The organism is Herbiconiux sp. J20-20, from assembly GCF_057365085.1.
In genome coordinates this window covers 1746964-1803668 of record NZ_CP195122.1, presented here as the reverse complement: position 1 = coordinate 1803668, position 56705 = coordinate 1746964, and the positions used below count along the sequence as shown (strand labels likewise).

Sequence of the window (56705 nt, the reverse complement as noted above, 5' to 3'; positions counted from 1 at the left end):
GACCGCGGCCTGGATGGTGGCCGCGAAGTCCGCCGCCGACATCGAGCCGGACATGAACGGAACCGCGTTCTCACCGGCCGCGGCAGCCGCGCGCGGCTGGAAGGCGAGCTCGAACCAGGTCACCGTCTCGGTCACCTCGGCCATGATGTCCTGCACCTGGCCGGTCAGCGGCGGCACCTCGTCCACCGGCTGGTTGAGCGCGAAGCCGGAGATGACGCCCTGCTCGTTCATCACGCTCGAGCCGTAGTTCTCGGTGATGCAGGTCAGCCAGGCGTCGACGCCCTCGTTGTACTTGTCGGTCGAGAACGCCGTCGCCGCGCCGGCGTTGGCCGGGTACTGGTCGATCGAGCCCGCACCACCGGTGACGCCGGGGAACGGCATGAAGCCGATCGCGTCGGCACCGAGCTGGTTGATCTCGGGGTTGTTGATGTCGGCCAGCATCCAGGAGCCGTTGTACATCATCCCGACCTCGCCGGTCAGCAGCTGCGAGACCGAGGTCTGCAGATCCATCGTCGACCAGCCCTCGCCGAGGTAGCCGCCGATCGCCTGCACGGCCTCGAGCGCCGCCACGTACTCCGGGTCGGTGAGCTTGGCGTCGCCGTTGGCCACCTTGATGAGCGCATCCGGACCGAGGTCGCGGAAGATGTAGTTGCCGATGTGGCGCGTGATGAGCCACGACTGCGAGCCGGGGATCGTGAAGGCCTGCTTGCCGCTGGCTTCGATCGCGTCCGCGGCGGCCATCAGCTCGCTCCAGGTCTGCGGCTCCTCAAGGCCGAGGTCGGCGAACATCGCCTTGTTGTAGAAGATGCCCTCGATGTTGAACTGGTACGGCATCGACACGAAGCGGCCGCCGTAGATGTTCTTCACGGTCGAGACGGCGGCGGGCAGGATGCTGTCCATCACGCCCAGTTCGGTCAGCTTCTCTTCGAGGTTGATGACGGTCTCGTCGTCACCGAGCACGCCGCCGGGGCGGAGCTCGGCGGTGGGGGCGATGAAGGTCGTCGGCAGCGAGTTCTGGCTCGCCAGCAGCACCAGACGCTGGTTGACGTCGGCCTGCGGGAGCGTCTCGATCTCGAGCGGCATCGCCTCGTTGGCGGCCGCGCACTCGTTCGCGCTCAGTGTGGTGATCGCGTCACGAATGATCGCGTTCTCGTTGGGGGCCAGGTAGTCGAAGTTTCCGTAGCCGTCGCTGTCAGCGGATCCGCCGCCAGCGCAGCCGACCAGCGCGACGGCGGTGAGGCCGACCAGCGCGGTGGTCAGGACCGACCGGCCAGCCGGTCGCGTCGTGAATGCAGTGAACACAATTCCTCCTTGAAGTGCGGTGCGGTTGAGACGTTTCATCCGACGTGCGGACTTCGACCTCGCCGAATCTCGCGCACGTTGGGGGTTCCGTAGAGACGCCCACAGACATATTCACTCACATGGGCATAGATATGCAAGCCGGGGTGGCGAATTGACGCGGGCAACGGGGATTCCGGTGGTCAAGCGCGCTCGAAGCTACGCTTCCGTCATGGCCGCCTCGATCGCAGAACAGAGCAGCGACGTCCGAATGGCGGTCTTTCGCCTCGCGCGTCGCCTGCGACTGGAGAACGCCGATGACGCGGTGAGCGATTCGCAGTTCGGCGCGCTCGCCGTTCTGAACCGCTTCGGGCCGCACACCCTGTCCGCGCTCGCCGAGCGGGAGCGAGTCTCGCCGCCGTCCATGAACCGCACCGTCAACTCCCTCGAGGAACTCGGGCTGCTGCGACGCGAAGCCGACACGGTGGATCGTCGCCGCTCGAACATCGTCATCACGGCCCCGGGCGCCGAGCTCGTGCGCGAGACGATCGCCAAGCGCGACGCCTGGTTGACCTCGCGCATGCGCGAGCTCTCCGCAGACGAACGCGAGACGCTCGCGGCGGCGGCGGCGATCATCGGGCGCCTCGCGACCGAGTAGCAGCACCTCGCGGCGCATTTGCTTAGCAACTCTAATGAGTTACGCTAAGCAACCATGTCGACGGCGAGGCGGGTTCCATCGTGAAGCGCACCTTCCGCTCGCTCGCGACCCACAACTTTCGGCTGTGGTTCTTCACCGCGATCGTCTCCAACGTCGGCGCCTGGATGCAGGCCACCGCACAGAGCTGGGTCGTGCTCACCGAACTGACGGCCAACGATGCCGTCGCCGTCGGAATCACGATGACGCTGCAGCTCGGCCCGCAGATCCTGCTCGTGCCCCTCGGCGGACTGATCGCCGACCGGGTCGAACGCCGCCGCCTCCTCATCGCAACGCACCTCGCCATGATGACGCTGACCCTCTTGATCGGCGCGCTGCTGGCGTCGGGCCACGCCGAGCTGTGGCACTTCTGGGCCTTCGCCTTCGCTTTCGGCATCGTGAACGGGCTCGACTCGCCCGCGCGCAACACGATCGTCTCCGATCTCGTCCAGGAGGCCGAGATCAGCAACGCCGTCTCGCTGAACCTCGCCTCGCAGCACGCCGCGCGCCTCGTCGGACCCGCGGTCGCGGGCCTCGTCATCGCCGCGGTCGGAACGGGCTGGGTCTTCATCATCAACGCGGCCACGTTCCTCCCCCTCGTCGTCGCCTTCGCCTGCATGCGGCGCTCCGAACTCGTGTCGGTGCCGCGGCTCCCCCGCCGGCGCGGCGACATGTTCGCCGGATTTCGCTACATCGCCCGCCGCCCTGATCTTCGGATCGTCGTGGTGATGCTGTTCCTGCTCGGCACCTTCGGAATGAACTTCGCGCTCTTCGCCTCGACGATCGCCGTCGAGCTCGGCGCCACGCCCCGAGAGTTCGGCGTGCTCACCTCGATCATGGCGATCGGCTCCCTCGCCGGAGCACTGCTCGCCGCCGCCCGCGAGCGGGCTCGGATCCGGATGATCGTGGTAGGGGGCGCCGCGATGGGGGCGGCGGCGCTCGTCGCCTCGCTCATGCCGACGCTCTGGGCATTCGCGCTCATGACGATCCTCATCGGGCTCGCGGGCGTCACGACCTTCACGACCGCCAACAGCTACGTGCAGACGGTCACGGCGCCCGCGCTGCGCGGCCGCGTGATGTCGATCCACATGGCCGTGCTCGCCGCGGGGACGCCCCTCGGCGCCCCGATCATCGGCATCGTCGCCAACGAACTCGGTCCGCGCGTCGCGCTCGGCCTCGGATGCGTGCTCCCCGCCGCCGCATGCGCCATCGGCCTGAGCTGGTACGCGCGCGCCGAGCGCGAGCGACTCGTCGCCGTCGCGTCTCGTCGTTGGCGACGTCTGCGCGGCACACCCCCTCCCGCGAGCAGCCTGTCCGAACCCGCCACCTTGAGCTCACCGCTCGATCTCACCGACCTGTCATCCCCGAAGGAGCCGACATGACCTACACCGCCGACTGGGAGTCCCTGCGCCAGCACCGCACCCCCGAGTGGTTCCGTGACGCGAAGTTCGGGATCTGGGCGCACTGGGGCCCGCAATCGGTCGCGCGCTCCGGCGACTGGTACGCCCGCCACCTCTACGGGCCCAATGCCGCGCTCGCCGACTGGGAGACCCGCCGACCTCGCCACCAGTACGCGCACCACCTCGAGAACTTCGGAACCCCGGATGTCGTGGGATACAAGGATCTGCTGCCGCTCTGGCGCGCCGAGCGCTTCGACGCCGACGAGCTCATCGAGCTCTACGTCCGCAGCGGGGCCAAGTACTTCATGTCGATGGGCGTGCACTGCGACAACTTCGCGCTCTGGGACTCGGCCGAGCAGCCCTGGAACGCCGCCCGGATCGGACCCGGCCGCGACGTCGTCGCGGAGTGGGAGCGAGCGGCACGGAACGCCGGGCTGCCGTTCGGGGTGAGCTTCCACAACAACTGGAGCTGGAACTGGCTGGACGTGGCCCACACCGTGAATCCGGAGACCGGCATTCCGAACGACGGCCGCCTGACCGCCGCCGACGGCGCCGGCCTCTGGTGGGAGGGGCTCGATCCGCATGACCTGTACCTGCCGCCGAGGCTGCCGCAGTCCGTCCCGAGCCGCGAATGGGTGCAGCGGTTCTACCGCATGGTTCGCGAGGCGACCGAGCGCTTCGACCCGGATGCGATCTACTTCGACGACCAGCGGCTGCCTTTCGACGCCGGCACCGAGCACCCGGCCGAGCCCGGCCCCGCCGAGGCGCTCCGCTTCATGGCCGACTACTTCAACGCCGCGGCGGCACGCCACGGCGGAATGGTCACCGTGAAGACCGTGCCCGAGATCGATGAAGGGGTGCTGGTGCTGGATGCCGAGCGTCGGCAGCTCTCCCAGATCGAGCGCTCGCCGTGGCAGTTCGACACCAGCGACGGGGAGTGGTTCGACTGCGCGGGCGAGGGCGACTTCTTCCATGCCCGCAAGTCGCCTCGGCAGGTGATCCGCACTCTCGTCGACGTGGTCAGCAAGAACGGCACCCTGCTGCTGAACATCCCGCAGCTCGCCGACGGGACGGTCGACGAGCACGCTCGCGAGCTGCTCGACGTCGTCGGCGCCTGGCTCGCCGTGTGCGGCGAGGGCATCTACGGCACCCGCCCGTGGCGTGTGTACGGCGAGGGACCGACCGCGCTCGCCGCCACGCGCGGCTTCAACGAGGTCACGGGCTACAACGAGGGAGACCTCGACTACTCCCCCGAGGACGTGCGCTACACCGCCGCGGGTTCGCGCGTCTACGCGACGCTGCTGGAGTGGCCCGAGAACGGCGAGTGCGTGCTGCGCTCGTGGGAGCCGGGCGATGGCCGTGTGCTCGGCGTGACCCTCATGGGCGCGGGCGCGCTCGACTTCCGGGTCGAGGCCGACGGTCTGCACGTGCGCCTGCCGGCGACGTCACCGACCCAGCACGCGCACATGCTCCGCATCGACCGCGGCGTGTGACGCGGGAGCCGCTACTTCGCGTACTCCTCGCGCCAGAGATGCTCGGCACGGAAGCCCAGAAGCTCCTGCGCCTTGTGCGTCGACATGAGCGACTCGTACTCGCCGAGCTCGCGAGTGATCGGAGTCCCGGGGAACCAGCGCGCCGCCAGCTCGGCCGTCGGCGTCGAGTTCCCCGAGTCCGGCGCCGCGACGTTGAACACCTCGAAGCCGGGCAGGTTCGCCTCGAGCGCCCGCGCGACCGCCTGGGCGCCATCACGCGAGTCGATGTACGAGCCGATCAGGTCGCGCCGGTAGGTCGGCTCGCCGGCGCGCGCGAAGGTGTCGTACTCATCCGGTGCCACCACGTTGGTGAAGCGCAGCGCCGTCAGCGACAGATCGGGGTGCCACTGCTCGAACTGCGTGGCCATCGTCTCCTCGAGCACCTTGACCAAGCCGTAGGTGTTGAACGAGGCCTGATGCGTCTCATCGACGGGCAGCGCCGGCGGGGCGACCTCGAAGGGAAAGCCCATCGCGGTGATGCTCGAGGCCGTGACGATGCGCCGGATGCCGACGCGCTGGGCCGCGAACAGCACGTTGAACGACACGGTGAGGTTGTTGTGGAAGGTGGTCACGTCGGGCACGAGGCCATTGACCGGGATTGCGGCCAGGTGCACCAGGGCGTCGACCCCGTCGTGGCGCGCCGTTACTCCCATCAGGGCATCGAGGATCTGCCCGTAGTCGAGCAGTTCGACGCGCGTGAACCCGACACCCGGCGTGCCGGCCAGGTCGAAGCCGATCACCTCGTGCCCGTCGGCGCGAAGTCGTTCGACGGTCGCGCGACCGAGCTTGCCGTTGGATCCGGTGACAGCGATTCTCATTCGTTCAGCATTCCGTTCTTGGAGGGCGGGGGGAAGGGTGTCGAGCCCGAGGGCTCGGGGGAGGCGGGGTCGGCCCGCCAGGTCTCGACCGCGCGGAAGCCCAGGAGCTCTGCGGCCTTGCGCGTCGAGACCAGGCCCTGGTGACCGGAGATGTCGGCGCGAAGCTCGACGCCCGGAAAAAAGCGGTCGACCAGGTCCGTGGTCGGGGTCTGCATCGTGGTCTCCGGCTGGGCGATGAGCACGGCCTCGAATCCGGGCGGGCGCACCTCGATCGCGCGGACGATCGCGCGGGCGGCATCGCGCACGTCGATGTACCCCCACAGCACGGCGCGGCGAAGCTCGGGATCGTTCTCGTGCTCGGCGAAACGGGCGATGTGCTCCTCCGTGAGCACGTTCGAGAAGCGCAGCGCGACGACACTCCACTCCGGATGCCAGCGAGCGTACTGCGCCGCGAGCTCTTCTTCGAGGTGCTTCGCGAGGGCGTAGCTCGACTCGGGACGCGCGGCGACCGCTTCGTCGATCGGCAGGTACGACGGCGGCACGGCGAAGGGGACTCCTGCCGTGACGATGCTCGAGGCGAACACGATCGTCGAGACCTCGGCGCGAGCGCAGGCCTGGAAGACGTTGTACGTCGACATGAAGTTGCGACGGAAGGTCTGCTCGTCGGAGGCGAGCCCGGTCATCGAGATGGCTCCGAGATGCACGACCGCGTCGATGCCGTCGTGCCGATCGCGGATGCCGTGCACGGCGTCGACCACGTCGCCGTAGTCAGTGAGATCGACCCTCGTCGTTCCCGTCTCGAGCGAGGGCACGAGATCGATGCCGGCGACGGTGTGACCGGCATCGATCAGCTGGCGCGCGGCGACCCGGCCGAGTCGACCCTCGGCGCCGGTGAGGAGGATCCTCATCGCGCGGGGAAGTCGGCGGGCACCGGCAGCGCAGGCACGTCGTGACCCGCAGCGTCGGCGGCGGAGCGGTGCAGGTGCCCGTATCGGCCCCCGGCCGGGTGCCCGGTCTCGACGAAGAACCCGCGCAGCTCTTCGTAGACCTCGACGACGTCGTGCTCGTCGTCGGCCCGGGTGAGAACGATGTCGCCGGCCTGCACGTAGTGCTCGGCGCCCTGCGCGAAGATCTTCGCCTTTCCGTCGGCGATGAACCAGAGCTCGTCCTCGTCGTGGAAGTGCCGGTCGAACCGTCCGCCGCCGAAGGGAACGACGAAGCGACCGGCGGCGGAGGCGCCGCACCAATCGGGGCGGTTGGTGTCATTCAGCCAGTGGCCGGGACGGTAGATCGGCACGGTGGGTTCACCTTTGAACGGGGCGGCGGAGTCGACGTGCTCGACCGAGCACGGGGTCCCCTCCATACTGGTTGACCGGTTGAAACGTGTCAACCTGGCCGCCCGCGGTCATGTAACATGCGTTGAAACGTGTCATTACCGAGGGGTGGACCAATGGCGGCCACGACGACCGCGCCGACGATCGAGCACCACCGCGTGCCGTTCGGGATCGGCGAATCGCGGCCGCGCGTCTCGTGGACGACCACCGCCGCGACCGGCTGGAGCCAGGCGTCCGCCGAGCTCGAGATCACCCACGGTGATTCCAGCTCGATCCACGTGATCGAAGGCTCCGAGCAGATCCTCGTTCCGTGGCCCGGGGGGCCCTTGGGGTCACGCGAGAGCGCGCGGGTGCGGGTTCGCGTCACCGGCGTCGACGGGTCGGTGAGCGACTGGAGCGAGGCCACCGAGCTTGAGGTCGGCCTGCTCGAGCCGAGCGATTGGATCGCCCGTCCGGTCGGCGGGGCCTGGCGCGAAGACGCCGACCTCGACCGGCGTCGCCCCTCCCTGGTGCGGCGCGAGTTCACCGTCGGCGATGACCTGGTGGCGGCGCGACTGTACTCGACGGCCCACGGCGTCTACGAGGCCGAAGTCAACGGGGCGCGCGTCGGAGACGACGCCCTCTCCCCCGGCTGGACCGTCTACGGACAGCGGCTGCGCTACTACACCTACGACGTGACCGAACTGGTGAAGCCGGGTGCCAACGCCATCGGAGCGTGGCTCGGCGACGGCTGGTACCGCGGGCGCCTCGGCTGGCGCGGCGGCTTCCACAACATCTACGGGCACGACCTCTCGTTTCTCGGCCAGCTCGAGCTGCGCTACGCCGACGGTCGCCGCGAGGTGGTCGCCACCGATGCGAGCTGGCGAGCCCACGAGAGCCCGATCCTTCGCAGCGGCCTCTACGACGGCGAGGACTACGACGCCCGCGCCGAGCTCGACGGCTGGTCGCGGCCCGGCTTCGACGATGCGCGCTGGACGCCCGTCGCCGTGCACGAACGCGACCCGCGCACGCTCGTCGCGCCGACCGGACCGCCGGTGCGATGCACCGAGGAGGTGCTGCCGGTCGAAGTTCTGACATCGCCCAGCGGCGCCCGGATCCTCGACTTCGGGCAGAACCTCGTCGGCCGCGTGCGCATCCGGGTGACCGGAAAGGCCGGCGACACCGTGAGCCTGCACACCGCCGAGGTGCTGCAGCACGGCGAGCTGTACACCCGGCCGCTGCGCGACGCGCGCTCGGCCGACCACTACACGCTCGCCGGCCACGCCGAGGGCGAGGAGTGGGAGCCGCGCTTCACCTTCCACGGCTTCCGCTACGTGCAGATCGACGGCTGGCCCGGCGACCTCGATGCGGCCGTCGAGGCGGGCGATGTGGTGGCGCGGGTCTACCACACCGACCTCGAGCGCACCGGGTGGTTCGAGAGCTCCGACCCCGCGCTCAACCAGCTGCACCGCAACATCGTCTGGGGCATGCGCGGCAACTTCGTCGACATTCCCACCGACTGCCCCCAGCGCGACGAGCGCATCGGGTGGACCGGCGACATCCAGGTCTTCGCCCCCACCGCGAGCTTCCTCTTCGACGTCTCCGGCATGCTCGGCGGGTGGCTGCGCGATGTGGAGGTCGAGCAGCTTCCCGACGGCACGGTGCCCTGGTACGTGCCGGTCATCCCCTCGCACAACATGTGGACGCCGATCCGACCGGGTGCCGCCTGGGGCGACGTCGCGGTGCTCACGCCGTGGACGCTCTACGAGCGGTTCGCGGATGCCGGCCTGCTCCGCACGCAGGCCTCGAGCGCGATGCGCTGGGTCGATCTGCTGGAGCGCCTCGCCGGCGATGACCGCCTGTGGCGCCAGGGCTTCCAGCTCGGCGACTGGCTCGACCCGGATGCGCCGCCGCATGACCCTTCGGATTCGAAGACCGACAAGTACTTGGTTGCGACCGCGTACTTCGCCAAGTCGACCGCGCAGCTCGCCGAGTTCTGCGACGCCATCGACCGCAAGCATGAGGCAACGCACTACCGTCGCCTCGCCGCCGAGATCCGTGCCGCGTTCCGCAAGGCCTACGTGCTCCCGCACGGACGGATGACGAGCGACACGCAGACCGCGTACGCGGTCGCGATCGCCTTCGAGCTGCTCGACGACGACCTGCTGATGTCGCGAGCCGGCGATCGGCTCGCCGAGCTCGTCGCGGCCGCGGGCAATCGCATCTCGACGGGATTCGTCGGCACGCCCCTCGTCTCGCACGCTCTGACCGCCACCGGTCACGTCGACTCGGCCTACGATCTCGTGCTCGAGCGCGAGTGCCCGAGTTGGCTCTACCAGATCGACATGGGGGCGACGACGGTGTGGGAGCGCTGGGACTCGATGCTGCCCGATGGCACCGTCAACCCCGGCACGATGACCTCCTTCAACCACTACGCGCTCGGCGCCGTCGCCGACTGGATGCACCAGACGGTCGCCGGTCTGGCTCCGGCCGAGCCGGGCTACCGCCGCATCCGCTTCGCACCGCGACCGGGCGGCGGTCTCGACTCGGCGAGCGCGCGCCACCGCACCCCCTACGGCGAGGCCGCGATCGCGTGGCGCATCGAGGCCGGTGACCTGATCGTCGAGACGATCGTTCCGGTGGGGGCGACCGCCGTGCTCAGCCTGCCCGGGCAGTCCGACATCGAGCTCGGCCACGGCCGCGCCGAGCACCGCGTGCCCGCCTCGCGCGCGGCGTAGCCGACCGGCGCCTAGAACTCGCCGACGACCTCGCGGCCCTCGAGGTAGGCGATCATCTGCAGCACCAGGAAGTTCCAGTTCTGGAAGCCCTTGGTCATGATCGGCTCGCCGTTGTCCGGGTGGTAGTACTCGTGCAGCGAGCCGTTGGTGTCGAGATCCTGCCCGAACAGCCGAACGGTCTTCTCCGCCAGTTCGACCGCTTCGGCGGTGAAGCCGTACTTCACGAGTCCGCGGAACACCATGTAGTTGCTCATGCCCCACACCGGCCCGAGCCAGTTCGAGGGGTTATTCGAGGCGCGCAGGTCGTACATCTTCTCGAGTCGGGAGAGGGTGCGCACGCCGTAGGTCGCGTTGAAGGTGCGCGAATCCAGGTAGCGTTCGAGCATGCGCTCGGCCTGCTCCTGGCTGGCAAGCCCCGCCCACATCGGCAGGAAGCTCGACCAGTTGTCGATGCGCAGAAGCAGCGACGACCAGGCACGCGGGGCGCCTCGATGCAGCCAGTCCTCCGGGTCGATGGCTCGCAGCGCGAGGTCGGCGCTGTAGTAGGTGCCGTCGCGCTCGTCCCAGCAGAAGGTGTTGATGGCGTCGGCGAGATCCTGGGCCTTGCCGCGCCAGGTGTTCGCCTCCGGCATCATGCCGAGCTCTTCCAGCAGGTAGCCGTAGGCGAGCAGCTCGCGGTAGAGCAGGCTGTTCAGGTAGATGGCCGCCGTGCTCTTGTCGGGCCGGAAGTACACCGACGGATCGTTGTCGACGCCGATCGCGAGGTCGGTCTGCCAATAGGCGAGCCCCGTCTCGGCGTGCACGTGGCTTTCGAGGTAGCGCCCGAGGAACCGGCCGATCTTGTCGAGGTCGGGACGGATCCATTCGGCGCTCTTCTGACGCCGCGACAGCAGTGCCGCGTGCTGGGCGAGCACCGGCTTGTGCATGTTCTGCGAGAACCCTCCCGCGCGGCTCGGGTCGCCGTGCGACAACCGGGTGTCGGGGCGCAACTGCATGGGCATCACCCCGTCGTCGTCCGTCTGGTCGAGGAAGTTGCGGATGCTGCCCGCCTCGTACTCGAAGAAGCGGCCGACCTGATCGGTCTCGGCTTCGACCTGCCCGAGCACGATGCTCGCCGCCCAGGAGTCCCAGTCCCAGAGCGCGTCGGTGTAGTACGGAGAGTCGGGGCTGCACGGAACGATGTACTTGTGGGTCAGATGGCCCGCGGGTTCGCGCGTCATCTGCTCACTGTGCAGTCGTACGTGGTCGACGAGTTGACGGGTCCAGCGCTCTAGCATCATTGCTCCTATTGAGACGTTTCAACCCGCTCAGCGTACACGTCTCGCGCGGTTCGGCACCACACGCGCGCGCACGCTTGACCGTTGCGAGGCGATCAAGTAACGTCAGTCTTTGAATCGATTCACGAACGCGACGCTCACTCGCGCGAGTCACCGCCGCCTCGACCTCAGGAACAGCTCATGACTTCTTTCGCCGACATCTCCGACCGCCTCGCCGAGCAGGCCATCGAACTGCCCTCCTGGGCGTTCGGCAACTCCGGCACCCGCTTCAAAGTCTTCGCGACCCCGGGCACCCCGCGCACGCCGGAGGAGAAGATCGCCGACGCGGCCAAGGTCAACGAGCTGACCGCCCTCGCGCCGAGCGTCGCGCTGCACATCCCGTGGGACAAGGTCGATGACTTCGCCGCCCTGCGTCGTTTCGCCGAGGACCACGGCGTCAAGCTCGGCACCATCAACTCCAACACCTTCCAGGACGACGCCTACAAGTTCGGCTCGCTCACCCACGTCGACAAGTCGGTGCGCCAGATGGCGATCGACCACCACCTCGAGTGCATCGACATCATGGATCAGACCGGGTCGAAGGATCTGAAGATCTGGCTCGCGGACGGCACCAACTACCCGGGCCAGGGCGACATGCGCGGCCGCCAAGATCGCCTCGCCGAGTCGCTCGCCACGATCTACGACCGGATCGGCGAAGAGCAGCGTCTCGTGCTCGAGTACAAGATCTTCGAGCCGGCGTTCTACCACATGGACGTTCCGGACTGGGGAACGAGCTACGCCCAGGTCGCGGCGCTCGGCGACCGCGCCACGGTGTGCCTCGACACCGGCCACCACGCGCCGAGCACCAACATCGAGTTCATCGTGATGCAGCTGCTGCGCCTCGGAAAGCTCGGCTCCTTCGACTTCAACTCGCGGTTCTACGCCGACGACGACCTCATCGTGGGCTCGGCCGATCCGTTCCAGCTGTTCCGCATCCTCGTCGAGGTGGTGCGCGGCGGCGGCTACGGCAAGGACTCCGACGTCGCCTTCATGCTCGACCAGTGCCACAACGTCGAAGACAAGGTGCCCGGGCAGATCCGCAGCGTGCTCAACGTGCAGGAGATGACCGCGCGTGCGCTGCTCGTCGACACCCAGGCGCTGACGGCCGCACAGAATGCGGGCGACGTGCTGGGTGCCAACGGAATCCTGATGGATGCCTTCTACACCGACGTGCGCGCCGACCTCGCCGCCTGGCGCGAGTCGCGCGGCCTGCCCGCCGACCCGATGGCCGCCTACGCCGCCTCCGGCTACCAGCAGAAGATCGCCGACGACCGCGTCGGCGGAACCCAGGCCGGCTGGGGCGCCTGAGCCCCATGGAGCGGGTCTGCTTCCAGCTGCAGGTCAAGCCGGACCGCCTCGACGAGTACGTCACTCGCCACGAGGCGGTCTGGCCCGACATGCTGCGCGCGATCGCCGACTCGGGCCGACGCAACTACTCGCTGTTCCTCCGCGAGGACGGCCTGCTGATCGGGTACTACGAGACGGACGACGACGCGGAGTCGGCCCGGCGGTTGGCTGTCGATCCGCGGACGGCTGCCTGGGAAGCCGAGGCCGCCGACTTCTTCGTCGCGCTCCCCGGCGCGCGCCCCGACCAGGGCGCACCGCGGCTGCGCGAGGTGTTCCACCTCGAGGATCAACTGGGCGCGCTGCGCTCCCGCCGATAAACCTGGACTCGCGCCATCGCCGGCGAAGACGCTCTGCCGAGTAATGTGGTTCATTGAACGAACCGCGGTGAGCGGCTGAAGAGTCAGGAGAGCAATGGCGACGATCAAAGATGTCGCCGCCCTGGCTGGCGTCTCGGCCGGGACGGTCAGCAATGTCCTGAACCGCCCGTCGTACGTCAACGCCGAGACGCGCGAGCGGGTGCTCGCCGCGATCCGTGAGCTCGACTTCGTTCCCCGCCAGGGCTCGCGCCAGTTCCGCCCCGGACGAGTGCGAACACTAGGGCTCTCCATCGCCAACCTCGACAACCCGTTCTTCGTCGATGTCGCGCTCGGCGCCGAGGAGCGCTGCACCGAGCTCGGTGCCGGCGTGATCTTCTGCAACAGCGGCTACGACCCCGTGCGCGAGAACCACAACCTCGACCTGCTCGTGCAGTCGCGGGTGCAGGGCATCATCATCGCCCCCGTCGATGAGAAGAGTTCGCGCCTCGCGATGCTGAAGGACCGCGGAGTGCCGATGGTGTTCGTCGACCGCGTCGGCGACGACCGCGAGTGCTGGTCGGTCGTGGTCGACGACTTCCGCGGCGGTCAGCTGGCGATGCAGCATCTTCTCGATCGCGGACACCGCCGGATCGCATTCCTCGGTCACCCGGAGAAGTCGCAGAAAGTGCGAACTCGCCTGGCGGGGGCGCGCGATGCGCTCACGTCCCGGACCGACGTCGAGCTCGAGCTGATGGCCGCGGACTCGTGGACCATCGAGGCGGGCGCCGCCGCGGCCGACCGGCTGGCCGAGCGGGCCCCCGCGAACCGTCCCGCCGCCGTGGTCTGCGCCAATGACATGCTCGCGCTCGGCCTGCAGCACGGACTGGTGCGCAACGGCATCCGCGTGCCGCAGGACATCGCCATCGTCGGCTACGACGACCTCGCCTGGTCCGAGGTCGCCGACGTGCCCCTCACCACGGTGCGCCAGCCTCGCAAGGCACTGGGCCGCACGGCCGTCGACATGATCATGGATCTGCTCAGCCGTCCCTCGGCCACGGCGCCGGCGCGCAACCACGTCGTGCTGCAGCCCGAACTCGTGGTGCGCGAGAGCGCCTGACCCGGCACGGCAGAACGCGGCCCGCCCCCGAAGGGACGGGCCGCGCACTCAGTCAGTTCTGAGCCGAACCGAGTCGGATCAGAACGCCGGCTCGACGTCTTCGACGTTGTCCGCGGTGACCACCGTGAGCGGGATCGGCAGACGCTTGTCGACCGACTCGCCCTGGATGAGCTTCACGATCGTCTCGGCCGCGAGCTTGCCATCCTCGACCGGCGACTGCACGATCGTGGCGAAGTACTGACCCTCGCGGATCAGATCGAAGGCCTGCACCTGCCCGTTGATGCCGACGATCGGCGGGATGTCCGCGATGTCGCGGCCCGACTCGGTCCAGGCGTCGATGAAGCCGAGCGCCATGGTGTCGTCGTTCGCGTACACGCCGGCGATGTCGTCGCCGAAGCGGGTCAGCAGGTCGCGGCTCGCCTCGAGCGCCTTCTGCTGGTCGAAGTCGGCGTTGACCACCTGCAGCACCTCGATGCCGGAGCCGATCGCCGCGAGCTGCTCGGTGAAGCCGTCGGTGCGTCCGATCGTGGTGCCGTTGCCGGCCTGGCCGGCGATGATGACGACGTCACCCGAGCCGCCGAGCGCCTCATTGAGTGCGTCCGCCGCGAGCACACCCTCTTCGTACACGTCGGGCCCGGTGAACGACTCGTAGTACGCCTCCGCCTCGGGGTCCATCGGCGAGTTGATGATGATGAGCGGGATGCCCGCATCCTGCGCGGCGATCATGCCGGGGATGTAGGCCTGCGGGTCAAGCGGCCACAGCACGATGCCGTCGACGCCCTGGCTCACACAGGTGGTGAGCTGGTCGGCGCCGGTCTGCACATCGAACTCCTGCGACAGACGGTTGACGGTCGCCCCCGCGGCGACGGCCGCCGCGTCGAACGCGTCGTTGGCCGGGGTCGCGTAGGCGTGCGACTCAGCCGCCGTGATGTAGCAGATGTCCATCGATGCCGCGTCGCCGGTGGCGGTGCCGGTGGCACAGCCGGCCAGTGCAAGGGCGGCGGCCGCGGTGCCGCCAATCAATGCAAACTTCCTCATGATGCAAGGGTCCTCTCGTTCTCGGTGGTGTGCCGGGAACCACGCACCGCGTGCAGCAGCGCACGCAGCGAAAGGTCCCGGCTTCGCTTGCCCGACACGAATCGGTCGAGCAGGATCAGCAGCAGGAGGATGACTCCTGTGACGATGTTCTGGATGTAGGCGGGGACGTTCGAGAACTCCATCGCGGTGGTGAGCACCGCGATCACGAGGAGTCCGCCGAGCGTCCCGAGCGCGGAGCCTCGCCCGCCCTCGAGGCGCGTTCCGCCGATGACGACGGCGGCGATCGCCAGCAGCGACGTCGACTCGCCGAAGACGGGCGAGCCGGTGTTCACGCTCAGGCTCTGGATCACGCCCGCAACCCCCGCCATCGTGCCGGCGAACACGAACGTGCCGAACACGTAGGCGTTGGATCGAATGCCGCTCGCCTCGGCAGAGACCGGGTTGCTGCCGACCGCGAACAGGTTGCGTCCGGCGACGGCGCGCGTCAGCCAGAGGTGCAGCAGCACGAGCGCCAGCACGAACACGATCGCCCGGAGCGTGAAGGTGCCCTCGATCGGCCGCGACACCGCCAAGCCGAACAGCGGATCGAGTCCGCTCACCGGGCGCGACTCGGTGATGAAGTGGCACAGCGCGCGGAAGAACAGCATCGACGCGAGGGTCGCGACGAGGGAGTTGATCCGGAGCACCACGACCAGGTAGCCGTTGACGATTCCGGCCGCGATGCCGACGCCGACGCCGACGATCGCGGCGGGGATCTGGCCGAGCTCGGCCTGGAGCCCGATCGCGGTGATGCCGGAGAGCGCGAGGATCGCGCCGCCCGAGAGGTCGAGCTTGCCCGCGATCAGCACGAGGGTGACCCCGACCGCGACGAGCGCGGTGGTGCCGACCCGGTCGAGGCTCAGGCTCAGCGCGCGGAACTCGAGGATTCCGGGCACGAGCGAGGCGGAGATCGCGACGGTGGCGACCAGGATGATCGCGACGCGGTAGCGGACGATCCCCAGGAAGAGATCGCTGTCGAAGGCGCGGCGGACGGCGTTCATTCTCGGCCTCCTCGGCGTCGGAGGTACACATCGAGGGCAACGGCGCCCGCGATGAGCGCGCCCTTCACCATTCCCTGCGGCTCCGACGGGACGCCCTGCAGGATGAGGATGTTGTTGAGCAGCTGGACGAAGAGCAGACCGCCGATGGCGCGGGGCACGCTGCCCGAGCCGCCGAGGAGGCTGACGCCGCCGACAACGACGGCGGTGATCGCGTCGAACTCGTAGCCCGCGCCGATCGCGGGTCGCGCGGCCTGCAGGGAGATGCCGAGAAGCACGCCGCTGAAGCCGGCCAGCGTGGCGGTCAGCACGAACGCCCCCGCCTTCACGAGCCGGATCGGCACGGCGCTCGCCTCGGTCGCGTGCGGGTTGCTGCCGACCGCGTACGTCCAGCGGCCGAACACCGAGCGCGAGAGCGCGAGATGACCGAGCACCGCGACGGCGAGGAACACCAGCACGATCACGGGGACCACGCCGAACAGTCGCCCGGTGAGGAACTCCTTCGCCGCCGTGTCCTGCCCGTAGACGATGACCCCGCCGACGAACGCCTGCGCGATGCCGAGCACGATCGTCCCGCTCGCGAGGGTCGTGATGACCGGGTTGAGGCCGGCGTAGCCGATCAGGATGCCGTTGACGACGCCCGCGATGCTGGCGACGAGGACGCCGACCACCGCAGCGGGCCACGTGCCGATCACGTCGTCGAGCATGAGCACGAGGATCCCGCCGACGGCGACGGTCGCGGGCACCGAGAGATCGGCCATGCCGCGACTGACGAACACGAACGTCATGCCGACGACGATGATGCCGACGATCGACATGTTGATCAGCACGTTCGTGAGGTTGCCGATCGACAGGAATCGGTCGCTCAGCACGGTGCCGACGATCAGCAGGATCAGAATGCCGAAGGGCATCGCGAGGGTCGTCCCGTAGCGGACGATCGGGTTCTCGCGGATCACCCGGTCGTGCACCGACGCGGTGGTGATGGGGGCGCTCATGCGGCCACCTCCCCGGTTGCGGCATGCATGACGTCGTGCTCGCTCGCTCCGCGCGGGAGCTCGGCCGAGATGCGACCCTCGTGCAGCACGTAGATGCGGTCACTCACGGCGAGCACCTCCGGAAGCTCGGACGAGATCATGAGGATCGCGGTGCCCTGCGCCGCGAGCTCCCCGATGATCTTGTGGATGTCGGCCTTCGCCCCGACGTCGACCCCGCGGGTCGGCTCGTCGAGGATCAGAACCCGCGGCTTCGTGGCGAGCCACTTGGCGAACACCACCTTCTGCTGGTTTCCCCCGCTGTAGGTGTCGACCCGGCGGTCGATGACCGGCGGCGAGACGGTGAGCTCGGTCGCCTTCTCGGTGGCGACGCGGCGCTCGACAGCGGAGTTGATCCAGCCGGCGGTCGAGACGCTGCCGAGCGAGGCGAGCGTCACGTTGTCCTTGACGGTGAGTTGCGGAATGATGCCGTCGCGCTTGCGGTCCTCGGGAACGTAGGCGATGCCCGCATCGCGGCCCGCCCGCGGGGTGTGCCCGCTCACGGGAACCCCGTTGACCTCGATCGTGCCACTGTCGGCGCGGTCGAGGCCGAAGATGGCACGGGCGACCTCGGTGCGTCCGGCGCCGACGATGCCCGCCAGTCCGACGATCTCGCCTGCCCGAACCGTCAGGTCGACGTCGTCGAACTCGCCGACGCGGCTGAGTCCGCGGACCTCGAGCACGGTGTCGCCGATCGGCACCTCGCGCTTCGGGAACACCTCGGTGAGGTCGCGGCCGACCATCAGGCGGATCATGTCGGCGGCGCTGATGCCCGCGGCCGGGCGGGTCTCAATCAGCCGGCCGTCGCGCAGCACGGTGACCTGGTCGGCGAGCTCGGTGACCTCGCGCAGACGGTGCGAGATGTAGATGACCGCGATGCCGGCCTCCTTCATGCGGGCGACGACGCGGAACAGCGACTGGGCCTCGTTCTCCGACAGCGAGGAGGTCGGCTCGTCGAGCACGATGATCTTCGGCGAGCGCGCGTACGACTTCGCGATCTCGACCATCTGCTGCTGACTCACCGACAGCGATCCGACGAGGTCATCCGGGCGCACGCGCGCGTCGAGTTCGTCGAGCACGCGCTCGGCGCGCGCACGCAGCGCCTTCCGGTCCACGATCCCGAATCGCGACGGGACGTCGCCGAGGGAGATGTTCTCGGCGACCGTCAGATCGGGGACGAGGTTGAGCTCCTGGTAGACCATCGCGATGCCGCGGCGACCGGCGTCGATCGGCCCGTTGATCCGCACCGGCTCGCCGGCGAGTCGGATCTCGCCTCCGTCGGGCTGATACACGCCCGCGAGGATCTTCATCAGGGTGGATTTCCCCGCGCCGTTCTCTCCGACGATCGCGTGGACCTCGCCACCGGCGACCGCGAGATCGACATCGCTGAGGGCGCGGATTCCGGGGAACGTCTTGGTGATGCCCGTCATCTGCAGGGCGGCGCTCATGAGTCGGCTCCTTCCGAGGGCCCGAAGACGAAGTCGAGCGCGTACGAGACGGAGTCGCCGCGCTTGAGCACGGGCAGCGCTCCGGCGGCGCGGGTTCCCGCGCGCCCCGTGAAGCTGTTGACGTTCACGGGCTCGAGTCCCATGACGTAGTGGCCCTCACCACTCATCTTCCACTGGTGAAGCGCAGGGAGCGTCTCGGTGTCGAAGCGGAGCTCGAAACGCGTGTCGATCTCCGGGTTGTCGATCGACACCACGGCGGTTCCCCGGTCGCGGAAGTCGTGTCCGAACACCTGCTCGCGATAGCCCGCCTGGGGCTGTTCGATCTGATCCCACCGACCCGCACCGGAGCGCGCGTCCTTGTCGCGCGGGGCCACCTCTCGCGACGGGATCCCGAGCGTCGCGCGCTCGTCGAGAAGCGGCCAGCCGACGTTCACGTGGTACAGCACCATGTGGCCTTCGTCGGCGAGTCCCTCATTGCGCACGGTGTCGCGCAGCCGAAGCGTCGTGCCGCCCACATCAGCCGACCAGGTGCGCTCGAGCACGAGGTTCTCGGTGAACACTCCGGCCTGTCGCACCGTCGCGGTGACGACGAGCTCGTCACCCGTCACCTCTGCCCTGGTCACCGTGCTCGACATGGTGCCGATGCGCCCGTGCATGGGGAACTCGCGTCCGCCGTCGTCGGTGCTCGGTCCGAAGCTGTCGAGCCCGCAGGTCGCGAGCAGCCCGCCGCCGAAGGTCCGCAGCCAGCCCGTGCCCTGCGCTTCGTAGCGCTCCGGGGATGCCATCCCGGTCGGCGACATCCAGGCGATCGGCACGCCCCGGAACGTCACCTGACCGAGGTCGAGCGCACGGTCGGGGTGAAGCTCGACCTCCAGGCCGCCGCCGGTGACCAGGCGGATCCGCCGGGCGCCGCGCGCCGAGCCCTCGGCCTCGACGAGGTGATCGATGCGGGCTACCTGCGACAGCACGCCGACCCGGCGCGCGACCTCGTCGCGCGCGCGGCCGAACACCGTCGCGGGCTCGTCGCTCACGCCCGCTCCGAGGCCACGGCGCCGGTGTCGGCCGCGAGTTCGCTGTTGCCGGGACCGAAGTGCTTCAGCAGAACCAGGTCGGCGCTCCTCGAGGTGTTGCGGATCGTCACCCCGTTGTTCACCGCGGATCCGGTGACGTAGTACTCGTCGTGCGAGAGCTGGCCGTAGCGGATCGACGAGATCGCCTCGACCGTCTGACCGTTGATCTCGCCGCGGCCGTCGACGGCGATGAAACCGTAGGGATCGCGGTCGTCGACGGTGACCGTCTCGCCCGGCTTGACCGTCAGCTCCTTCGCGCTGAAGGCGTCGGAGCGGTAGGTGATCCACTTCTCGACGTACTGCGCACCGCCGGCTTCGGCGCTGGCCGAGGTCTCGAGCGGCGGGCTGAAGCGGTGGCTCCAGAACTCCGGATCGACGTTGAGGTTCCAGTCGAGGATCTCGAGCACGAAGTCGAGGTCGCCCACCTTGTCGGCGGGGATGTCCTTCCAGAGAAGCTCGTCGGGCACCTCGCGATTGTTCGACCACGACTCCGCCATCGCGAAGACGTCGCTCGCGGCCTGCGGCTCGTAAGTGCACATGCTCGCCGGGGCGTGCAGAACTCCCGGCGGGACGTCCCAGCCGGTGCCCGGGGTGATCCGGTAGGCGACCGAGAGCTCGGTGATGCGGTTGTCGCCGCCGCGGAGGAAGCCCTCGAGCTTGTCCATGACCTGCTCGCGCGTGGTCTCGGGGTGGAAGCCGAAGAAGGTGTACGGGAACATGCCGCCGTGGTTGTTCAGCTGCGGCGGGAAGTAGTACGCCTCGGGCTTGCCCATCTTGCCGACGAGGGCCGCGTGCTCATCCTTCTGGTGCACGTGGAAGGGAAGCGGGTACTGGTTGTCGAAGAACTTGGAGTACATCGGCCACTTGCCGAACTTGTCCCAGAGCCCGCCGATGGCCTGACCTTTGAAGTAGTCGATGAACTCGTCGAAGGGGATCACCTCGTCGTCGGCGCCGACGACGAGGCTGAGGCCCTCGAAGGGGTCGGTCAGTGGTCCGTTCTCGGCGCGGATCGCGCTCGCGAACCAGCGCTCGTCGATTCCGCCGCGGTCCTTGCCCAGCGGGAAGTAGTCATCGGGGTGCAGTCGCAGTCGCTGGGCGGGCGTGCAGAACGATCGCGGCACCCATGCCGGTGCCAGGCGCAGGATGCCGCCGCCGGCCTCCATCGCGCGCTCCATGCTCGCCTCGGCCGAAGTAACGCCCTCGTAGGGCCCCGCCTTGCTCATCGCCGTCCTTACTGGGGCGCCGCCAAAGCCGGGGCGCCATTGCCGTTGTCGGGACCACACGGTCCGCGAGTTCTCCTGGATCGAGTTGGTTCAATGAACCATCTCTTGTTTCAGTGAAACTACGGCACAGGTCGACGGGCTGTCAAGTGCGGAATCTCCCCGAGGTCCCGACCGCCGCGTACGCTGATGCGCATGTCGACCCCACTGCTCGCAAGCGAACGTCGAGCCCGGCTGCGCGAACTGCTGGCGCAGGACGGCGCGATCCGCCTCGAGTCCGCGGCCGAACTCCTGCGCGTCTCGGCGATGACCGTGCGGCGCGACCTGGCCGATCTCGAGGCGGAGGGCGTCGTGCGACGGGTGCGCGGCGGCGCCGTCGCCCCGCTGCTGCCGGAGCCGTTCGGCGCCCGCGCGACGGCCCGGGCCGGCGCGAAGGCGATCATCGCGAAGAAGGCGATCGACCTGGTGCCGCTGGACGGCGCGGCCGCCTTCGACGCCTCCACGACCAGCAACGCGCTCATCTCGCTCGTCGAGGCGCGCGACCTGCTCATCGCCACCAACTCGCTGGAGAACGCCGCGACCGCGCGCCGTCGACCGGGCGTGCACTCGGTGCTGATCGGCGGCGAGCTCGAGGAGCGCACCGGCAGCTTCGTCGGCCCGGTCGCCGTGCTTGCCGCCGCGAGCATGAGCTACTCGGTCTTCTTCACCTCCGCGAGCGGCGTCGACGCGGAGTTCGGCCCGAGCGAGGTTTCTCTCACGGAGGCCCAGCTGAAGTCGGCGTTCCGCGCGAACGCGGAGCGCACGATCGTGCTGGCCGATGCCGCCAAGCTGGGCCGCCGCGCCCTCGCGCGCTCGCTCGCCTGGGAGTCCGTCGATCTGCTGGTCACCGACCTGGATCCGGCCGATCCGCAACTGGACCCGTTCCGCGACCTGGTCGAACTCGCCTAGGACGCTTGTCCCACCCGCCACGTCATGTTACGTTCTGAGAGACTTAACAGAAACAGACAAGGACGTTCGACGTGAGCACCGCACAAGACCTCATCGCCCGCAGCAACAAGCTCGGCTCCGACCCGAAGAACACCAACTACGCGGGCGGCAACACCTCCGCCAAGGGCACCGAGACCGACCCGGTCACCGGTGAGCCGGTCGAGCTGATGTGGGTCAAGGGCTCCGGCGGCGACCTCGGCACGCTCACCGAGTCCGGCCTCGCTGTGCTGCGCCTCGACCGGATGCGCGCGCTCGTCGACGTCTACCCGGGCCTCGACCGCGAAGACGAGATGGTCGCCGCGTTCGACTACTGCCTGCACGGCAAGGGCGGCGCGGCCCCGTCGATCGACACCGCGATGCACGGCCTCGTCGACGCCGCGCACGTCGACCATCTGCACCCCGACTCGGGCATCGCGATCGCGACCGCCAAGGACGGCGAGAAGCTCACCAAGAAGATCTTCGGCGACAAGGTCGTCTGGGTTCCGTGGCGCCGCCCCGGCTTCCAGCTCGGACTCGACATCGCCAAGATCAAGGCCGAGAACCCGAACGCGATCGGCTGCATCCTCGGCGGCCACGGCATCACCGCCTGGGGTGCGACGAGCGCCGCCTGCCAGAAGAACAGCCTCTGGATCATCAAGACCGCGGAGGAGTACCTCGCCGCGAAGGGCAAGAAGAGCCCCTTCGGCCGCGAGGTGAAGAAGAACCTCGCCCTTGCTCCCGCCGAGCGCCGCGCCAAGGCCGCCGCGCTCGCACCGACGATCCGCGGCCTCGCCAGCCACGACAAGCCGATGGTCGGCCACTTCACCGACGACCCGCGCGTGCTGGAGTTCCTCGCCAGCGCGAACGCCCCCAAGCTCGCCGCGCTCGGCACGAGCTGCCCCGACCACTTCCTGCGCACCAAGGTCAAGCCGATGCTGCTCGACCTGCCCGCCGACGCGCCCGTCGAGAAGGCCATCGAGCGACTCAAGGAGCTGCACGAGGCGTACCGCAAGGACTACACCGCCTACTACGAGAAGCACGCCGAGAAGGATTCCCCCGCGATGCGCGGTGCCGACCCGGCGATCGTGCTGGTGCCCGGCGTCGGCATGTTCAGCTTCGGCGCGAACAAGCAGACCGCCCGCGTGGCCGGCGAGTTCTACCTCAACGCGATCAACGTCATGCGCGGCGCGGAGTCGATCTCGACCTACACCCCGATCAGCGACCGTGAGAAGTTCCGCATCGAGTACTGGGCCCTCGAAGAGGCCAAGCTGCAGCGGATGCCGAAGCCGAAGACCCACGCGACGCGCGTCGCCCTGGTCACCGGTGCCGCCTCCGGCATCGGCAAGGCGATCGCGACCCGGCTCGCCGCCGACGGCGCGTGCGTCGTCATCGCCGATCTCGACCTGACGAAGGCGCAGGAGGCCGCCGCCGAGCTCGGCTCGACCGACGTCGCGATCGGCGTCGAGGTGAACGTCACGGATGCCGACGCGATCGACCGCATGGTGCAGGAGGCCGTCCTCGCCTTCGGCGGCGTCGACCTGGTCGTCAACAACGCGGGCGTCTCGCTCTCGAAGCCGCTGCTGGAGACCACCGAGAAGGACTGGGACTTCCAGCACGACATCATGGCGAAGGGCTCGTTCCTGGTCTCGAAGGCCACCGCGAAGGTGCTCATCGAGCAGGGCATGGGCGGCGACGTCATCTACATCGCCTCGAAGAACTCGGTGTTCGCCGGCCCGAACAACATCGCCTACTCGGCGACGAAGGCCGACCAGGCGCACCAGGTGCGTCTGCTCGCGGTCGAGCTCGGCGAGCACGGCGTCAAGGTCAACGGCATCAACCCGGACGGCGTCGTGCGCGGCTCGGGCATCTTCGCCAGCGGCTGGGGCGCGAACCGCGCCAAGACCTACGGCATCGACGAGAACGACCTGGGCAAGTTCTACGCGCAGCGCACCATCCTCAAGCGCGAGGTGCTGCCCGAGACCGTCGCCAACGCGGTCGCGGTGCTCACCGGCCCGGACCTCTCGCACACCACCGGTCTCCACGTCCCCGTGGACGCGGGCGTCGCGGCGGCGTTCCTCCGATGAGCGGGGGCGCGGTCGCCGCGGTCGACCTCGGTGCCACCAGCGGCCGCGTGATCCTCGGCTACGTCGGGCACAACGAGCTGCGGCTCACCGACGTCGCGCGCTTCCCGAACCGCCCGGTTCGCACCCTCGACGGCCTGCACTGGAGCGTGCTGGAGCTCTACCGCGACGTGGTCGAAGGCCTCGCGGCCGCGGTGCGCCAGGAGCCGCAGGTGGCGAGCATCGGCATCGACTCGTGGGCAGTCGACTACGGCCTGCTGCGCGACGGCCGCCTGCTCGGCGCACCCTACGCGTACCGCGATGAGCGCAACCTCGCCGCGGTGGAGGTCGTGCACGGCATCGTTCCGCCCGAGGAGCTGTACCGGCTGAACGGACTGCAGCACCTGTCGTTCAACACGCTGTTCCAGCTCACCGCCGATCGCACCGCGGGCATGCTCGAGCTGGCGGACTCGCACCTGCTGCTGCCCGATCTGCTCGGCTACTGGCTGACCGGGCGCAGCGTCGCCGAGCGCACCAACGCCTCGACGACGGGCCTTCTCGGCGTCGAGACCGGCGAGTGGGACTTCGCGCTGACCGAGCGCCTCGGCCTGCCGCAGCGCTTGTTCCGACCGCTCGTCGATGCGGGCACCGAGGTCGGACCGCTGGTTCCGACCGCGCGGCGCGGCATCGGCGAGACCCGCGCCGTGGTGACCACGGTCGGCTCGCACGATACGGCGAGCGCCGTCGTCGCCGTGCCGTCGACGGATCCGGATGTCGCCTACATCTCGTGCGGCACCTGGTCGCTGGTCGGCGTCGAGCTCGAGCGCCCGGTGCTGACGGAGGAGAGCCGGCTCGCCGGCTTCACCAACGAGGGCGGCGTCGACGGACGCGTGCGCTACCTGCACAACGTGATGGGCCTGTGGCTGCTCAGCGAGAGCATCCGCGACTGGGAGCGCTCCGGCGAGACGATCTCGCTGTCGGCGCTGCTGTCACAGGCCGCGTCCGCCCGCGCCGATGTGCCGGTGTTCGACGCCGACGACGAGGCCTTCCTCGCTCCCGGCGACATGCCGGCGCGGATCGCCGCGTGGTTCACCGAGCGCGGGATCGAGCCGCCGGCGAGCCGCCCGGAGCTCGTGCGCAGCATCCTGCAGTCGCTGGCCGACGCCTACGCGCGGGCCATCGAGAACGCCTCGCGGCTGAGCGGCAAGCCGGTCAACGCGATCCACCTCGTGGGCGGCGGCTCGCTCAACGAGTTGCTGTGCCAGCTCACCGCCGACGCGGCCGGACTCCCGGTGCTCGCCGGCCCGGTCGAGGCGACCGCGATCGGCAACGTGCTCGTGCAGGCGCGCGCGCAGGGCTTCGTCAGCGGCGACCTGGAGTCGCTGCGGGCGATCGCGATGCGCGCGTTCCCGCCGAAGCGGTTCGACCCGCGCCCATGACGACGCTGGCCGGCCGGGTCGCTCTGGGCGGCGCCGTGATGGCGATCGAGGGCGGTCCGATCGAACCGAAGCTCGCGGTCCTCGACGCGGCGATCGAGGCGGACGTTCGCATCCTCGACACGGCGCGCGCCTACGCCCCGGCCGACGATCCGGCGTTCGGCGAACGCGTGATGGCGCTCGCTGCGGCGCGTCATCCCGAGGTCCTGATCGCCACCAAGGGCGGGCACTTCCGAACCGGCGAGAGCACGTGGGAGGTCGACAACAGCCCCGAGCGGCTTCGCCATGACCTCGACCTTGCGCGCGCGACCCTCGGCGTCGAAAGACTCGGGCTGTTCTACCTGCACCGCGCCGATCAGGGCGTCGTTCCGCTCGACGAGAGCCTCGGCTTTCTCGACGAGGCGAGACGATCCGGCGACATCGCGGCGATCGGGGTGTCGAACGTCACGCGCGCGCAGCTCGACCGTGTCGCGGACACCATCCGCATCGACGCGGTGCAGAACGCGTTCTCGCCATTCCGCCGCGACTCGCTGGACGTCATCGACTGGTGCGAACGCCACGGAACCGCGTTCTTCGCCTACTCTCCGCTCGGCGGCGGCGCGAGGGCCGGCTCGCTAGACTCGGCGCTCCCCACACTGGCCGCGCTCGCGCGGCAGCGCCAGAGCAGTCTGCCGCGGCTCGTGCTGCGCGGCTTGCTCGCGACGTCCGCCGCCGTGTCGGTGGTCTCTGGCGCCGGTCGCCCCGAGACGGCGCGCGACGCGGCCGCCGCCGAGACCGAGCCATGGGATGCCGAACTTGCCGCCGCCTGGAACGTCGATCTCGACCGCGCCGAGCAGACGCCCGACACCTGACAGGATCGATGAATGGAAATCTGCGCTTTCGTCGAACCTCAGCAAGGAGCCAGCTACACCGAGCTTCGGGACTTCGCCGTCACGGCAGAGCGGCTCGGCTTTCACGGCTTCTTCCGCTCCGACCACTATCTGAAGATGGGTGACGCCACGGACGGAGCGCCGGGGCCGACGGATGCCTGGACCAGCCTCGCCGCGATCGCCGTCGAGACGAGCACGGTGCGCCTCGGCACGCTCGTCAGCTCCGTCACCTACCGCACTCCGGGCATCCTGGCCATCCAGGTCGCCAACGTCGACGACATCTCGGGCGGCCGCGTCGAGCTGGGACTCGGCACCGGCTGGTTCGAGGCCGAGCACCGCGCCTACGGCATTCCGTTCCCGGAGAAGCGATTCGGCATGCTCGAGGAGCAGCTCGAGATCGTGCGCGGCCTGTGGTCGCTCGGCGGCGATGAGACCTTCGACTTCGCGGGCGAGCACTACCGCCTCGACCGCGCGCCCGCGCGCCAGCGCCCGGTGCAGGACTCGGTGCCGATCATCGTCGGCGGCGGCGGCCCGACCCGCACCCCGCGCATCGCCGCGCGCTACGCCTCCGAGTTCAACAGCTTCAGCGGACCGTCCGGGGCCGGCGACCGCTTCGACGTGGTGCGCGCGGCGTGCGAGACCGAGGGCCGCGACCCCGAGTCGCTGCGTTACTCGGCGGCCGCGCAGATCTGGTGCGGGCGAACGGCCGAGGAGCGCGCCGCCCGCGCGGACCGGGTCGGCGGCAACCTCGAGAACCCGAACAACGCGGTCGGCTCGCCGCAGCAGATCGTCGACATCCTCGGGCAGTACTCGGAGCGCGGGGCGGCGCGCGTCTACCTGCAGTTCTTCGACCTGCGCGATCTGGAGCACCTGGAGCTCGTCGGCACCGAGGTTCTTCCGCACGTCGCCTGACCCACCCCGCGACCGCTTGCGGATTGTCTAACAACTCGTTAGGTTGTTAGACAATCCGCACGCGCGTGCGACCGGCAAAGGGGGCGACATGAACGTCGAGCCCTCTGCCGTGCTCCCCGACTCCGTCTACGGAGAGCTGCGCGAGCGCATCCTGAGCGGTGTGGAACGCCCCGGCTCGTCGATCACCGAATCCGCCGTCGCGCTGCGCCACGGCGTCGCCCGACCCACCGCCAAGCTCGCGATCGAGCGGCTCGTCACCGAGGGCCTCCTGCGCCGCGAGGCGCATCGCGCGGCGCGGGTGCCGATGCTCGAACGGGCCGACATCGAGGACCTGTTCGACACCCGCGCCGTGGTCGAAGCCGCCGCCGTCGAGTCCCTCGCGCGCAGCGGAGCCGTGCCGCCGGAGGCCGTCGCCGCCCACCGCAGCCTGCTGGCGCGCGCCGAGCGCGGCGAGCCCTTCGCCGAAGCCGACATCGCCTTCCACCGTGCGATCGGCAGCGGGCAGCCGAGCCCGCGCCTCGCCCACCTGCACGCGCTGCTCATGGGCGAGATCGAGCTCTGCATCGCCCAGGTGCAGAGCGCGGGCCTGCTCACCGCGGGTGAGATCGCCACCCAGCACCAGGGAATCCTCGACGCGATCCTCGCCGGCGATGCCGCCGCGGCCGCCGAGCTCACCCGCTCCCACATCCACGGATCGCGCGACCGCCTGGTCGCGCACCATGCCGCTCAGCCCCGTGAGCCAGAAAGGCACCTCTGATGGTGAAACGCCAGTTCCCGAACCCGGTCGAGCTCTTCGAGCTGATGAAGTTCAAGAAGCCCGACTTCAACGGCAAGCGCCGTCGACTGCAGTCGGCGCTCACCATCCACGACCTGCGCACGATCGCGAAGCGTCGCACGCCCACCGCGGCCTTCGACTACACCGACGGCTCGGCCGAAGGCGAGCTGTCGCTCGCCCGCGCCCGCCAGGCCTTCGACGACATCGAGTTCCACCCCTCGATCCTGCGCGACGTCTCGAACGTCGACACCTCGACCACCATCTTCGGCGGCCCCTCGGCGATGCCGTTCGGCATCGCCCCGACCGGCTTCACCCGGCTCATGCAGACCGAGGGCGAGATCGCCGGGGCTGGCGCGGCGGGCGCCGCGGGCATCCCGTTCACCCTGTCGACGCTCGGCACGACCTCGATCGAGGACGTGAAGGCCGCGAACCCCGACGGGCGCAACTGGTTCCAGCTCTACGTGATGCGTCAGCGCGAGATCTCCTACGGCCTCGTCGAGCGCGCCGCCGCCGCCGGCTTCGACACGCTGATGTTCACCGTCGACACCCCCGTTGCCGGAGCGCGACTGCGTGACAAGCGCAACGGCTTCTCCATCCCGCCGCAGCTCTCGCTCGGCACGATCGCCAACGCGATCCCCCGCCCCTGGTGGTGGTGGGACTTCATCACCACCCCGAAGCTCGAGTTCGCCTCGCTCTCGTCCACCGGCGGCACCGTCGGCGAGCTGCTCGACTCCGCGATGGACCCGTCGATCAACTTCGACGACCTGAAGACCATCCGCGACATGTGGCCCGGCAAGCTCGTCATCAAGGGCGTGCAGAACGTCGAGGACTCGAAGAAGCTCACCGACCTCGGCGTCGACGGCATCATCCTGTCGAACCACGGCGGACGCCAGCTCGACCGCGCCCCGATCCCTTTCCACCTGCTGCCCGAGGTGGTGCGCGAGGTCGGCAAGGACACCGAGATCGCCGTCGACACCGGCATCATGGACGGCGCCCACATCGTGGCCTCGATCGCCATGGGCGCGAAGTTCACGCTGATCGGACGTGCCTACCTCTACGGCCTGATGGCTGGCGGTCGCGCGGGCGTCGACCGCACCATTCAGATCCTCTCCGACCAGGTCGTGCGCACCATGAAGCTGCTCGAGGTGCAGAACCTCGAGGAGCTCACCCCGAAGCACGTCACCCAGCTGCAGCGCCTCGTTCCGCGCTCCTGAAACGTCCCCGCGGCGGCCGTGTGGTGGCAGCCGCCGCGGGGCACTTCGTCGTGTCGGCTTCGGTCAGGCGACGCGGCGTCGGCGCGCCGCGAGCAGCACGACGCCGGCCAGAACCATCGCCAACGCGAGCCATTCGGCTCCGTGGCTCTCGCCGCCGGTGGTGGCGAGAGCGGCGGGGGCCGACGCCTGCACCTCAAGCTGATACCAGCCGAGGATGGCACCGCTCGCGTCGAGGATGACGATGCGGTGCGTGCCCGCATCGAGCCCGGTCGGCAGCGTCACGGTGATCGTGCCCGAGGTGCTCACCGTGTGGCGCCCGAGATAGGTCGGGGTCGAGAAGATCCAGGCGTCCACCTCGTCGCCAACGTGCGAGAGTCCGACGAACACCGTGAGGCTCTCCCCCGCGGTTCCGGTCGCGGGGCCGGTCACGGCGCCCGCGTTGCCGGGACCGAGATCGCTCTCGAGCGGAGCCTCGGGGTCGCCCTCCGACTCGCCGCCGCCCGGTTCGCCGCCGCCCGGTTCGCCGCCGCCCGGTTCGCCGCCGAGCACCGTGCACGAGATCGTGCCCGCCCGCAGACCGTGTCCGCCGGTGCCGTTATCGTCGGCCCAGTAGACCGGCTTCAGTCCGTCGACGCAGAGCGACTGCGGGGTGATCGCGAAGCCCTCGTTGGCGACATTCGGCGCGTCCGCCGGACGTGCATACGCCGTCGTCAGCGTGAAACGCCCGGCGTCGGCTCCGTCGGAGGCGATCGTGAACAGGCGGCTCTCACCGTCGCACAGCTCGTCGCAGACGACCCACAGCGCGCCGCGCTCCGGATCGAAGGCGAGCTCCATCGCGCCCGGGAATCCGCTGTCGAAACGCGTGACGCGCTCGAAGCCGCCGCCCGTCGTGAGCGCGTAGCCGTAGACGCCGCCGTCCTGCTCGACGGCGACGAAGAACAGCCCGGACCCGTGGGCGGGGTAGTCGCTCGGGTCGTAGAGCTCGCCCGTCGCCTCGTCGACCAGCCCGTTCCCGGTCAGGTAGCTGTCGGGGATCCAGGCGATGCCCTCCAGTCCCGCATTCGCGCCGAGGGTCGGAATGTCCCTCGCCAGGTCGGTCGCCAGGTTCCACTCGTCCAGCGCGACGAGCTCCGCCGCCGAGCCAGTGACATCGAAGCGCAGGATGGAGGGGCGGCTCGTGCCGCTGGCGTCGTTGTTGCGCTCGCTGGCGACGTAGACGCCGCTCGCGCTCGAGCCGCCGAGGATCGTGACTCCCTCGGCGTCCACCTGACCGGTGCCGCCGGGGTAGCGCAGCACCTTGCCGTTCGACCAGCCGTCGCTCGACACGGGCACCCACGCGCTGCCGCTCCAGGTCAGCTTGAAGAGCCGACCCGAGCCGTTGTTCACGGCCCACAGCGTGCCGGGCGCCTCGAAGACCAGGCCGCTCATGTCGGCACCGAAGGCGCCGGCCTCGTCGACCGTCGTCACGGCGGCGCCGCCCGGCCACGCGCTCACCGGCACCTCACCGGGGCAGAGGTTCGCCGCCCCCGGTGTCGCGACGCTCGTCGCGCCGATCTCGCCGGTGATGTCGGGGCAGCGACCGTAGGTCACCGCGGCATGCGAGGTCCAGACGTACGAGTCGACGAGCGCGCCGCCCGCGTCGAAGAGGCGCACCGCGTCGGAGCCGCCCAGGCCGTAGCCGAACCCGGTCGCGCCCGTTTCGTCGCGTTCGATCAGGAGGCGCTCGCCCGCGTCGATCGTCACGTCGCCGAACACGAACGCATCGTCATCGCCGTCATCCTTCAGCGACCACCCGGTGAGGTTCACCGTGCCGCTGCCGGCGTTCGCCAGTTCGATCCAGTCCGCGCCCCCCGCTGCGTCGCTCGATTCGATCTCGTTGATGACGATCGCGGGGGCGCAGTTGTTGGCCGCTCCCTTCGTCGGCGCCGTGGTCGTGGCGAACTCGCCCGTGCCATCGGGGCAGCGCCCGTACGTCGTCGCCGCGTGCGAGGTCCAGCTGTAGCTGTCGACGACCGTGAGGCCGTCGGGCGCGTAGAGGATCGCGGAGTCGCTGCTGCCGATGCCGTGCGGGAACTCGGTCTCGGTGTCGCCGTGCACGACGAAGAACTCGCCCGGCTCCAGGGTGAAGCCGTCCGCGAAGACGTAGAAGTCGTGACCGGGGTCGTTGTCCTGGAACCGGTAGCCGGAGAGGTCGGCCGCCTCGGCGCCGGCGTTGTAGAACTCGACCCAGTCGAGGCCGCCGCCGGCGTCGCTCGACTCGACCTCGTTGACGACCACCGCGGGGGCGTCGGCGGCGGCGCAGTCGTTCGCGGCGCCCTTCGTCGCGGACTCGGTCTCGACGAACGCACCGGAGCCATCGGCGCAGCGCCCGTAGCTGGTGGCGGCGTGCGCGCTCCAGGAGTGTTCGTCAATGACGGTCGCGCCGTCGGTGTCGAACAGCGTCACCGTGTCAGAGCCGCCCAGTCCCCAATCGAACTGCGCCTTCTCCAGCACGAGGAAGCCGCCGGCGGCCACCACCGTGTCGGCCGGGATCACGTAGTTCGCGTGCGCGGCGTCGCCATCGCGGAGCTGAAGACCGGCCGCGTCGACCGCGACGTCGGCCGTGTTGTACAGCTCGATCCAGTCGTCCGGGTCGCCGCCGCTCGAAACGATCTCGTTGAGCACGAAGGCCTCGGCGGCCGTCGGCTCCTCGACGGGCGTCTCGCTCGCGCAGTCGTTCACGGCGCCGCGGGTCGACGACGCGGTGACCGCGAATTCGCCCTCACCGTCGGCGCAGCGCCCGTAGGTCGTGGCCGCGTGGTCGTCGGGGAACGTATGGGTGTCGATCACCGTCTCGCCGTCGACGGCGTAGAGGGTGATGGTCTCGGCCTTGCCGAGCCCGAAGCTGAAGTGCACATCCTTGTCGAGCACGAGGTACCCGCCGGCGGGGATCGGGTCGAGGGTGCCGAGCTGCTCGGCCGGGTTGCCGCCGTCTTCGACCCACCAGCCCGACACGTCGACGGGGTCGTCGCTGCGGTTCTTCAGCTCGATCCAGTCACCCGGAGTTCCGCCGTCGGTCTCGACCTCGTTGATCACCACCGACGGCAGCTCGGCCGCCGCCGCGGGGGCGGAGACGACGAGAGCGCTCGCGCCGAGCAGGGCGACGAGGGACGCAGACAGGCGACGACGCCAGGAGGTACGCACGGGGATGCCTTTCCGGCTCGCCGAGTGAGGGATTCTCCGAGCCGGTCGGCAGTGTGACGTGCCGAGCGGAACGCCAGGTGAACGTGAGGCGAAGAACCCTTCCCGTCGTCAGCGCAGCTGGCTGAATGCCTCCGCCTGGCGGGTCGCCCCCGCCACGATGATCACGTCATCGGCACGCAGCACCGTGTCGGCGGTCGTGTACTCCCACGGCTGGCCCGCCGGCTTCACCGCCGTGACGGTGACCCCCCACTTCGATCGGATCTCGAGGTCGCGAAGCTTCACGCCGACGAACCGCTCCGGCGGCGTCGTCTTGACCAGCGCGAACCCGTCACCGATCTCGAGGAAGTCCTGCATGGAGCCGCGCACCAGGTGGGCGACGCGTCGCCCCATGTCCTTCTCCGGGTAGATCACGTGCGGCACCCCGAGCTGTTCGAGGATCAGGCCGTGCTGCTCGCTCACCGCCTTCGCCCAGAGGTTCGCGATCCCGAAGCGAAGCAGCAGCGAAGTGGTGAGGATGCTCGCCTGAATGTCGCTGCCGATCGCCACGACGACGCGGTCGAACTCGGGAACGGCAAGCTGTCGCAGCACATCCTCCTTGGTCGAGTCGGCCTGCACGACGTGCGTGAGCTTGCCGTTGAGCGCCTGCACGATCTCTTCGCTCTCATCGACGCCGAGCACCTCGGCGCCGCTGGCCATGAGCTCGAGCGCGAGCGCGCTCCCGAAGCGTCCCAGGCCGATGACGGCGACGGACTCCACCTTGCGCTCACGCAGGAGCGACGCTGATTTAGCCAATGATCGGCCTTTCCTTGGGCAGTTGATACAGCACCTGGCGCTCACGCAGAGCAAGCGCTGTGGCGAACGTGATCGGGCCGAGACGGCCGACGAACATCAGCACGGCGAGCACGAGCTGGGCGGCGGGCGGAAGATCGGCCGTGATACCGGTCGAGAGCCCGACGGTCGAGAACGCCGAGATCGTCTCGAAGAGCACAGGCCCCAGCCCGTGGGTCGTCATGAGCATGATCGCCCCGGTCGCCGCGATGATCACGCCCAGTGAGACGGCCACCACGGCGATCGCCTGACGGTGCACCGCCCGCGAGAGCCGCTTGCCGAACACGTTGACGACCCCGTCTCCGCGCACCTCGGCGATCACGATGAACAGCAGCACCGCGAACGTGGTGACCTTGATCCCGCCCGCGGTACCCGCGGGACCACCGCCGATCAGCATCAGCACGTCCATGCCCAGCCAGGTGGTCTCGTGAAGCTGCCCGATATCGACGCTGTTGAAGCCGGCGGTGCGCGTCTGCACCGATTGGAAGAACCCGGCGAGGATGCGATCCGGCCAGTCCAGCGCCCCGAGCGTGGCGGGATTGCTCCACTCGACGACCGTGATGAACACCGTTCCGAGCACGAGCAGCACGGGGGTGGCCGCGACCACGATGCGCGTGTTCATGCTCCAGGCACGGGGGTGGCGAAGGTGGCGGCGCAGCTGCACGAGCACCGGAAACCCGAGGCCCCCGAGGATGATCGCCGTCGCGACGGTGAGCGAGATGACCGGGTCGTCGACGAATCCGATCATGTTGTCGCTGAACAGTGAGAACCCCGCGTTGTTGAACGAGGAGACTCCGTGGAAGATCCCCAACCAGGCCGCCTCGTGCCAGGGGTAGCCGTAGCCGATCGCGAAGCGCAGCGCGAGGACGGCCGCGGTGGTGCCCTCGATGAGCAGTGAGATCGTCACGACGCCCTTCACGAGCCGGCCGACGTCGTCGAGCCCGACGCTGCGCACCTCGGTTGCCGCGGTGATCCGGGTCGTGAGCGACAGCCGCCGCACCACGATCAAGCCAACCACCGACGCGAAGGTCATGACACCGAGACCGCCGAGCTGAATGAGGGCGAGGATCACGATCTGCCCGCCGAGCGTCCAGTAGCTCGCGGTGTCGACGACGACGTGCCCGGTGACCGAGATGGCAGAGATCGCGGTGAAGAGCGCCTCGATCGGCGTCGCGCCACCGGGGCCCGCCTTCGCGATCGGCAGGGTCAGGAGCGCAGTGCCGACCCCCGCGGCGAGCGCGAAGCCGGCGAGGATCGCCTGGGCCGGCCGGAACCGCGTGGCGCGAGGACGGAGTCGTTCGAACAGACGCGACCGGGCGGTCGCTTCGCGCAATGGCACCGGCACACACTACGCCTGTCCTGACCGGCGTGGAAGAGCGCGGGGCCTGCTAGTTCGGAACGGCGTAGACCGCTCGGGCGAGAGCGTCGAGCACCGCGGCGGAGCGCGGCCCGAAGCTCAGCACATCGCCGTCGGCCATGTCGACGAAGCGGCGGTTCTCACCCGCGTGGGTGAGCGCGATGGCGGGCTTCGCGGCCAGGAGCGCATCGACACCGCCGACCGACTCGAGACCTTCGGTCATGACCAGGATCACATCGGGGTCCGCCGCGATGAGCGCCTCATCGGTCATCGGACGCTCGCCGCTCCAGCCCACCTCGGCCGCGACATCGACGCCGCCGAGGGCGGCGATGAGCTCGTCGGCACCGGATCCTTCGCCGAACAGGTAATAGATGCCGGAGCCGCCGCGCAGGTACAGGAAGATCATGCGCGGGCGCCGTGTCTCGTCGGCCGGCAGGATCGCCGCGATCTCGGCGCGGGTCGCCTCCACGTCGGCCTCGACGGCGGCGGCGAGCTGGTCGCCCGCTTCGGTGGCGCCCATCGCCTCGCCGACGTCGCGGGCGAGCTGCGCGGCCCCGCCGAACGAGGGCTCGTTGTCGAGGAAGACGACGGTCACACCGACCTGTCGCAGCTGCTCGAGCACGTCGCGCGGACCGATGGTGCCGTCGGTCAGCACCAGGGTGGGTCGCAGGGCGATCACCGCCTCGGCGTTGATCGTGTGGCCGTTGCTGGTCACCAGCGGGAGGTCGGCGGCACCCGCGAAGGTGGTCGAGGTGTCACGGCCCACGAGCCGGTCGCCAAGACCCAGCCCCCAGACGGTGGCGGCGATCGATCCGGCCAGGTCGAGCGCCAGCACGCGCGAGGTGTCGGTGACCTCGACCGAGATCTCGCCGCCGCTGTCGTAGGACGTGACCGTCACGGGAAGCGACACCGTGGGGTCGACCGCGATCGGCTCGATCGCCTCGTTCGGCAGCACGGCGGTCGTCGGCCCCTCGACGTCACTGGGGTCCGGGTACAGGGTGAGCTCGGAGAGCGGGCGATCATCGGCGACGACCGGCGTGGGGTCGACGCCGGATCCCGTCGCCGTGCACGCCGTCAGCAGCACCGCCGCGGCGAGCGTCGTGGCAAGCACTCGGACGGCGGGCCGCCGGGCCGGACGGCGGCTCATCCCTGGGAGCCTCGGCGCCGGCCGAGGCCGACCAGCACGACGACGAGTGCGGCCGCGGCGGCGGCGCCCCCGGCGATGAGTCCGAGGCGGGTGGGCAGCTCGCGAGCCTCCGCGGCGGCGGCCAGGGCTTCCTCGCAGGCGGCATCGACGCTGGCCGTGATCGTCAGCGGATCGAACTCGGAGCCCGCCTGGTAGTCGGGGAAGGCCGCGGTTCCGTCCTCGGTCAGCGTCGGCTCGGCGATGTGCAGCGTCCACTGCCCGTCCTCGACGCTCGCCTCGGCGGCGCCGGTCAGAAACTCCACGCTGGGTGCGGTGATCTGCTCGCCGTCGCGCGTGTCCCCCGCGACATCGATCACAACCCGCGCGCTGCCGTCGGACTCGACGCGCACGATCGGATCGGAGAAGGTCGTGTCAAGGATTCCGCCGTGACCGGTGAAGCGAATGCCCCCGCTGAAGTGGATGTCGGCGGTGTCGGCCTCGGCGTCCAGGGACCCGGCTCCCGGCGCCCAGGTGAAGTCGGGGGTGGCGTAGCTGACGGCCCCTTCGGTCGTCCACTCGCCGTTGGCGATCGAGCCGTCGATGTAGGCGCGGAACGACTCCTTGAAGCCCCAGGTGAGACTCGCATCGACGATCTCGCACTCCGCGTCGACCGCGCCCGTGGCCGCGCTGGCCGGGGCCGCCGCGGCGAACGCGAGGAGCGTGCCGACGGCCAGACCTGCGGCGGCGAAGCGGGAGCGGAGCATGACGGCCTTTCTGTGCGGCGTACGGCACACCCCACCAGCTTAGGCAAACCTAAGCTGCAATGCCGACGCGCTCCGGGAGCACGTGGATCGCGAGACACTGGAGGCATGCTCACCCATGTGATCGTCCTTCCCGGCGGCGGCTACCGGGGCCACGCCCCGCACGAGGCGGAGCCGATCGCCGAGTGGCTTCGCGCGAACAGCGTTGAGGCGAGCGTGTTCCGGTATCCGGTCGGAACTCGCCACCCGGCGGTGCTCGATGCGGTCCGCGGCGAGATCCGCCGCCTCCGCGCCGCGGGAGCCGACCGCATCGGTCTCCTCGGATTCTCGGCCGGTGGCCACGCGGCCGGGCATGCGGCGCTCGCGCCGGGGGCGAGCGAAGAGGATCGGGTCGACTTCGTCATTCTCGGCTACTCGGTCGTCTCGATGCTGCTCGAGACCCACGCCGGATCCCGCGAGAATCTGATCGGATTGGATGCCTCTCCGCAGCTTCGCGCCGAGACCTCTCTCGAGCGCCTCGTCACCTCCGAGGCACCGCCCTTCTTCATCTGGCACACCTCCGACGACCCCGCGGTCCCCGTCGAGCACAGCTACCTGCTCGCGCAGGCGCTCGCCTCCGCCGGGGTGCGCCACAGCCTGCACGTCTTCCCGACCGGCGACGGACGCCACGGACTCGGACTGGCCGAGGAGTTCGCGCTGCCCTCGGCGTGGCCGCAGCTGTGCCTGGACTGGCTGACCGCATCCGGGTGGCGACCCGTGTCGGCGCCGCGCCCGTGGTGGCGTCGACTCCTCCGCCGCTGAGTCAGCGAACGAGCCAGCCGCCGTCGACCGGCAGCACGACCCCGTGCACGTAGGAGCCCGCGGGCGAGGCGAGAAAGACCGCCGCGCCGGCGAGGTCGTCCGGGGTGCCCCAGCGCCCCGCGGGGATGCGCTCGGTGAAAGCCTGACGGCGCTCGGGGTCGCCGTGCGCCCCCGACGTCAGGTCGGTCTCGATGTAGCCGGGGGCGATCGCGTTGACGTTGACGCCGCGGCCGGCCCACTCGTTCGCGAGCCCGTGCACGATGCCGGCAACCCCGGACTTGGTCGCGGCGTAGCTGACGACGTTGCGCCCGCCCTGGAACGTCATCATCGAGGCGAGGAAGATGATCCGCCCGTCGCCCCGCTCCAACATGCGCGCGCCGAGTTCGCGCGCCAAGGTGAACGGCGCCGTGAGATTGACCGCGATCACGTGCTCCCACTGCTGGTCGGTATGTTCCTCGGCGGGCGCCCGCTCGGCGATCCCGGCGTTGTTGATGAGGATGTCGACCGGCCGCCCGAGCTCATCGAGTCGAGCGACGAGCTCGTGCACGCCGGCGAGCGTCGCCAGGTCCGCCGACAGCGAGTGGTACTCGCGGCCGAGCGCGCGGATCGCCTCGGCCACCTCCGCGTCGCCGCCGGTGCGTGACACCCCGACCACGTCGGCGCCCGCACGAGCCAGCCCGAGCGCGATGCCCGCGCCGATGCCGCGGCTCGCACCCGTGACGACGGCCAGCGAGCCGGAGAGATCGAAGGTCGAGGTCATGCCGCCAGGCTAGACGACACCCAGATAGCGGTTCTGGATCTCCGGGTCGTTGGCGATCTCGCCGACGGGCAGGTCGGCGGCGATCCGCCCGTTGACCATCACCAGGATGCGGTCGCAGAGCTCGGTCGCGAAGCGCAGGTTCTGCTCGATCAGCAGCACCGCCTGACCCTCGCTCACGACCCCGCGCAGCACCTCGGCGAGGTGGTCGACGACGGCGGGGGCGAGCCCCTCGGAGGGCTCATCCATCACCAGCAGGCGCGGATTCGACAGCAGGGCGCGACCGATGGCGAGCATCTGCTGCTCGCCGCCGGAGAGCTCGGCTCCGCCGTTCTTGCGACGCTCGGCGAGTCGCGGGAACAGGTCGTAGATCGCGGGCACGTTCCAGCGCGCGCTCTTCTTGGCGCCCACCATGGTGAGGTGCTCGTGCACGGTCAGCGAGGGGAAGATCCGGCGGCCTTGGGGCACGTGCGCAATGCCGGCCCGGTTGATCTGGTACGGCTGCCGCCCCACCAGTTCGTGGCCCTCGAACTCGATCGACCCGCTGCGCACCGGCACGAATCCGGCGATCGCCTTCACGAGCGTCGTCTTGCCCATGCCGTTGCGCCCGACCATGCCGAGCGGCTCGGTGCCCATGCGGAACGACACGTCTTGGAGGACGTGGACGCGGCCGTAGTAGACGTTGAGGTCGGTGACCTCGAAACCGGCGGTCGGGTCAGGCTGCGTGGTCAATGGATCCTCCCAGGTAGATCTCGCGGACCCGCTCGCTGGCACGGATCTCATCGGGCGTGCCCTCGAGGATCTTCTCGCCGTCGTGCATGACGATCACGCGGCTCGCGACGGCGAGCGCGATGTCCATGTCGTGCTCGATGAGCAACAGGCTGATCTCCTGCGGCAGCTCCCGCAGGAGTGTGATGAGCGCGGTCCGCTCGCCGGGCGAGAACCCCGCGGCCGGCTCGTCGAGCATCAGAAGCTTGGGTTCCAGCGCCAGCGCCATGGCGAGTTCGAGCTGGCGCTGCTCACCGTGCGACAGGTCGGCCACCAGGTTGGGGCCGCGGCCGGCGAGGCCGACACGCTCCAGCAGACGAGCCACCCGGCTCCAACGGGCCTCGTCACGCCGGGCGTGACGGAAGAGCCCGCCGCGGAACTCGTTGCCGCCGAGGGCGATGTAGACGTTCTCGGCGGCGGTGAGCTGCTCGAACAGCCGCGAGGTCTGGAAGGTGCGCGCGAGTCCGCGCCGCGCCCGCTGTGCGGCGGAGGTGTGCGAGACGTTCTCGCCGAAGAGCTCGATCGTGCCGGAGGAGATCGGGAACGTGCCGGCGATGCAGTTGAAGAGCGTCGACTTGCCGGCGCCGTTGGTGCCGATCACGCTGATGCGCTCGCCCGCGTCGAGCGTCAGGCTCACGTGGCGCATGGCCTTGAGTCCGCCGAAGTGCTTCGACACGTCGTCGACGCGAAGGGCGAGATCCGTCATCGCGGTGTCCTCTCGGTTCGGGGTGAAAAGGGTGTCCCCGGTCGGCCGCCCTGTGCTCGGCCGACCGGGAACAGACTTGCTAGAAGATGCTGCAGTCGTCGAAGCGGTCGTAGACCGTCGTTCCCTGCGACACTCCGCTGGTGGTGGTGATCGTCTCGAGGACGAGCGAGCCGTCCTCTGCCTCGACCACCGCGTTCATGAAGTTGTCGACGATGCCCTGACGGTTCGCGTCCATCGTGAGCGGGCCGGTCGGGCTCTCCCAGTCGGTCGACGCCAGCGCCGCGCGGTAGGCCTCGTGGCCGTCCGAGAGGTCGCCGTCGACGGCCTCAAGCCCGAGCAGCAGCGGCTCGAACGAGTTGTAGTACAGCAGCGAGAAGATCGACGGGCTCGGGAACGCGTTCGGCTGCGTCACGTACGCCGCGACGAACTCATCCCACACCGGGTTCGAGTAGCCGGCACCGGGGACGGGTCCACCGGAGATCATGCCGACGGCCGCCGAGGCGATGTTGGCGTCACCGGAGAGGGCCGTCGTGTCGACCGCGATCGTGCCGCCGACGAGCGGCTTGTTGACACCGTTGGTCACGGCCTGCGAGAGGAAGCTCGCCGCGTCCGCGCCGCCGAGGCCCACGTACACCGCGTCGGTGTCCGCCGGGATCTGCGCGATGATCGTCGCGTAGTCGGTCGTTCCGACCGGCACCCACGAGGCGCCGTTGATCTCGCCGCCGGCACCGCAGAACTCACTGAAGAATCCGCCCGCGTTGTCGTACGGGAACGAGTAGTCCTCGGCGAGGAGGTAGATCTTCTCGTAGCCGAGCTCGTCGTAGGCGTAGTCGCCGACGCCGCCCATCCACATGGCCGAGTCGCCGTGGAAGCGGAAGAAGTTCTCGGCGCCCTCGAGCGTCATGCCGACCGGGCTGGCCGAGCCGTTGACGAAGGTGACCTCGGGCACGGTCAGTGCGTACTGCACGACCGTCTCGCCCTCGTCGCCGGAGACCGGGCCGAAGACGATGTCGACGCCGTCGTTCTCGACGAGCTTCTTCACCTGGGTCTGCGCCGACGCGGTCGTGCCGTCGGTTCCGGCGTAGATGATCTCGACCTGCTGGCCGGCGATCTCGCCGCCGTCCATGGTGCCGCCGCGCGCTTCCATGGCGACGCCGATGGCCGCCTTGGCCTCGTCCATGCCGAAGGCGAGGTTGCCTTCACTGGTGGCGAGCACGCCGATCTTGATGACACCGTCGTCGTCGCCTCCGGTTGCCGAGCAACCCGTGGCGAGCAGGAGCACGGATGCCCCGATGGCCACCGAGGCGGCCAGGCCCTTTTTCTTCAGCTTCATTGCTGTTTTCCTTCCGTGATTGCACTCTCCGTCGGCTGGGCAGCCGGCGGGTCTTGCGGCGATTCGTCGTCCCGGCGCGCACCGCGCCGCCGGTCGATGAACCGCTTAACCTGCTGCCCGATCCCGGCCAGACCGGCCGGAGCGAAGAGCAGGACGAGGATGAACACGAGCCCGGTGAGGGTCATGTATCGGTCGGTCAGGTTCTGGGCGAAGTTCGAGAGCAGGGTGAGCACGAGGGCGCCGGCGAACACGCCGCCGAGCGAGCCGACGCCGCCGATCACCGCGACGACGAGCACATCGAGGGTCGAGCCGAGGCTCACCACGTCCGGGTCGACCTGGGAGCGGTCGAGCACGAGCAGGATGCCGCCGGCGGAGGCGATGAAGGCGGCGAACGTGGTCGCGGCGATGCGATACCGGTTGACGTTGTAGCCGAGCGCCTTCATTCGCTCCGGGCTGTCGCGCACGCCCTGCAGCGTCAGCCCGAAGGTCGAGCTGGCGGCGTAGCGGCACAGCGCGTAGCAGAGCACGCCGAGCACGAGGGCGAAGTAGTAGAAGGTCGTGATGTCGTTGAGGTTCACGATGCCGAGATCCGGCTTGAGCACCGGGGCGAGACCGCGGCGGGCGTTCGTCACCTCGATCGCCTGCGATGCCCAGGAGTAGAACACCTGCCCGATCGCGAGGGTGATCATCAGGAAGTAGATCGCCTTGGTGCGGGCCGCGATCAGGGCGATCAGGAATCCGGCGATCGTGCCGGCGGCAAGGCCGCCGACGGCGGCCATCAGGAAAGGCAGCTCGAAGGTCACCATCATCACGCCGACGGCGTAGGCGGAGACGCCGGCGATCGTGACCTGCGCCAGCGAGAGCAGGCCGACATAGCGGTTCAGGAAGACGAGGCTCATGGCGATGATGCCGAGCCAGATGGAGCGCACGCCAATGTTGGGCAGCCAGAACCGAGGGCGGTCCACCAGGTAGGGGAACAGCACCGCGAGCAGCAGCACGGTTCCGCCGAGCGCCCACGGCAGCCAGCGCGCGATCCCGGTGCGACGCGGCGCGAACAGTTCGACGTTGCTCATGACGCCCTCCCCATGATGCCCTGCGGGCGGATCGCGAGCACGACCACCATGAGAGCGAACGTGAGCACCAGCGAGTAGGTCGGTGCGTAGACGAGCGAGAACTGCGACACCAGGCCCACCAGGGCGGCGCCGATCGCGGCTCCGGTGATGGAGCCCATCCCGCCGACGATCACGACGACGAGGGAGTACAGGAGGTACACGCCGTCCTGACCGGGAAGCAGCGGGAAGAGGGTTCCGCCGACGACGCCGGCAAGGCCGGCGAGCGCCGAGCCGAGCAGGAAGATGAGGCCGAAGACGACTCGGACATTGACCCCGGTGGCGGCCGTCATCTGGCTGTCGTCGACGCCGGCGCGCACCACCGAGCCGAAGCGCGTGCGGGTGATGAAGAGCGTGAGCCCGACACCGACGACCAGGGCGATCACGAGCACGAGCAGCCGCAGCGCCGGGTAGGCGCCGATGAGGGGCAGCTCGACCGAGGAGGTCTGCACCTCGGTGGGCACGGGCACCTGTGTGGCGGTGCCGCCGAAGAAGGCGAGCATCAGGTCGGTTCCGATGAGCGAGACGCCGAGCGTGATGAGCGCGACGCGCATGTCGTCGTCCTGGAAGCGGCGGATCAGCACCTGATGGATGACGAGGCCGAGGATTCCGACGAGCAGCGCACCGCCGAGCGCCCCCAGGAACCAGTTGCCGGTCTCGCGGGCGATGACGTAGCCGAGGTAGCCGCCCAGCAGGTAGCTGGTGCCGTGCGCCATGGTGATGACGCGCATGAGGCCGAAGATCAGGGTGAGTCCGCTCGCGACGAGGAAGTACACGGCGGCAAGCGTCAGCCCATTCAGCGCGATGAGAAGAAACTGATCCATGTCACCTTCACGACTCTGTGAACTGCCATTCGAAACGGGATGCGGAAATGTATCCCTGCTTGTATACAAGTAGTTGTACGATAGGGGCATGTTCCACCGCTGTCAATCAGCGAGGGAATCCCCCACCGAATTCGCAACGGAGCGAAGGGACCTCCATGACCACGGACAAGACACTGCGGGTGGCCGTCATCGGCTACGCGTTCATGGGCAAGGCGCACTCGCAGGCGTGGCGCAACGTCGCCGCCTACTTCGATGTGCCCGCCGTCGAGCAGGCCGTGCTCGTCGGGCGCAACGCCGCAGAGGTGGCTGCGGCCGCCGCCCGCTTCGGCTGGGCCGAGTCGGCGACCGACTGGCGGGAGGTGATCGCCCGTGACGACATCGACATCATCGACGTCTGCGCCCCCGGCAACCTGCACGCCGAGATCGCGATCGCGGCCCTGGACGCGGGCAAGCACGTCATCGTCGAGAAGCCGATCGCCAACTCGGTCGAGGAGGCCGAGCGGATGCTCGCCGCCGCCGAGGCCGCGACCGCCCGCGGCCAGCACGCCATCGTCAACTTCAACTACCGCCGCGTCCCCGCCATCGAGGTCGCCCGGCGACTCGTCGCCGACGGCAGGATCGGGCCGATCCGGCACGTGCGCGCCGCCTACCTTCAGGATTGGCTCAACGATCCGTCGAGCCCGATGAGCTGGCGACTGCGTCGCGAGACCGCCGGCAGCGGCGCGCTCGGCGACCTCGGCTCGCACATCGCCGACCTCATCCAGCACGTCACCGGCGAGACCCTCGACGAGGTCTCGGGCGGACTGCGCACCTTCGTCGCCCAGCGTCCCGGCGGCGAAGGCGGCGACGGCGGCATCAAGGGCTCCGGGGGCGGTGCGCTCGAAGACGTCACCGTCGATGACGCCGCGTGGGGCACCGCCCAGCTCTCGGGCGGCGGCATCGCCCAGCTCGAGGTGACACGGCTCGCGCTCGGCAAGAAGAACGGCCTGACCCTCGAGATCTACGGCGAGCACGGCAGTCTCAGCTTCGACCTGGAGAACCTCAACGAGCTGTGGTTCTTCGACGGCAGCGACAGCGCCGGGCGGCAGGGCTTCCGCCGCATCCTCGTCACCGAGGCCGACCACCCGTGGGTCGGTGCCTGGTGGCCCGACGGTCACATCATCGGCTGGGAGCACACCTTCGTGCACCAGTTCGCCGAGTTCCTGAACAGCATCCGCGACGAGCGCCCGTCGAGCCCGTCATTCGCCGACGGCCTGAGGGTCCAGCGCGTGCTCGCCGCGATCGAAGCGAGCTCCGCCGAGGGTTCGCGACGCGTCCGCGTCGCCGAGTAGCTGCCGAGGCCACCACCGTTCCGACCAACAAAGGAGAAGCAATGACGCATCCTGTCACCCTGTTCACCGGCCAGTGGGGGGATCTCCCCCTCGAAGAGGTCGCCAAGCTCGCCAGCGGCTGGGGCTACGACGGCCTCGAGCTCGCCTGCTGGGGCGACCACCTCGATGTCTGGCGCGCCTCGGAGGACGACGCCTACGTGCAGTCGCGCCTCGACATCCTCGACAAGTACAACCTGAAGCTGTTCGCCATCTCGAACCACCTCAAAGGCCAGGCGGTCTGCGACGACCCGATCGACTTCCGCCACGAGGCGATCGTCGGCGCGAAGGTCTGGGGCGACGGCGACGCCGAAGGCGTGCGCCAGCGTGCCGCCGAGGAGATGAAGCGCACCGCCATCGCCGCGCGCAAGCTCGGCGTCGACACCGTCATCGGCTTCACGGGTTCGAAGATCTGGCAGTACGTCGCCATGTTCCCGCCGGTCGGCCAGGACGTGATCGACGCCGGCTACCAGGACTTCGCGGATCGCTGGAACCCGATCCTCGACGTCTACGACTCCGAGGGCGTGCGGTTCGCACACGAGGTGCACCCGTCCGAGATCGCCTACGACTACTGGACGACCGTGCGCACGCTCGAGGCGATCGACCACCGGGAGGCCTTCGGCCTCAACTGGGACCCGTCGCACATGGTGTGGCAGGGCCTGGACCCGGTCGCGTTCATTCTCGACTTCGCCGACCGCATCTACCACGTGGACTGCAAGGACACGCGGATGCGGATGGGCAACGGCCGCAACGGCATCCTCGGCTCCCACCGACCCTGGGCCGACCCGCGGCGCGGCTGGGACTTCGTCTCGACGGGTCGCGGCGACGTGCCGTGGGAGGACGCGATCCGCGCCCTGAACTCGATCGGCTACGACGGCCCGATCTCGGTCGAGTGGGAGGACGCCGGCATGGATCGCCTCCAGGGCGCGCCCGCCGGTCTCGAGTACGTGCGCTCGCTCCTCTGGAACGTGCCGACCGGCTCCTTCGACGACGCGTTCGCGGCGAAGGACTAGACCCGCACCGCACGACGAAGCGGGCCGAACCTGGGTGACAGGTTCGGCCCGCTTTCGTTGCGGCGTCAGTCGCCGAGCAGCGCGCCCGCGGCCTCGAGCATCTCGATCATGCGCCCGCGCATGTGGCCGATGTGCTCCTTCACCGCGGGCTCGATCGCCGGGTAGTCCTTCGCGATGATCGCGTTGGCCAGCACCAGGTGCTCCTGCGAGCACGCCTCGAGGCGCGACTGCAGCGAGGCGGCGCGCATCCAGAAGCGCTGGATGCGGCGCCGCGTCTCCTTGACCGTGTCGGCCACGAGCTGGTTGTTCGCGATCGTGTTGACCGTGCGGTGGAACGCCAGGTCGGCCGCCGACCACGAGGCACGATCGTCGGCCGCGGCCGCCCGCTGCATCTCGGCCACACTCGCCGTGAGCAGCTCGATGTCGGCCTCGGTGAGCATGCTGGAGGCCTTGCGGCACACGTAGGTGTCGAGCGCCTCGAGCAGATCGCACGCGTCGTTGACTTCTTGAATGGTGAGCTGCGAGACGGCGAAGCGCGCACTGTCGGTGCGCTTCACCAGCCCCTCCTTCTCGAGGCGCTGCAGCGCCTCGCGCACGGGGGTGCGGCTGATGCCGAGCTGGGTCGCGATCCGATTCTCCGACAGCGGAGCGCCGGAGCGGATGCGGAACCCGGTGATCTCGGCCAGGAGCCACTCATACGCCGTCTCGACGCGGGAGCCAACTTCATCAGCGGTCATGGTGCTTCCATTCGATCGAGCCAACTATAGGACTCACATGGTGCGGTCGATGAATTCCCGCGTGTGCACGTCCACCGGCACCTTCTCGAGCTCGAGGATTCCGCGCGCGACATGCTCGCTGTAGCGGCGGAACGCCTCCTCGCCCTTTTCGGCGGTGGCGCGCATCGGGTTGCCGATGATGCCGTTCTCGACGAACTCGTGGTGGTCCATCGGGAAGGTGAAGTACTGGTAGCCCTCGAACTCGGTGTCGGGCATGCCGTCGTTCTTCTTGAAGGCGTCGGGGAGGAAGGCCGGCGTGTGGGCCCGAGTGTCGACCGCGCGCTCCATGCGCACGAGGTCCGGATTCCAGGCCATGTCCTGCGAGGTCTCGAGCTCGCTCGAGTGCCAGCCGGGGGTCTCCTCCGGCGGGTTCTCCATCAGGCCCTCGAGCACGCCCGTGTAGCGCTCCATGAACGGCTTCACGAACGAGATCAGCGCGCCGGTCTCGTAGCGGAGCTTGCGCAGCACCGGGTCGACGACCTTGGTGTTGGAGCCGTGGCCGTTGATGAAGATGATCCGGTTGAAGCCGTGGTGGATGAGGCTGCGCGCCACGTCGTTCATCAGGTTCAGCAGGGTCGACGCGCGCAGCGTGACGGTGCCGCGACCCTGGCCGACGCCGTACATGTGCTGCGGCGAGTAGCCCGCCCAGAGCGGCGGCGTGTGCAGCACCCCGATGTGCTCCGAGATGCGCTCCGAGATCTCGATCGCGGTGATCGTGTCGGTGTAGAGCGGCAGGTGCGGACCGTGCTGCTCGGTGCTCGCCATGGGAACGAGGATCGTGTCCTTCGTCTTGAGGTACTCCTCGATGTCGACGTAGGAGAGGTACGCGTGGTTCCAGGAGCGGAACTTGTCGCGGAACTCGTCGTCGCCGGTGGTGAGGCGCGCGATCTTGCGCTCGGGGCGGGTCATGGCTTACTCCTTTGTGCTGATGAGGGTGAGGAACCGCTCGGCGACGAGTCGTCCGAGGTCGGGGTCGTTGATGTGGTGATCGGTCGTCTCGACCGTGATGTCGTCGCGGAGGTGGGCGCGCAGTTCGGCGAGGAACAGCTGGTCGCCCTCCGGATCCCAGAACGGGCCGTCCGGCGTCGCCGGGATCGAGAGGCCGAGAAGCGGCATCACGATGTGCACCGGGGCCGTCGACTCGTTGACCCGCTCGGCGAAGATCTTGCCCATGAGCTTCTTCTCGTCGTGCGTGGCGCGCACGAGCGTGTACTCGGGGTTGTGGTCGTAGACCGGCCGATCCGCCATGCTCTCGGGGATCGACCCCGCCGCCCACACCGAGAAGTCGATGCAGCCGGGCACGAGCACCTGCGGAATCCCGAGCCGGCCCACGACGCGCAGCCGGTCGGGCCCGCCTTGGTGGATGCCTCCCACGAGCGGATCGTTGATCTCGTTCGTGGTGTAGTCGATGACTCCCATGAACTGACCTTCGGCCGCGAGCTCCTCCATCGCCGGACCGCCGACCCCGTTGGAGTGGAACACGACGGTCTCGATGCCGTGCTCGGCCAGCGCATCCTTCACGGCCCCGACGGCCTTGGTGGTGTTGCCGAGCATCGTGGCGGCCACGTACTTGCGGCCCTCCTCCGGCGGCGTGAGGGCGTGACCGTGGGCGAGCATGCCCGCCATCGCCGCGGCCACGTTGTCGAGCACCGTCGTCATGACCGGGTTGAGCCCGAGGATGTCGACGACCGAGTGCACCACCATCACGTCCTTCAGCCCCACGTAGGGGCCGAACTCGTGATGACCGGACGCCGTGGGCGCGATCACGATCTTGGGAACGCCGACCGGCAGCTCCTGGATCGCGGCCGCCCCCATGACGGATCCGACCCCGCCGATGCTGATGCCGCCGATCAGCTCGCCGGCGGCGAAGCGCTCGCGCACGAGCTCCTGCACGAGGCCGCGCATGATCTCCACCGCGCGACCCCGTGTGCCGGAGGCCTGAAGCTGGGCGAGGGTGATGCCGCCTCGCCCAGCTAGCTCGGCATGGCTCACGTCGGGCACGATGCCCACCGGTTCGCCAAGGATTCCGGAGTCAACGACGAGCGACTCGACGCCGAGGGTGAGCAGGCGGTCGCGCAGGTACGCGACCTCCGGCCCTTTCGTGTCGAGCGTCGCGACGATGACTACTTTGCCCATGCGCTCAGGCGCCTACCACTGGTCGTTGATCAGCGGCAGCAGCGTCTCCGAGTTCACCTTGACCAGCCAGTCGTAGAACTCCTCGGTGAGGATCGACGAGCCGTGGTCGATGATGAACTTGAGCTGCTCCGGCGGGATGTCCAGGCCCTCGAGGTTGGTCTCGAGCGCGTTCGGGTACTTGTTGGCCGGGGTGCGATCGACGGGGGCGACGAACTCCGCCGTCAGGGCGCCGTCGTAGCCGACCTCCTTGAGCACGCCGACGAACTCGGTCCAGTCGTAGTCGCCGTAGCCGCAGGGCATCCGGTTGTTCTCGGCGACGTGGACGTCGACCAGCTTGTCGCCGACGAGACGGATCGCGTCGTAGAGGTTCGACTCCTCAATGTTGATGTGGAACGCGTCCAGCACCACGCCGAGGTTCGGGCCGACCGCGTCGCACAGCGCGAGCGCCTGCTCGGCACGCGTGATCAGGTACGACTCGAAGCGGTTGAGCGGCTCGATGCCGACCCGCACGCCCTTGGCCTCAGCGAACTCGTAGACCTCCTTGGTGCCGTCGACCAGCCACTCCCACTCGTTCTCGGGCGTGGAGTCGGGCACGACCTTGCCGACCGTGCCAGGCACGAGGGTGAGGATCTTGCCGTCGAGGTCGTGGACGAGCTGGATGCAGTCCTTCACGTACTGCACGCTCTCGGCGCGCACCGCCTCGTCGCCGGACTGCATGTTGCGGCCGTCGACCATGAGGGTGACGGAGCCCCAGCAGTTGAGTCCGTAGTGGTCCAGGAGGCCGCGGACGTGCTTGGCATCGTACTTCTCGGGCTCACCCGAGATCTCGATGCTCTTGTAGCCGTACTTGGCCAGGCGCGCGATCGTGGTCTCGATCGGTTCCGCGCGCATCCAGTTGTGCATAGACAGGTGCATCACTACTCTCCTTTGAGTTCGGGCACTGGGTGCCATTCTGCAGGTGTTGCCGCTATTCAGTTGTGGGGCACGGCTACCAGCGACTGTTGCGCGGCGGGCCGAACCCGAGCTTTCCGGGATTCATGATCCCGTCCGGGTCCCAGGCGTCCTTCATCTGACGCATGAGCTCGAAGCCGGCGCCGTACTGCGGGCGCATGAAGCGACCGAGCTTGATGCCGACGCCGTGGTGGTCGTTCAGCACGGCACGGTTCTCGAGTCCGGCGAGGATTCCCGCGTCCCACAGCCGGTCGTGCAGGTCCATCGCCTCGGCCGGGTCGGTCGGCGGCTCGTCGACGTAGAACCGGTCGTAGAGCATCGCGCCCCAGTCGTACCAGTGCGAGAGGTGCGCGGTGTAGCGCGCGCCGTACTCGGCGAACTCTTCTTCGATGACCTTCTTCTTGGCCCGGTAGATGGCCGGAATGTCGGCGAAGCGCGCGACCTGGTCGAAAGTGCCGTACATGAGCGGCGGCTGCGGCAGCTTGCCCTTGGCGTAGGGCTCGTACTTGCCCTCCCACCAGGTCTGCCCGACCTCGGGGCCGAGCGAGGTGCCGCCCGCCTTCTCGACGAGGTTCGTGATGGCGCGGGTCTCGTAATCGACGAGCTCCTCGGAGCCGTCGCACATGATGACCATGAGCGTGCCGGTGAACGGGGTTCCGACCCAGTCGCGCAGCTTGTAGCTGTCGGCCTCGTCGTAGAGACGGATGACGGCGGGGCGCAGCCGGTTGGTCATGATCTGCCGACCGGCTTCGATTCCGGCGAAGATGTCGGGGAAGCTGAACGACAGGAAGCCGCGCGCCGCGGGAAGCGGGTCGATGCGCAGGCTGGCCTGGGTGATGACGCCAAGCGTCCCCTCGGAGCCGACAAAGGATTGCAGCAGGTCGGGGCCGGCCGCGTGGCTCGGCACCGGAAGCGTCGTGATGGTCTTGCCCGGGGCGACGACCGCTTCGACCTGGAGCACCTGGTCTTCGGCCTTGCCGTACTTGGTCGAGACGACGCCCGAGCCGCGGGCGGCGATGAAGCCGCCGATGGTCGCGCCGAGGTGGTACGAGCCCGGGTAGTGGGCGAGCGTGAGGCCCTTCTCGTTGAGCGCCTTCTCGAGCGTCGGGCCGTCGATGCCCGCGCCGGTCGTGACGACGAGGCTCTCCTCGTCGATCTCGACGATGTCGGTGAGACGGCTCAGGTCGAGCGAGATGCCGCCGTACGGGGCGAAGGTGCCGCCCTGGGTTCCGGAGCCGCCGCCGCGGGTCACGATCGGGATGCGGTAGTCGCTCGCGATCTGCACCACGCGCTCGACCTCGGCGGTGTTCGCCGGCTGCACCGCGAAGTCCGCGGCGGGCTGCTCAAGGCCCTTGTAGGTGAGGAACTTGGAGTACCACGACCAGTCCGAGGCCTGAGCCTGGAGGTCGGCGGGATCCTGGCTGACGTGCTCGGGCCCGAGTGCGGCGGTGAGCTCTCGGGCGATCTGCCCCCGGAGGTAATTCTGCCCGCTCACTTCGCCGGCCGACGATGTCGTGCTCACTGGTCTCCTCCGGTTCGGCAGGTCGCGCGGCGACCCTGCCGGTCACCGCTGACCATGTATCCGTACTTGTATACAAGTCAGAACACTATGCCGAATGAGAGCACGGTGTCAACACCCGGGGCGCCGAGCGCCCGGGCGTCGAGCGAAGCGAACCTTAGAGCGGGCCGAGGAGACTGGCGGCAACCGTCGCGTGAACGCTCTCGGTGTCGCTCGGGTGGTAGATGCCGGCCAGCACGTCGCGCTGCAGCCGCGACAGCTCGCTCGCGGAGCGGTAGCCCCCGCCGCCGGCCGAGCGCATGGCGTGATCCACCACCACGCGCGCCGTCTCGGTCGCCCGGTGCTTGGCGCCGGTCAGCCTGCGGAACCACCCCGCGCCGTGGTCGACGAGATCGTCGACATCGCGGGCGAGCGTGTCGAGATCGGGTGCGAGGGCGTCGAGGGCGAGCGCCGCCTCCGCGATCCGCCACCGGAAGTCGGGGTCGCGGTCGTAGCTGGTGCCGGTCTTCACGCTCGTGCGGCGCTTCACCGCCTCGACGCCGAGCTCGAGCGCGCGATCGGCGATGCCGGCGTACACCGAGCCGATCAGCAGCAGGAAGTTGGCGAAGATCGCGAACACGAACGGGTCGGCGTTCGGTCCCACCGGCAGGAAGCGCGAGATGCGCTCGTCTGGCACGACCGCGTGGTCGAGCTTCGTCGTCCGGCTCTGCGTCGCCCGCATCCCGAGGGTGTCCCAGTCGTCGAGCGTCGTCACGCCCGCGTCGTCGCGGGTGAGGAAGCCGTGCACGAGGCGCGGGCCGTCGGGGCCGTCGACCTGCTTGCCGAACACGCCGAGTCGGGTCCAGGCGGGGGCGAGCGAGGTGAAGATCTTGGTGCCCGTGAAGGCGTAACCGCCGTCGACGGTGTCAACGGTGGTGAGCGAGTCCCAGAGCACCAGATCGTTGCCCGGCTCGCTGTTGCCGAAGGCGAACAGCTCGCCCGCCTCCGCATCCCGCAGCACCCAGTCGAGGCTGGAGTCGCCGCGCTCGTGGAGCACCCGTGCCACGCCGACCCAGACCAGGTGCATGTTGATGCCGAGCGCCGTCGCCGGCGCGTGGGCCGCCAGCAGTCGCTGGTCGCGCGCCGTCTCGAGCAGGGAGCGCGGGGCGAGATAGCCCGCCGCGCGCAGCTCCTCCAGGTCTTCGAAGAAGAACGCGTTCTCGCGGTCGTAGTCCGCGGCACGCGCGCGGATGCGGTCGAGCAGGTCCGGGGTCAATGCGGTCACGCGCCCAGGCTACGCGCCGCACCCCGAGAGCTCAGGCCGCGCCGAGCTGGCGCCGCGCCTCATCGATGACGCGCAGCTGCTCGATGCTGCGATCGAGCGGATGCTCCGGAGCCTCGGTGCGCCCCGCCGCGATGTGCGCCGCCACCGCGGGAGCCTGATAGCAGAGCCCGTCACGCCACAGCAGCGGAGCCGGGTCGCGCCAGGCGAGCCGCTCGTCGTCGGCGCGGATCGCGAATCCGCCGACGCCGCAGAATGGGTTGTCGAAGCTCAGCACGGCCTTCTCGCCGCCGATCGCGGCGACGATCGGCGTATGCGCGACCATGCTGGAGCTCGCGACCGCGGTCGCGCCCGCATAGTCGAGCGTGACCACCGCCTGCTCGTCGACCCCGGTCACCGCGAGGCTTCCGCTCGTGCGGATGCTCGTCGGATCAAGACCGAGCACGAGACCGCAGAACCAGACCGAGTAGACCCCGAGGTCGAGCAGGCTGCCGCCGCCGAGCGCGGGATCGAAGGCGCGACTGGAGGGGTCGAACGGGAACCGCGAGCCGAAGTCGGCCGACACCTGCCGCGGCGCGCCCAGCACGCCGTCGTCGAGAAGCTGGGTGAGCACCGTGGTCTGCGGTAGGAACCGCGACCACATCGCCTCCATCGCGAACACGCCCGCCGCGCGTGCCGCCGCGACGATCGCCGCCGCATCCTCGGCATTCGTGGCCATCGGCTTCTCGATCAGCACGTGCTTGCCCGCGGCGATCGCCAGCTCGGCGAGCGCGCGGTGCTCGCTGTGCGGGGCGGCGATGTAGATGATGTCGACCTCGGGATCGCCGACGAGCGCCTCGTAGTCGCCGTACGAGCGCTCGACGCCGTGCATCGCCGCGAAGGCGGCAGCGCGCTCGGCCGAGCGCGAGGCGACGGCCACCACCCGCTGGTCGGTGTTGGCGTGCACCGTCGTGGTCCAGTCGTGGGCGATCCGGCCCGGGGCGAGGATGCCCCAGCGCAGGGTCGGACCTCCGCGCAAAGGAGTGTGGGTGGACGACGGCAAAGTCGAGGGGAGCACGTTCACGCGCCCGACGCTACCAGCGCGGCTCGCGGCGCCGTGGCGCGCGGACGTCGGTCAGGCGAGCACCGATCAGGCGGCCACCGGGAACGCGAGGCCGGGGCGCTGAACGGCGAGGCGCACCTGATCACCGACCGCGGGCAGCTCGACCGTGGACATTCGCATGCGCACGCTCGGGCCGCCCGTGACATCGCAGGTCAGCATCGCATCGTGACCCGCGTACGAGATCGCGCTGACCCGCGCATCGGCGCCGGCCGCCGCGTGCGCGAGCATCTCCGGGCGCGGCACCAGCCATTCCGGACGCAGCATGAGCCGCACCCGGTCGCCGTCGGCGGGCGCGAACCCGACGGCGGTCGCCTCGACCGAGCCGAGCGCGCAGAGCACGCGTCCCGCGCGCCAGCGCCCGTCGAGCTCAACGACCTCGCCGACGAACGAGGCGACCCACGCGGAGGCGGGGTGCTGGTAGATCTCCTCGGGGGTGCCGAACTGCTCGAGCCGACCGTCGCGCAGCACCGCCACCTTGTCGGCGAGCGTGAGCGCCTCCTCCTGATCGTGGGTGACCAGGAGGGAGGTCGTGCCCTGCGCGCGCAACAGCTCGGCGACCTCGCGGCGCAGGCCGACGCGAAGCTGCGTGTCCAGGGCGGCGAAAGGCTCGTCCAGCAGCAGGAGCTCGGGTCGCGGCGCCAGCGCCCGCGCGAGGGCGACGCGCTGCACCTGGCCCCCGGAGAGCTGATTGGGCGCACGGCCGGTGAAGCCCGCGAGGCCGACCAGCTCGGCGAGCTCGGCGATGCGGCGAGCGCGCACCGAGGCGGCGCCGCGACCGCGCCCGCGCGGCAGCGCGAATCCGATGTTGTCGGCGACGGAGAGGTGCGGGAAGAGCGAGGCCTCCTGGGGAACCCAGCCGATGCCGCGCTTCTCGGCCGGCACCGTGCGATCCGGCCGCGAGAGCTCGCGCTCCCCGATGCGGATCGACCCGCGGCCGACCGGCAGGAGCCCGGCGATTGCCAGCAGCAGGGTCGTCTTGCCGCAGCCGCTCGGCCCGAGCACGGCGACCAGATCGCCGCTGTCGATGCGCAGCGACACCTCGTCGACCGCGAGCGTCGACCCGTGGGTCACACTCACCCCGTCGATGACGAGATCGCTCACAGCTCCTCCTTGGCGACGGTGCGGACTCCCGAGAGGATGACTGCCGGAACGGCGGCCAGCAGCACGAGCATCGCGGCGTACGGCGCGGCAGCCCCGTACTCGACCACCACGGTGCGATTCCACAGCTCGGTCGCGAGCGTCGACATCCCGGTCGGGCGCAGCAGCAGCGTCGCGGGCAATTCTTTCATGGTGGCGATGGCCACCAGCAGGGCGCCGATGCCGACGCTCGGCAGCGCCAGGGGAACCGTCACGCGCCACCAGGCGCGCCGCGGCGAGGCGCCGAGCGTGCGCGCCACGGCGACCAGGCGCGGCGGCACATCGCCGAGCCCGGCCCGCATCGTGCTGATCGCCTTCGGTGCGAACAGCACCGCGTAGGCGAAGACGAGCACGACGGCGCTCTGATACAGCGCGGGCACGACGGCGAGCGCGAAGAAGACGAGCGAGAGACCGACGACGATGCCGGGCAGGGCGTGTCCGAGATAGCTGACCGACTCGAGTGCCGAGACGAGCCGGCCGCGGTAGCGACTCGCGAGCGCGGCGACGGGCAGCGCGAGCAGCACGGCGAGCAGGGCCGTCGCCACCGCCACTCCGACGGTCGCGCCGATCGCCTCCAACAGTCGCGCGACATCGAGCTCACGCAGCGTCTGCGCCTCGAGCAGGCGCGCGAGGAGGCCGAGCAGCGGCACCGCGACCCCGACGCCGGGGGCCGCGGCGACGACGGGCAGCAGCGCGAGGAGCGCCGCACGCCGGATGCGGCGGGGCGCGACCGCGCGCGCTGCCTGTCGCGGAAGCTGCCCGCGCGCGCTGCGCTCGCCGACGACAACCACCAGGGCGAGCACCACGAGCAGCAGGGCGAGCACGGCGGCCTGCGCCCGGTCGAAGCTCGCCGCATAGGCCTGGTTGATTCCCCAGGTGAGCGTCGGGAATCGCATCATGGCGACGAGCCCGAAGTCGCTCAGCGAGTACAGCGCGACGAGCAGCGAGCCGGCGATCGCGGCGGGCCGCACCTGCGGCCAGGTCGCCACGAAGAAGGCGCGCAGCGGGCCGCGGCCGAGCGTGCGGGCGACCCCCTCCAGGTCGCCGGATGCCCCGCGCAGGGCGGCCGCGACCGGCAGCGTCACGTAGGGCACCGTCACGGCGGAAAGCAGGATCCAGCTCGGCGCGAACCCGTTGATCGCGGGGAGCGTGACGAGCCAGCCGTAGCCGGCGAGGTAGGAGGGCACGGCGAGAGGCAGGGAGGAGACAAGCAACCACGTGCGCGGGAACGGCACGCGCAACCGGCTCAGCACCACGGCGGTCGCGGTGCCGAGCACGAGGGCGGTCAGCGTGACGGCCGCGGCGAGCCCGAGGGAGTTCGCCGCGTATTCGAGCACACGCGGGCGGGCCAGGACCTCGAGCATCGTCTCGAGGCCGCCGCCCGTGGCCCGCACCACCAGGTAGACGAGCGGGATCGCGGCCGCGGCGGCCGCAACGCCAGCTCCGAGCACGAGCAGCACCGGTGGTCGCCCCGCCGTCGCAGGCGCCGTCGCGGGCGCGATCACGGGCGCGATCACCGCCGCAGCGGGTGCGGGCGGATCGACGGCGTCGAGCGGGCGGACCATGGCTCTATTGCATCACCCTCGGCCGAACCCACACGACGGCGGGAGCGAGGTGCGCCTCACTCCCGCCGTCGTGTGCGGATCCTCGGTCAGATCAGGCCGTATCGGGCGAGCAGCTCCTGTGTCGTCGCCAGATCGTCGAGGTCGCTCAGGTCGAGCTCGGGGTTGACGAGCGAGTCGAGGGCGGGGAGCCCTTCGGGGGCGGCCACCCCGGGCAGGAGCGGGTACTCGAAGGTCTGCTCGACGAAGTAGGTCTGCGCCTCCTCCGAGATGAGGAACCGCACGAACTCGAGCGCATCGGCGTCGGCGGCGGCGCCGCTCAGGATGCCCGCGCCGGTGACGTTGACGATCGAGCCCGCGTCGCCCGCCTCGAGGAAGTCGATCTGCGCGCGCATGTTCTCGGCGCCGACCTCGGCGGCCTGACGGAACCAGTAGTAGTGGTTGATGAGGCCGACGTCGAGCGCCCCCTCGTTGACCGCGGTGAGCGTGGCGGTGTTGTTCTCGAAGATCTGCAGGTCGTTGCTTGCGAGAGCCTCGACCCAGTCCTCGGCGGCCTGCTCGCCCTCGATGACGCGCAGGGCGGTGACGAAGGACTGGAAGCTCGCGTTGCCGGGCGGCAGGCCGAGACGGCCCGCCCACTCCGGCTCGACGTACTCGAGTACGGTGTCGGGCAGCTCGTCGGCCGTGAGCTCCTCGCCGTCGTAGACGACGACGCGGGCGCGGCCCGTGAGGCCGACCCAGCTGCCGTCGGTCGAGGTGAAGCCTGCCGGCACCGCCTCGGCGACGTCGTCCGGCAGCGCGGCGAAGAGACCGGCCTGGCTGAGCGCGCCCAGCGCGCCGGCATCCTGGGAGAGGAAGACCTGGGCGGGGCTCTGGTCGCCCTCCTCGAGCAGCAGCGCGCCGAGCTCCGCCGTGTTGCCGTAGCGGACGTCGACCTCGATGCCGGACTGCTCCTCGAAGATGTCGATGAGGGGCTGGATCAGCTCCTCATCGCGGCCCGAGTACAGGGTGAACGCGCCGTCGGCGCTCGAGTCGACCGAGTCGCTGTCGGTCGCGGCAGAGCAGCCGACGAGGAGCGCCGCGCTCGCGACGAGGGCGAGCAGGGGCAGGGAACGTGAAGCGTGCATGGGGGGAAGAACTCCGTGAGAGGTGCCAGGAGTCGAACCGGTTCGGTTGACCGAACTTAGGTTAGGCTAACATCACTTCTCGCGCCAGTGCGGGGTGAGGCGGGCGCCGTCTCAGGCCACCGCGTCGCCCCGAAGCTCGGCCAGCACGGCCTCCAGCTGGTCGACCGCCCACTCCAGATCCGCCAGTTCGATGATGAGCGGCGGTGCGAGCCGGATCGTCGATCCGTGGGTGTCCTTCGCGAGCACGCCGCGCTCGGCCAGCAGCTCGCAGACCCG

50 protein-coding genes (2 of these 50 only partly in view) are annotated in these 56705 nt (G+C 69.6%); 17 read left to right on the top strand and 33 right to left on the bottom strand.

Annotated elements, in window-relative coordinates:
• Positions 1-1302 carry the 5' portion of an extracellular solute-binding protein gene (locus tag ACR3ZA_RS08695; RefSeq protein WP_473661577.1) on the bottom strand. It extends 15 nt beyond the left edge of the window, so 1302 of the gene's 1317 nt are visible here — the first part of the coding sequence; it begins with the start codon at positions 1300-1302; its stop codon lies off the left edge, out of view.
• A gap of 208 nt (positions 1303-1510) precedes the next feature.
• On the opposite strand from ACR3ZA_RS08695, the gene ACR3ZA_RS08690 reads away from it, so the two are divergent.
• The 3 genes from ACR3ZA_RS08690 (at position 1511) to ACR3ZA_RS08680 (ending at position 4865) form a co-directional block, all read left to right on the top strand.
• Positions 1511-1936 (top strand): MarR family transcriptional regulator, encoded by a 426-nt coding sequence (locus ACR3ZA_RS08690; RefSeq protein WP_473661576.1) that lies wholly within the window; start codon positions 1511-1513, stop codon positions 1934-1936.
• Positions 1937-2016: 80 nt separating this feature from the next.
• Complete coding sequence (locus ACR3ZA_RS08685; protein ID WP_473661575.1) at positions 2017-3354, top strand: MFS transporter; 1338 nt, start codon at positions 2017-2019, stop codon at positions 3352-3354.
• Positions 3351-4865 carry an alpha-L-fucosidase gene (locus ACR3ZA_RS08680; protein ID WP_473661574.1) on the top strand — a complete coding sequence of 505 codons (1515 nt, stop codon included), beginning with the start codon at positions 3351-3353 and terminating at the stop codon, positions 4863-4865. The genes ACR3ZA_RS08685 and ACR3ZA_RS08680 overlap by 4 nt, the downstream gene beginning before the upstream one ends.
• An 11-nt stretch (positions 4866-4876) precedes the next feature.
• Here the strand turns inward: ACR3ZA_RS08680 and ACR3ZA_RS08675 are convergent, their stop codons facing one another.
• The 3 genes from ACR3ZA_RS08675 to ACR3ZA_RS08665 are packed head-to-tail and all read right to left on the bottom strand — an operon-like array spanning position 4877 to position 7019.
• Positions 4877-5722: an NAD-dependent epimerase/dehydratase family protein gene (locus ACR3ZA_RS08675; protein WP_473661573.1), complete on the bottom strand. Its 846-nt coding sequence runs from the start codon at positions 5720-5722 to the stop codon at positions 4877-4879.
• Positions 5719-6630 carry an NAD-dependent epimerase/dehydratase family protein gene (locus ACR3ZA_RS08670; protein ID WP_473661572.1) on the bottom strand — a complete coding sequence of 304 codons (912 nt, stop codon included), beginning with the start codon at positions 6628-6630 and terminating at the stop codon, positions 5719-5721. The genes ACR3ZA_RS08675 and ACR3ZA_RS08670 overlap by 4 nt, the downstream gene beginning before the upstream one ends.
• The gene (locus tag ACR3ZA_RS08665; protein WP_473661571.1) at positions 6627-7019 is read right to left on the bottom strand and encodes an AraC family ligand binding domain-containing protein; all 393 of its coding nucleotides are present in this window, start codon (positions 7017-7019) and stop codon (positions 6627-6629) included. The genes ACR3ZA_RS08670 and ACR3ZA_RS08665 overlap by 4 nt, the downstream gene beginning before the upstream one ends.
• 153 nt (positions 7020-7172) lie before the next feature.
• Here ACR3ZA_RS08665 and ACR3ZA_RS08660 point away from each other — a divergent pair, with 153 nt between their 5' ends.
• Complete coding sequence (locus tag ACR3ZA_RS08660; protein WP_473661570.1) at positions 7173-9773, top strand: family 78 glycoside hydrolase catalytic domain; 2601 nt, start codon at positions 7173-7175, stop codon at positions 9771-9773.
• 11 nt (positions 9774-9784) lie between these two features.
• Here ACR3ZA_RS08660 and ACR3ZA_RS08655 read toward each other — a convergent pair whose 3' ends face one another.
• Positions 9785-10993, bottom strand: a complete 1209-nt coding sequence (locus ACR3ZA_RS08655; RefSeq protein ID WP_473661569.1) for an MGH1-like glycoside hydrolase domain-containing protein — start codon at positions 10991-10993, stop codon at positions 9785-9787.
• A 237-nt stretch (positions 10994-11230) separates the two neighbouring features.
• On the opposite strand from ACR3ZA_RS08655, the gene rhaI reads away from it, so the two are divergent.
• From rhaI to ACR3ZA_RS08640, 3 genes are all read left to right on the top strand, one after another.
• Positions 11231-12397, top strand: a complete 1167-nt coding sequence (gene rhaI, locus ACR3ZA_RS08650; protein ID WP_473661568.1) for an L-rhamnose isomerase — start codon at positions 11231-11233, stop codon at positions 12395-12397.
• A 5-nt stretch (positions 12398-12402) separates the two neighbouring features.
• Entirely contained in the window at positions 12403-12753 is a 351-nt protein-coding gene (locus ACR3ZA_RS08645; protein WP_473661567.1) for an L-rhamnose mutarotase, read from the top strand.
• A 94-nt stretch (positions 12754-12847) separates the two neighbouring features.
• Positions 12848-13849, top strand: coding sequence for a substrate-binding domain-containing protein (locus ACR3ZA_RS08640; RefSeq protein ID WP_473661566.1), 1002 nt, complete (start codon positions 12848-12850; stop codon positions 13847-13849).
• Positions 13850-13927: 78 nt separating this feature from the next.
• On the opposite strand, the gene ACR3ZA_RS08635 is transcribed toward ACR3ZA_RS08640, so the two are convergent.
• From ACR3ZA_RS08635 to ACR3ZA_RS08610, 6 genes are read right to left on the bottom strand one after another with little or no spacing between them, the layout of a single operon-like run.
• A complete protein-coding gene (locus ACR3ZA_RS08635; protein WP_473661565.1) occupies positions 13928-14887 on the bottom strand; it encodes a substrate-binding domain-containing protein in 960 nt (319 codons plus the stop codon).
• Positions 14884-15927, bottom strand: a complete 1044-nt coding sequence (locus tag ACR3ZA_RS08630) for an ABC transporter permease subunit (protein ID WP_473661564.1) — start codon at positions 15925-15927, stop codon at positions 14884-14886. The genes ACR3ZA_RS08635 and ACR3ZA_RS08630 overlap by 4 nt, the downstream gene beginning before the upstream one ends.
• Positions 15924-16919 (bottom strand): ABC transporter permease subunit, encoded by a 996-nt coding sequence (locus tag ACR3ZA_RS08625; RefSeq protein WP_473661563.1) that lies wholly within the window; start codon positions 16917-16919, stop codon positions 15924-15926. Before ACR3ZA_RS08625 ends, ACR3ZA_RS08630 begins: the two co-directional genes overlap by 4 nt.
• Positions 16916-18403, bottom strand: coding sequence for an ATP-binding cassette domain-containing protein (locus ACR3ZA_RS08620; RefSeq protein WP_473661562.1), 1488 nt, complete (start codon positions 18401-18403; stop codon positions 16916-16918). The genes ACR3ZA_RS08625 and ACR3ZA_RS08620 overlap by 4 nt, the downstream gene beginning before the upstream one ends.
• Positions 18400-19434 (bottom strand): DUF4432 family protein, encoded by a 1035-nt coding sequence (locus ACR3ZA_RS08615; protein WP_473661561.1) that lies wholly within the window; start codon positions 19432-19434, stop codon positions 18400-18402. Before ACR3ZA_RS08615 ends, ACR3ZA_RS08620 begins: the two co-directional genes overlap by 4 nt.
• Positions 19431-20696: a hypothetical protein gene (locus ACR3ZA_RS08610; RefSeq protein WP_473661560.1), complete on the bottom strand. Its 1266-nt coding sequence runs from the start codon at positions 20694-20696 to the stop codon at positions 19431-19433. Before ACR3ZA_RS08610 ends, ACR3ZA_RS08615 begins: the two co-directional genes overlap by 4 nt.
• A gap of 192 nt (positions 20697-20888) precedes the next feature.
• On the opposite strand from ACR3ZA_RS08610, the gene ACR3ZA_RS08605 reads away from it, so the two are divergent.
• The 7 genes from ACR3ZA_RS08605 to ACR3ZA_RS08575 all read left to right on the top strand — a co-directional run bounded on the left by ACR3ZA_RS08605 (position 20889) and on the right by ACR3ZA_RS08575 (position 28925).
• Complete coding sequence (locus ACR3ZA_RS08605; RefSeq protein ID WP_473661559.1) at positions 20889-21641, top strand: DeoR family transcriptional regulator; 753 nt, start codon at positions 20889-20891, stop codon at positions 21639-21641.
• Between the two features lie 71 nt (positions 21642-21712).
• Entirely contained in the window at positions 21713-23743 is a 2031-nt protein-coding gene (locus ACR3ZA_RS08600; protein WP_473661558.1) for a bifunctional aldolase/short-chain dehydrogenase, read from the top strand.
• Positions 23740-25158 carry an FGGY-family carbohydrate kinase gene (locus ACR3ZA_RS08595; protein ID WP_473661557.1) on the top strand — a complete coding sequence of 473 codons (1419 nt, stop codon included), beginning with the start codon at positions 23740-23742 and terminating at the stop codon, positions 25156-25158. The genes ACR3ZA_RS08600 and ACR3ZA_RS08595 overlap by 4 nt, the downstream gene beginning before the upstream one ends.
• Entirely contained in the window at positions 25155-26006 is an 852-nt protein-coding gene (locus ACR3ZA_RS08590) for an aldo/keto reductase (protein ID WP_473661556.1), read from the top strand. Before ACR3ZA_RS08595 ends, ACR3ZA_RS08590 begins: the two co-directional genes overlap by 4 nt.
• A gap of 12 nt (positions 26007-26018) precedes the next feature.
• Entirely contained in the window at positions 26019-26936 is a 918-nt protein-coding gene (locus ACR3ZA_RS08585; protein ID WP_473661555.1) for a TIGR03560 family F420-dependent LLM class oxidoreductase, read from the top strand.
• 88 nt (positions 26937-27024) lie between these two features.
• Positions 27025-27693, top strand: coding sequence for an FCD domain-containing protein (locus ACR3ZA_RS08580; protein WP_473661554.1), 669 nt, complete (start codon positions 27025-27027; stop codon positions 27691-27693).
• On the top strand, positions 27693-28925 hold the full coding sequence (locus ACR3ZA_RS08575) for an alpha-hydroxy-acid oxidizing protein (RefSeq protein ID WP_473661553.1): 1233 nt from the start codon (positions 27693-27695) through the stop codon (positions 28923-28925). Before ACR3ZA_RS08580 ends, ACR3ZA_RS08575 begins: the two co-directional genes overlap by 1 nt.
• Before the next feature lie 63 nt (positions 28926-28988).
• Here the strand turns inward: ACR3ZA_RS08575 and ACR3ZA_RS08570 are convergent, their stop codons facing one another.
• From ACR3ZA_RS08570 to ACR3ZA_RS08550, 5 genes are all read right to left on the bottom strand, one after another.
• On the bottom strand, positions 28989-32108 hold the full coding sequence (locus ACR3ZA_RS08570) for a lamin tail domain-containing protein (RefSeq protein ID WP_473661552.1): 3120 nt from the start codon (positions 32106-32108) through the stop codon (positions 28989-28991).
• A gap of 108 nt (positions 32109-32216) precedes the next feature.
• Entirely contained in the window at positions 32217-32900 is a 684-nt protein-coding gene (locus ACR3ZA_RS08565; RefSeq protein ID WP_473661551.1) for an NAD-binding protein, read from the bottom strand.
• The gene (locus ACR3ZA_RS08560; RefSeq protein ID WP_473661550.1) at positions 32893-34275 is read right to left on the bottom strand and encodes a potassium transporter TrkG; all 1383 of its coding nucleotides are present in this window, start codon (positions 34273-34275) and stop codon (positions 32893-32895) included. The genes ACR3ZA_RS08565 and ACR3ZA_RS08560 overlap by 8 nt, the downstream gene beginning before the upstream one ends.
• Positions 34276-34324: 49 nt before the next feature.
• Positions 34325-35440 (bottom strand): ABC transporter substrate-binding protein, encoded by a 1116-nt coding sequence (locus tag ACR3ZA_RS08555; RefSeq protein WP_473661549.1) that lies wholly within the window; start codon positions 35438-35440, stop codon positions 34325-34327.
• Positions 35437-36183 carry an HtaA domain-containing protein gene (locus ACR3ZA_RS08550; protein WP_473661548.1) on the bottom strand — a complete coding sequence of 249 codons (747 nt, stop codon included), beginning with the start codon at positions 36181-36183 and terminating at the stop codon, positions 35437-35439. The genes ACR3ZA_RS08555 and ACR3ZA_RS08550 overlap by 4 nt, the downstream gene beginning before the upstream one ends.
• 105 nt (positions 36184-36288) lie before the next feature.
• Here ACR3ZA_RS08550 and ACR3ZA_RS08545 point away from each other — a divergent pair, with 105 nt between their 5' ends.
• The gene (locus tag ACR3ZA_RS08545; RefSeq protein ID WP_473661547.1) at positions 36289-36981 is read left to right on the top strand and encodes a prolyl oligopeptidase family serine peptidase; all 693 of its coding nucleotides are present in this window, start codon (positions 36289-36291) and stop codon (positions 36979-36981) included.
• Between the two features lies 1 nt (position 36982).
• On the opposite strand, the gene ACR3ZA_RS08540 is transcribed toward ACR3ZA_RS08545, so the two are convergent.
• From ACR3ZA_RS08540 to ACR3ZA_RS08515, 6 genes are all read right to left on the bottom strand, one after another.
• A complete protein-coding gene (locus tag ACR3ZA_RS08540) occupies positions 36983-37741 on the bottom strand; it encodes an SDR family oxidoreductase (protein ID WP_473661546.1) in 759 nt (252 codons plus the stop codon).
• A gap of 9 nt (positions 37742-37750) precedes the next feature.
• Positions 37751-38470 (bottom strand): ATP-binding cassette domain-containing protein, encoded by a 720-nt coding sequence (locus ACR3ZA_RS08535; RefSeq protein WP_473661545.1) that lies wholly within the window; start codon positions 38468-38470, stop codon positions 37751-37753.
• Positions 38454-39212 carry an ATP-binding cassette domain-containing protein gene (locus tag ACR3ZA_RS08530; protein WP_473661544.1) on the bottom strand — a complete coding sequence of 253 codons (759 nt, stop codon included), beginning with the start codon at positions 39210-39212 and terminating at the stop codon, positions 38454-38456. Before ACR3ZA_RS08530 ends, ACR3ZA_RS08535 begins: the two co-directional genes overlap by 17 nt.
• Before the next feature lie 79 nt (positions 39213-39291).
• Positions 39292-40545, bottom strand: a complete 1254-nt coding sequence (locus ACR3ZA_RS08525) for an ABC transporter substrate-binding protein (RefSeq protein ID WP_473661543.1) — start codon at positions 40543-40545, stop codon at positions 39292-39294.
• A complete protein-coding gene (locus tag ACR3ZA_RS08520) occupies positions 40542-41618 on the bottom strand; it encodes an ABC transporter permease subunit (protein ID WP_473661542.1) in 1077 nt (358 codons plus the stop codon). The genes ACR3ZA_RS08525 and ACR3ZA_RS08520 overlap by 4 nt, the downstream gene beginning before the upstream one ends.
• The gene (locus tag ACR3ZA_RS08515; protein WP_473661541.1) at positions 41615-42478 is read right to left on the bottom strand and encodes an ABC transporter permease subunit; all 864 of its coding nucleotides are present in this window, start codon (positions 42476-42478) and stop codon (positions 41615-41617) included. Before ACR3ZA_RS08515 ends, ACR3ZA_RS08520 begins: the two co-directional genes overlap by 4 nt.
• A 155-nt stretch (positions 42479-42633) precedes the next feature.
• Between ACR3ZA_RS08515 and ACR3ZA_RS08510 the strand changes: the two genes are divergently transcribed.
• Together ACR3ZA_RS08510 and ACR3ZA_RS08505 are read left to right on the top strand one after the other, a co-directional pair.
• Positions 42634-43809 carry a Gfo/Idh/MocA family protein gene (locus tag ACR3ZA_RS08510; RefSeq protein WP_473661540.1) on the top strand — a complete coding sequence of 392 codons (1176 nt, stop codon included), beginning with the start codon at positions 42634-42636 and terminating at the stop codon, positions 43807-43809.
• Positions 43810-43850: 41 nt separating this feature from the next.
• Positions 43851-44858, top strand: a complete 1008-nt coding sequence (locus ACR3ZA_RS08505; RefSeq protein WP_473661539.1) for a TIM barrel protein — start codon at positions 43851-43853, stop codon at positions 44856-44858.
• Between the two features lie 65 nt (positions 44859-44923).
• Here ACR3ZA_RS08505 and ACR3ZA_RS08500 read toward each other — a convergent pair whose 3' ends face one another.
• From ACR3ZA_RS08500 to rocD, 11 genes are all read right to left on the bottom strand, one after another.
• Positions 44924-45595 (bottom strand): FCD domain-containing protein, encoded by a 672-nt coding sequence (locus tag ACR3ZA_RS08500; RefSeq protein WP_473661538.1) that lies wholly within the window; start codon positions 45593-45595, stop codon positions 44924-44926.
• A gap of 33 nt (positions 45596-45628) precedes the next feature.
• Positions 45629-46543 (bottom strand): creatininase family protein, encoded by a 915-nt coding sequence (locus ACR3ZA_RS08495; protein ID WP_473661537.1) that lies wholly within the window; start codon positions 46541-46543, stop codon positions 45629-45631.
• Positions 46544-46546: 3 nt separating this feature from the next.
• Positions 46547-47770 carry a Tm-1-like ATP-binding domain-containing protein gene (locus tag ACR3ZA_RS08490; protein ID WP_473661536.1) on the bottom strand — a complete coding sequence of 408 codons (1224 nt, stop codon included), beginning with the start codon at positions 47768-47770 and terminating at the stop codon, positions 46547-46549.
• Between the two features lie 12 nt (positions 47771-47782).
• Positions 47783-48685 carry a TIM barrel protein gene (locus tag ACR3ZA_RS08485; RefSeq protein WP_473662300.1) on the bottom strand — a complete coding sequence of 301 codons (903 nt, stop codon included), beginning with the start codon at positions 48683-48685 and terminating at the stop codon, positions 47783-47785.
• Between the two features lie 73 nt (positions 48686-48758).
• Positions 48759-50243, bottom strand: a complete 1485-nt coding sequence (locus ACR3ZA_RS08480) for an FAD-binding protein (protein WP_473661535.1) — start codon at positions 50241-50243, stop codon at positions 48759-48761.
• Positions 50244-50397: 154 nt separating this feature from the next.
• The gene (locus ACR3ZA_RS08475; protein ID WP_473661534.1) at positions 50398-51504 is read right to left on the bottom strand and encodes an acyl-CoA dehydrogenase family protein; all 1107 of its coding nucleotides are present in this window, start codon (positions 51502-51504) and stop codon (positions 50398-50400) included.
• 31 nt (positions 51505-51535) lie between these two features.
• On the bottom strand, positions 51536-52564 hold the full coding sequence (locus ACR3ZA_RS08470) for a Gfo/Idh/MocA family oxidoreductase (RefSeq protein WP_473661533.1): 1029 nt from the start codon (positions 52562-52564) through the stop codon (positions 51536-51538).
• A 66-nt stretch (positions 52565-52630) separates the two neighbouring features.
• On the bottom strand, positions 52631-53704 hold the full coding sequence (locus tag ACR3ZA_RS08465; protein WP_473661532.1) for an ATP-binding cassette domain-containing protein: 1074 nt from the start codon (positions 53702-53704) through the stop codon (positions 52631-52633).
• Positions 53701-55305, bottom strand: a complete 1605-nt coding sequence (locus tag ACR3ZA_RS08460; protein WP_473661531.1) for an ABC transporter permease subunit — start codon at positions 55303-55305, stop codon at positions 53701-53703. Before ACR3ZA_RS08460 ends, ACR3ZA_RS08465 begins: the two co-directional genes overlap by 4 nt.
• Positions 55306-55391: 86 nt before the next feature.
• Complete coding sequence (locus tag ACR3ZA_RS08455) at positions 55392-56429, bottom strand: extracellular solute-binding protein (protein ID WP_473661530.1); 1038 nt, start codon at positions 56427-56429, stop codon at positions 55392-55394.
• Positions 56430-56540: 111 nt separating this feature from the next.
• Positions 56541-56705, bottom strand: partial view of an ornithine--oxo-acid transaminase gene (gene rocD, locus ACR3ZA_RS08450; protein ID WP_473661529.1) — the 3' portion only. Its footprint extends 1065 nt past the window's final position; 165 of the gene's 1230 nt are visible here — the last part of the coding sequence; its start codon lies beyond the right edge, outside the window; its stop codon occupies positions 56541-56543.

What these genes read in the sequence shown, in the direction of transcription:
- ACR3ZA_RS08675 (WP_473661573.1), bottom strand. Translation starts at nt 5,722, where the DNA reads ATGAGAATCGCTGTCACCGGATCCAACGGCAAGCTCGGTCGCGCGACC.
- ACR3ZA_RS08500 (WP_473661538.1), bottom strand. Translation starts at nt 45,595, where the DNA reads ATGACCGCTGATGAAGTTGGCTCCCGCGTCGAGACGGCGTATGAGTGG.
- ACR3ZA_RS08660 (WP_473661570.1), top strand. Translation starts at nt 7,173, where the DNA reads ATGGCGGCCACGACGACCGCGCCGACGATCGAGCACCACCGCGTGCCG.
- ACR3ZA_RS08510 (WP_473661540.1), top strand. Translation starts at nt 42,634, where the DNA reads ATGACCACGGACAAGACACTGCGGGTGGCCGTCATCGGCTACGCGTTC.
- ACR3ZA_RS08455 (WP_473661530.1), bottom strand. Translation starts at nt 56,429, where the DNA reads ATGCACGCTTCACGTTCCCTGCCCCTGCTCGCCCTCGTCGCGAGCGCG.
- ACR3ZA_RS08595 (WP_473661557.1), top strand. Translation starts at nt 23,740, where the DNA reads ATGAGCGGGGGCGCGGTCGCCGCGGTCGACCTCGGTGCCACCAGCGGC.
- ACR3ZA_RS08515 (WP_473661541.1), bottom strand. Translation starts at nt 42,478, where the DNA reads ATGGATCAGTTTCTTCTCATCGCGCTGAATGGGCTGACGCTTGCCGCC.
- ACR3ZA_RS08620 (WP_473661562.1), bottom strand. Translation starts at nt 18,403, where the DNA reads ATGAGCGCCGCCCTGCAGATGACGGGCATCACCAAGACGTTCCCCGGA.
- ACR3ZA_RS08590 (WP_473661556.1), top strand. Translation starts at nt 25,155, where the DNA reads ATGACGACGCTGGCCGGCCGGGTCGCTCTGGGCGGCGCCGTGATGGCG.
- ACR3ZA_RS08485 (WP_473662300.1), bottom strand. Translation starts at nt 48,685, where the DNA reads ATGCACCTGTCTATGCACAACTGGATGCGCGCGGAACCGATCGAGACC.
- rhaI (WP_473661568.1), top strand. Translation starts at nt 11,231, where the DNA reads ATGACTTCTTTCGCCGACATCTCCGACCGCCTCGCCGAGCAGGCCATC.
- ACR3ZA_RS08670 (WP_473661572.1), bottom strand. Translation starts at nt 6,630, where the DNA reads ATGAGGATCCTCCTCACCGGCGCCGAGGGTCGACTCGGCCGGGTCGCC.
- ACR3ZA_RS08655 (WP_473661569.1), bottom strand. Translation starts at nt 10,993, where the DNA reads ATGACGCGCGAACCCGCGGGCCATCTGACCCACAAGTACATCGTTCCG.
- ACR3ZA_RS08610 (WP_473661560.1), bottom strand. Translation starts at nt 20,696, where the DNA reads ATGAGCAAGGCGGGGCCCTACGAGGGCGTTACTTCGGCCGAGGCGAGC.
- ACR3ZA_RS08630 (WP_473661564.1), bottom strand. Translation starts at nt 15,927, where the DNA reads ATGAACGCCGTCCGCCGCGCCTTCGACAGCGATCTCTTCCTGGGGATC.
- ACR3ZA_RS08575 (WP_473661553.1), top strand. Translation starts at nt 27,693, where the DNA reads ATGGTGAAACGCCAGTTCCCGAACCCGGTCGAGCTCTTCGAGCTGATG.
- ACR3ZA_RS08645 (WP_473661567.1), top strand. Translation starts at nt 12,403, where the DNA reads ATGGAGCGGGTCTGCTTCCAGCTGCAGGTCAAGCCGGACCGCCTCGAC.
- ACR3ZA_RS08605 (WP_473661559.1), top strand. Translation starts at nt 20,889, where the DNA reads ATGTCGACCCCACTGCTCGCAAGCGAACGTCGAGCCCGGCTGCGCGAA.
- ACR3ZA_RS08520 (WP_473661542.1), bottom strand. Translation starts at nt 41,618, where the DNA reads ATGAGCAACGTCGAACTGTTCGCGCCGCGTCGCACCGGGATCGCGCGC.
- ACR3ZA_RS08625 (WP_473661563.1), bottom strand. Translation starts at nt 16,919, where the DNA reads ATGAGCGCCCCCATCACCACCGCGTCGGTGCACGACCGGGTGATCCGC.
- ACR3ZA_RS08680 (WP_473661574.1), top strand. Translation starts at nt 3,351, where the DNA reads ATGACCTACACCGCCGACTGGGAGTCCCTGCGCCAGCACCGCACCCCC.
- ACR3ZA_RS08580 (WP_473661554.1), top strand. Translation starts at nt 27,025, where the DNA reads ATGAACGTCGAGCCCTCTGCCGTGCTCCCCGACTCCGTCTACGGAGAG.
- ACR3ZA_RS08505 (WP_473661539.1), top strand. Translation starts at nt 43,851, where the DNA reads ATGACGCATCCTGTCACCCTGTTCACCGGCCAGTGGGGGGATCTCCCC.
- ACR3ZA_RS08585 (WP_473661555.1), top strand. Translation starts at nt 26,019, where the DNA reads ATGGAAATCTGCGCTTTCGTCGAACCTCAGCAAGGAGCCAGCTACACC.
- ACR3ZA_RS08490 (WP_473661536.1), bottom strand. Translation starts at nt 47,770, where the DNA reads ATGGGCAAAGTAGTCATCGTCGCGACGCTCGACACGAAAGGGCCGGAG.
- ACR3ZA_RS08640 (WP_473661566.1), top strand. Translation starts at nt 12,848, where the DNA reads ATGGCGACGATCAAAGATGTCGCCGCCCTGGCTGGCGTCTCGGCCGGG.
- ACR3ZA_RS08540 (WP_473661546.1), bottom strand. Translation starts at nt 37,741, where the DNA reads ATGACCTCGACCTTCGATCTCTCCGGCTCGCTGGCCGTCGTCACGGGT.
- ACR3ZA_RS08690 (WP_473661576.1), top strand. Translation starts at nt 1,511, where the DNA reads ATGGCCGCCTCGATCGCAGAACAGAGCAGCGACGTCCGAATGGCGGTC.
- ACR3ZA_RS08550 (WP_473661548.1), bottom strand. Translation starts at nt 36,183, where the DNA reads ATGCTCCGCTCCCGCTTCGCCGCCGCAGGTCTGGCCGTCGGCACGCTC.
- ACR3ZA_RS08525 (WP_473661543.1), bottom strand. Translation starts at nt 40,545, where the DNA reads ATGAAGCTGAAGAAAAAGGGCCTGGCCGCCTCGGTGGCCATCGGGGCA.
- ACR3ZA_RS08635 (WP_473661565.1), bottom strand. Translation starts at nt 14,887, where the DNA reads ATGAGGAAGTTTGCATTGATTGGCGGCACCGCGGCCGCCGCCCTTGCA.
- ACR3ZA_RS08530 (WP_473661544.1), bottom strand. Translation starts at nt 39,212, where the DNA reads ATGACGGATCTCGCCCTTCGCGTCGACGACGTGTCGAAGCACTTCGGC.
- ACR3ZA_RS08555 (WP_473661549.1), bottom strand. Translation starts at nt 35,440, where the DNA reads ATGAGCCGCCGTCCGGCCCGGCGGCCCGCCGTCCGAGTGCTTGCCACG.
- ACR3ZA_RS08495 (WP_473661537.1), bottom strand. Translation starts at nt 46,543, where the DNA reads ATGACCCGCCCCGAGCGCAAGATCGCGCGCCTCACCACCGGCGACGAC.
- ACR3ZA_RS08545 (WP_473661547.1), top strand. Translation starts at nt 36,289, where the DNA reads ATGCTCACCCATGTGATCGTCCTTCCCGGCGGCGGCTACCGGGGCCAC.
- ACR3ZA_RS08460 (WP_473661531.1), bottom strand. Translation starts at nt 55,305, where the DNA reads ATGGTCCGCCCGCTCGACGCCGTCGATCCGCCCGCACCCGCTGCGGCG.